Annotated in this window: 56 protein-coding genes and 2 other annotated features (1 of these 58 running past the window's edge); of the genes, 9 read left to right on the forward strand and 47 right to left on the reverse strand. The window is 42.3% G+C overall.

Annotated elements, in window-relative coordinates:
- The 8 genes from ACFWE9_RS07725 to zapA form a co-directional block, all read right to left on the reverse strand.
- Positions 1 to 165: helix-turn-helix domain-containing protein (locus ACFWE9_RS07725; protein ID WP_377356353.1), on the reverse strand; the 165-nt coding region annotated here is incomplete at its 3' end.
- A gap of 198 nt (positions 166 to 363) precedes the next feature.
- A complete protein-coding gene (locus tag ACFWE9_RS07730; RefSeq protein ID WP_377356314.1) occupies positions 364 to 2,061 on the reverse strand; it encodes an AMP-binding protein in 1,698 nt (565 codons plus the stop codon).
- 180 nt (positions 2,062 to 2,241) lie between these two features.
- Positions 2,242 to 3,000 carry a GNAT family N-acetyltransferase gene (locus ACFWE9_RS07735; RefSeq protein WP_377356316.1) on the reverse strand — a complete coding sequence of 253 codons (759 nt, stop codon included), beginning with the start codon at positions 2,998 to 3,000 and terminating at the stop codon, positions 2,242 to 2,244.
- A 209-nt stretch (positions 3,001 to 3,209) separates the two neighbouring features.
- Complete coding sequence (locus tag ACFWE9_RS07740; RefSeq protein WP_034309012.1) at positions 3,210 to 3,617, reverse strand: DUF350 domain-containing protein; 408 nt, start codon at positions 3,615 to 3,617, stop codon at positions 3,210 to 3,212.
- Between the two features lie 65 nt (positions 3,618 to 3,682).
- Positions 3,683 to 6,037: an endonuclease MutS2 gene (locus tag ACFWE9_RS07745; protein ID WP_377356318.1), complete on the reverse strand. Its 2,355-nt coding sequence runs from the start codon at positions 6,035 to 6,037 to the stop codon at positions 3,683 to 3,685.
- Between the two features lie 35 nt (positions 6,038 to 6,072).
- Positions 6,073 to 7,791, reverse strand: coding sequence for a DNA polymerase/3'-5' exonuclease PolX (gene polX, locus ACFWE9_RS07750; RefSeq protein WP_230154809.1), 1,719 nt, complete (start codon positions 7,789 to 7,791; stop codon positions 6,073 to 6,075).
- Between the two features lie 209 nt (positions 7,792 to 8,000).
- Complete coding sequence (locus ACFWE9_RS07755) at positions 8,001 to 8,546, reverse strand: CvpA family protein (RefSeq protein WP_230154807.1); 546 nt, start codon at positions 8,544 to 8,546, stop codon at positions 8,001 to 8,003.
- 4 nt (positions 8,547 to 8,550) lie between these two features.
- Positions 8,551 to 8,811 carry a cell division protein ZapA gene (gene zapA / locus ACFWE9_RS07760; protein WP_230154805.1) on the reverse strand — a complete coding sequence of 87 codons (261 nt, stop codon included), beginning with the start codon at positions 8,809 to 8,811 and terminating at the stop codon, positions 8,551 to 8,553.
- Positions 8,812 to 8,982: 171 nt separating this feature from the next.
- Between zapA and rnhC the strand changes: the two genes are divergently transcribed.
- Positions 8,983 to 9,942, forward strand: a complete 960-nt coding sequence (gene rnhC / locus ACFWE9_RS07765) for a ribonuclease HIII (RefSeq protein ID WP_230154804.1) — start codon at positions 8,983 to 8,985, stop codon at positions 9,940 to 9,942.
- A 113-nt stretch (positions 9,943 to 10,055) separates the two neighbouring features.
- Positions 10,056 to 10,277, forward strand: a complete 222-nt coding sequence (locus ACFWE9_RS07770; protein WP_377356321.1) for a hypothetical protein — start codon at positions 10,056 to 10,058, stop codon at positions 10,275 to 10,277.
- A gap of 42 nt (positions 10,278 to 10,319) precedes the next feature.
- Here ACFWE9_RS07770 and pheT read toward each other — a convergent pair whose 3' ends face one another.
- The 3 genes from pheT to ACFWE9_RS07785 all read right to left on the reverse strand — a co-directional run bounded on the left by pheT (position 10,320) and on the right by ACFWE9_RS07785 (position 14,903).
- Complete coding sequence (gene pheT / locus ACFWE9_RS07775) at positions 10,320 to 12,734, reverse strand: phenylalanine--tRNA ligase subunit beta (RefSeq protein WP_230154802.1); 2,415 nt, start codon at positions 12,732 to 12,734, stop codon at positions 10,320 to 10,322.
- Positions 12,735 to 12,762: 28 nt separating this feature from the next.
- Positions 12,763 to 13,803 (reverse strand): phenylalanine--tRNA ligase subunit alpha, encoded by a 1,041-nt coding sequence (gene pheS / locus ACFWE9_RS07780; RefSeq protein WP_230154801.1) that lies wholly within the window; start codon positions 13,801 to 13,803, stop codon positions 12,763 to 12,765.
- A 59-nt stretch (positions 13,804 to 13,862) separates the two neighbouring features.
- Positions 13,863 to 14,100: a binding site (T-box leader), on the reverse strand.
- A 44-nt stretch (positions 14,101 to 14,144) separates the two neighbouring features.
- The gene (locus ACFWE9_RS07785; protein ID WP_230154794.1) at positions 14,145 to 14,903 is read right to left on the reverse strand and encodes a TrmH family RNA methyltransferase; all 759 of its coding nucleotides are present in this window, start codon (positions 14,901 to 14,903) and stop codon (positions 14,145 to 14,147) included.
- Positions 14,904 to 15,025: 122 nt separating this feature from the next.
- Between ACFWE9_RS07785 and sspI the strand changes: the two genes are divergently transcribed.
- Positions 15,026 to 15,235 carry a small acid-soluble spore protein SspI gene (sspI, locus tag ACFWE9_RS07790; RefSeq protein ID WP_230154792.1) on the forward strand — a complete coding sequence of 70 codons (210 nt, stop codon included), beginning with the start codon at positions 15,026 to 15,028 and terminating at the stop codon, positions 15,233 to 15,235.
- Positions 15,236 to 15,269: 34 nt separating this feature from the next.
- Here the strand turns inward: sspI and ACFWE9_RS07795 are convergent, their stop codons facing one another.
- The 7 genes from ACFWE9_RS07795 to ACFWE9_RS07825 all read right to left on the reverse strand — a co-directional run bounded on the left by ACFWE9_RS07795 (position 15,270) and on the right by ACFWE9_RS07825 (position 23,754).
- A complete protein-coding gene (locus ACFWE9_RS07795; protein ID WP_230154790.1) occupies positions 15,270 to 15,662 on the reverse strand; it encodes a general stress protein in 393 nt (130 codons plus the stop codon).
- A 273-nt stretch (positions 15,663 to 15,935) separates the two neighbouring features.
- Positions 15,936 to 16,667, reverse strand: coding sequence for a general stress protein (locus ACFWE9_RS07800; protein WP_377356325.1), 732 nt, complete (start codon positions 16,665 to 16,667; stop codon positions 15,936 to 15,938).
- A 182-nt stretch (positions 16,668 to 16,849) separates the two neighbouring features.
- Positions 16,850 to 17,779 (reverse strand): YsnF/AvaK domain-containing protein, encoded by a 930-nt coding sequence (locus ACFWE9_RS07805; RefSeq protein WP_377356327.1) that lies wholly within the window; start codon positions 17,777 to 17,779, stop codon positions 16,850 to 16,852.
- A gap of 253 nt (positions 17,780 to 18,032) precedes the next feature.
- Positions 18,033 to 19,358, reverse strand: coding sequence for a (Fe-S)-binding protein (locus tag ACFWE9_RS07810; RefSeq protein WP_377356329.1), 1,326 nt, complete (start codon positions 19,356 to 19,358; stop codon positions 18,033 to 18,035).
- Positions 19,355 to 20,767 (reverse strand): glycolate oxidase subunit GlcD, encoded by a 1,413-nt coding sequence (gene glcD / locus ACFWE9_RS07815; RefSeq protein ID WP_377356331.1) that lies wholly within the window; start codon positions 20,765 to 20,767, stop codon positions 19,355 to 19,357. The genes ACFWE9_RS07810 and glcD overlap by 4 nt, the downstream gene beginning before the upstream one ends.
- A gap of 116 nt (positions 20,768 to 20,883) precedes the next feature.
- The gene (locus tag ACFWE9_RS07820) at positions 20,884 to 21,996 is read right to left on the reverse strand and encodes a CdaR family transcriptional regulator (RefSeq protein WP_377356332.1); all 1,113 of its coding nucleotides are present in this window, start codon (positions 21,994 to 21,996) and stop codon (positions 20,884 to 20,886) included.
- Positions 21,997 to 22,062: 66 nt separating this feature from the next.
- Complete coding sequence (locus tag ACFWE9_RS07825) at positions 22,063 to 23,754, reverse strand: L-lactate permease (RefSeq protein ID WP_230154779.1); 1,692 nt, start codon at positions 23,752 to 23,754, stop codon at positions 22,063 to 22,065.
- Positions 23,755 to 24,008: 254 nt separating this feature from the next.
- On the opposite strand from ACFWE9_RS07825, the gene ACFWE9_RS07830 reads away from it, so the two are divergent.
- The 4 genes from ACFWE9_RS07830 (at position 24,009) to ACFWE9_RS07845 (ending at position 27,783) form a co-directional block, all read left to right on the forward strand.
- Positions 24,009 to 24,731, forward strand: coding sequence for a FadR/GntR family transcriptional regulator (locus ACFWE9_RS07830; RefSeq protein ID WP_377356334.1), 723 nt, complete (start codon positions 24,009 to 24,011; stop codon positions 24,729 to 24,731).
- Positions 24,732 to 24,914: 183 nt separating this feature from the next.
- Entirely contained in the window at positions 24,915 to 25,631 is a 717-nt protein-coding gene (locus ACFWE9_RS07835) for a (Fe-S)-binding protein (RefSeq protein WP_230154777.1), read from the forward strand.
- 23 nt (positions 25,632 to 25,654) lie between these two features.
- Positions 25,655 to 27,085: a LutB/LldF family L-lactate oxidation iron-sulfur protein gene (locus tag ACFWE9_RS07840; protein ID WP_377356337.1), complete on the forward strand. Its 1,431-nt coding sequence runs from the start codon at positions 25,655 to 25,657 to the stop codon at positions 27,083 to 27,085.
- Entirely contained in the window at positions 27,079 to 27,783 is a 705-nt protein-coding gene (locus ACFWE9_RS07845; RefSeq protein ID WP_230155350.1) for a LutC/YkgG family protein, read from the forward strand. Before ACFWE9_RS07840 ends, ACFWE9_RS07845 begins: the two co-directional genes overlap by 7 nt.
- 62 nt (positions 27,784 to 27,845) lie before the next feature.
- On the opposite strand, the gene ACFWE9_RS07850 is transcribed toward ACFWE9_RS07845, so the two are convergent.
- On the reverse strand, positions 27,846 to 28,931 hold the full coding sequence (locus tag ACFWE9_RS07850) for a M42 family metallopeptidase (RefSeq protein ID WP_230154769.1): 1,086 nt from the start codon (positions 28,929 to 28,931) through the stop codon (positions 27,846 to 27,848).
- 64 nt (positions 28,932 to 28,995) lie between these two features.
- Positions 28,996 to 29,484 carry a dUTP diphosphatase gene (locus tag ACFWE9_RS07855; protein ID WP_230154767.1) on the reverse strand — a complete coding sequence of 163 codons (489 nt, stop codon included), beginning with the start codon at positions 29,482 to 29,484 and terminating at the stop codon, positions 28,996 to 28,998.
- 110 nt (positions 29,485 to 29,594) lie between these two features.
- Between ACFWE9_RS07855 and ACFWE9_RS07860 the strand changes: the two genes are divergently transcribed.
- Positions 29,595 to 29,975 carry a sigma-w pathway protein ysdB gene (locus ACFWE9_RS07860; protein WP_230154765.1) on the forward strand — a complete coding sequence of 127 codons (381 nt, stop codon included), beginning with the start codon at positions 29,595 to 29,597 and terminating at the stop codon, positions 29,973 to 29,975.
- A gap of 53 nt (positions 29,976 to 30,028) precedes the next feature.
- On the opposite strand, the gene ACFWE9_RS07865 is transcribed toward ACFWE9_RS07860, so the two are convergent.
- From ACFWE9_RS07865 to ACFWE9_RS07990, 26 genes are all read right to left on the reverse strand, one after another.
- On the reverse strand, positions 30,029 to 30,598 hold the full coding sequence (locus tag ACFWE9_RS07865; protein WP_230154764.1) for a TVP38/TMEM64 family protein: 570 nt from the start codon (positions 30,596 to 30,598) through the stop codon (positions 30,029 to 30,031).
- Positions 30,599 to 30,661: 63 nt separating this feature from the next.
- Positions 30,662 to 30,934 carry a DUF1294 domain-containing protein gene (locus ACFWE9_RS07870; RefSeq protein ID WP_230154763.1) on the reverse strand — a complete coding sequence of 91 codons (273 nt, stop codon included), beginning with the start codon at positions 30,932 to 30,934 and terminating at the stop codon, positions 30,662 to 30,664.
- A 69-nt stretch (positions 30,935 to 31,003) separates the two neighbouring features.
- Entirely contained in the window at positions 31,004 to 31,363 is a 360-nt protein-coding gene (gene rplT, locus ACFWE9_RS07875; protein WP_034309067.1) for a 50S ribosomal protein L20, read from the reverse strand.
- A 35-nt stretch (positions 31,364 to 31,398) separates the two neighbouring features.
- Positions 31,399 to 31,599: a 50S ribosomal protein L35 gene (rpmI, locus tag ACFWE9_RS07880; RefSeq protein WP_034309070.1), complete on the reverse strand. Its 201-nt coding sequence runs from the start codon at positions 31,597 to 31,599 to the stop codon at positions 31,399 to 31,401.
- A 34-nt stretch (positions 31,600 to 31,633) separates the two neighbouring features.
- The gene (gene infC, locus ACFWE9_RS07885; RefSeq protein ID WP_034309072.1) at positions 31,634 to 32,134 is read right to left on the reverse strand and encodes a translation initiation factor IF-3; all 501 of its coding nucleotides are present in this window, start codon (positions 32,132 to 32,134) and stop codon (positions 31,634 to 31,636) included.
- 98 nt (positions 32,135 to 32,232) lie between these two features.
- Positions 32,233 to 32,369 (reverse strand) — a sequence feature (ribosomal protein L20 leader region).
- 127 nt (positions 32,370 to 32,496) lie between these two features.
- Positions 32,497 to 32,991 (reverse strand): GNAT family N-acetyltransferase, encoded by a 495-nt coding sequence (locus ACFWE9_RS07890; protein WP_230154762.1) that lies wholly within the window; start codon positions 32,989 to 32,991, stop codon positions 32,497 to 32,499.
- Between the two features lie 51 nt (positions 32,992 to 33,042).
- The gene (locus tag ACFWE9_RS07895) at positions 33,043 to 33,213 is read right to left on the reverse strand and encodes a hypothetical protein (RefSeq protein ID WP_230154754.1); all 171 of its coding nucleotides are present in this window, start codon (positions 33,211 to 33,213) and stop codon (positions 33,043 to 33,045) included.
- Between the two features lie 104 nt (positions 33,214 to 33,317).
- A complete protein-coding gene (gene thrS, locus ACFWE9_RS07900; protein WP_230154752.1) occupies positions 33,318 to 35,249 on the reverse strand; it encodes a threonine--tRNA ligase in 1,932 nt (643 codons plus the stop codon).
- A gap of 418 nt (positions 35,250 to 35,667) precedes the next feature.
- Entirely contained in the window at positions 35,668 to 36,504 is an 837-nt protein-coding gene (gene ytxC, locus ACFWE9_RS07905) for a sporulation protein YtxC (RefSeq protein WP_230154751.1), read from the reverse strand.
- Positions 36,505 to 36,626: 122 nt separating this feature from the next.
- On the reverse strand, positions 36,627 to 37,565 hold the full coding sequence (gene dnaI, locus ACFWE9_RS07910; protein ID WP_230154750.1) for a primosomal protein DnaI: 939 nt from the start codon (positions 37,563 to 37,565) through the stop codon (positions 36,627 to 36,629).
- Positions 37,552 to 38,964 (reverse strand): replication initiation and membrane attachment family protein, encoded by a 1,413-nt coding sequence (locus ACFWE9_RS07915; RefSeq protein ID WP_230154749.1) that lies wholly within the window; start codon positions 38,962 to 38,964, stop codon positions 37,552 to 37,554. The genes dnaI and ACFWE9_RS07915 overlap by 14 nt, the downstream gene beginning before the upstream one ends.
- Positions 38,965 to 39,028: 64 nt before the next feature.
- On the reverse strand, positions 39,029 to 39,490 hold the full coding sequence (gene nrdR / locus ACFWE9_RS07920) for a transcriptional regulator NrdR (protein WP_053347258.1): 462 nt from the start codon (positions 39,488 to 39,490) through the stop codon (positions 39,029 to 39,031).
- Between the two features lie 266 nt (positions 39,491 to 39,756).
- Positions 39,757 to 40,137 (reverse strand): adenosylmethionine decarboxylase, encoded by a 381-nt coding sequence (gene speD / locus ACFWE9_RS07925; protein WP_230155349.1) that lies wholly within the window; start codon positions 40,135 to 40,137, stop codon positions 39,757 to 39,759.
- Positions 40,138 to 40,495: 358 nt separating this feature from the next.
- Complete coding sequence (locus ACFWE9_RS07930) at positions 40,496 to 41,533, reverse strand: glyceraldehyde-3-phosphate dehydrogenase (protein ID WP_230154748.1); 1,038 nt, start codon at positions 41,531 to 41,533, stop codon at positions 40,496 to 40,498.
- Between the two features lie 159 nt (positions 41,534 to 41,692).
- Positions 41,693 to 42,292 carry a dephospho-CoA kinase gene (gene coaE / locus ACFWE9_RS07935; RefSeq protein WP_377356341.1) on the reverse strand — a complete coding sequence of 200 codons (600 nt, stop codon included), beginning with the start codon at positions 42,290 to 42,292 and terminating at the stop codon, positions 41,693 to 41,695.
- A 21-nt stretch (positions 42,293 to 42,313) separates the two neighbouring features.
- Positions 42,314 to 42,949, reverse strand: coding sequence for a sporulation membrane protein YtaF (gene ytaF, locus ACFWE9_RS07940; RefSeq protein ID WP_377356343.1), 636 nt, complete (start codon positions 42,947 to 42,949; stop codon positions 42,314 to 42,316).
- A gap of 74 nt (positions 42,950 to 43,023) precedes the next feature.
- Positions 43,024 to 43,857, reverse strand: coding sequence for a DNA-formamidopyrimidine glycosylase (gene mutM, locus ACFWE9_RS07945; RefSeq protein ID WP_230154744.1), 834 nt, complete (start codon positions 43,855 to 43,857; stop codon positions 43,024 to 43,026).
- A 19-nt stretch (positions 43,858 to 43,876) separates the two neighbouring features.
- Entirely contained in the window at positions 43,877 to 46,501 is a 2,625-nt protein-coding gene (gene polA, locus ACFWE9_RS07950; RefSeq protein ID WP_377356345.1) for a DNA polymerase I, read from the reverse strand.
- 127 nt (positions 46,502 to 46,628) lie between these two features.
- Positions 46,629 to 47,561: a protease modulator HflC gene (hflC, locus tag ACFWE9_RS07955; RefSeq protein ID WP_230154740.1), complete on the reverse strand. Its 933-nt coding sequence runs from the start codon at positions 47,559 to 47,561 to the stop codon at positions 46,629 to 46,631.
- Positions 47,558 to 48,592 (reverse strand): FtsH protease activity modulator HflK, encoded by a 1,035-nt coding sequence (gene hflK, locus ACFWE9_RS07960; RefSeq protein WP_230155348.1) that lies wholly within the window; start codon positions 48,590 to 48,592, stop codon positions 47,558 to 47,560. The genes hflC and hflK overlap by 4 nt, the downstream gene beginning before the upstream one ends.
- Before the next feature lie 263 nt (positions 48,593 to 48,855).
- A complete protein-coding gene (gene pnpS / locus ACFWE9_RS07965) occupies positions 48,856 to 50,634 on the reverse strand; it encodes a two-component system histidine kinase PnpS (RefSeq protein WP_230154738.1) in 1,779 nt (592 codons plus the stop codon).
- Positions 50,631 to 51,350: a response regulator transcription factor gene (locus ACFWE9_RS07970; RefSeq protein WP_230154736.1), complete on the reverse strand. Its 720-nt coding sequence runs from the start codon at positions 51,348 to 51,350 to the stop codon at positions 50,631 to 50,633. Before ACFWE9_RS07970 ends, pnpS begins: the two co-directional genes overlap by 4 nt.
- 247 nt (positions 51,351 to 51,597) lie before the next feature.
- Positions 51,598 to 52,533 (reverse strand): malate dehydrogenase, encoded by a 936-nt coding sequence (mdh, locus tag ACFWE9_RS07975; RefSeq protein WP_377356348.1) that lies wholly within the window; start codon positions 52,531 to 52,533, stop codon positions 51,598 to 51,600.
- Positions 52,534 to 52,659: 126 nt separating this feature from the next.
- Positions 52,660 to 53,976 (reverse strand): NADP-dependent isocitrate dehydrogenase, encoded by a 1,317-nt coding sequence (gene icd / locus ACFWE9_RS07980; protein ID WP_290370500.1) that lies wholly within the window; start codon positions 53,974 to 53,976, stop codon positions 52,660 to 52,662.
- Between the two features lie 94 nt (positions 53,977 to 54,070).
- Positions 54,071 to 55,186, reverse strand: a complete 1,116-nt coding sequence (gene citZ, locus ACFWE9_RS07985; protein ID WP_144526561.1) for a citrate synthase — start codon at positions 55,184 to 55,186, stop codon at positions 54,071 to 54,073.
- Positions 55,187 to 55,723: 537 nt separating this feature from the next.
- Positions 55,724 to 56,185, reverse strand: a complete 462-nt coding sequence (locus ACFWE9_RS07990) for a DUF441 domain-containing protein (protein ID WP_101222907.1) — start codon at positions 56,183 to 56,185, stop codon at positions 55,724 to 55,726.
- Positions 56,186 to 56,379: 194 nt separating this feature from the next.
- Here ACFWE9_RS07990 and ytvI point away from each other — a divergent pair, with 194 nt between their 5' ends.
- Positions 56,380 to 57,507: a sporulation integral membrane protein YtvI gene (ytvI, locus tag ACFWE9_RS07995; RefSeq protein WP_230154730.1), complete on the forward strand. Its 1,128-nt coding sequence runs from the start codon at positions 56,380 to 56,382 to the stop codon at positions 57,505 to 57,507.
- A gap of 92 nt (positions 57,508 to 57,599) precedes the next feature.
- Here the strand turns inward: ytvI and aceA are convergent.
- The coding region annotated (aceA, locus tag ACFWE9_RS08000; RefSeq protein WP_377356351.1) for an isocitrate lyase crosses the window boundary (this coding region is incomplete at its 5' end): on the reverse strand, positions 57,600 to 57,671 show 72 of its 1,266 nt. The annotated region continues 1,194 nt past the right edge of the window.

Raw genomic sequence — 57,671 nt, forward strand, 5'->3', positions numbered from 1 at the left:
TATTAATATATCTTCTTTATTTTTAAAATAAAGATATATGGTGCCGTCCGCTACGCCTGCTTGCTTGGCGATTTTGGATACTTGGGCTTGATAGTAACCGTGTTGGGCAATGACGATAACGGCTGCATCAATAATTTGATTATACTTTGGTCTGTTGCGTTTCACTGGATGTCCCCTTTCAGAAAATGAATGAATCATCATTCATATTTCTATCATAAAATGACGAACCTTAACTGTCAAGCAAAAACTTCTAAGACCCGACATCCCACTATGTTCATTGTACAGCCCCAATCCATTGGTTGTCCAGTCGCTTTGCAAAACACGGAGCTATGTTCCGCTGCTCCGTATGAAGGGCATGTTTCGTTACGCTTCTTTTCTTTCCTCGGATATTTTTTTCTTTTCTTCCTCGATAAGGACTCTTCTCAAAACCTTACCTATCATCGTTTTAGGAAGTTCATCCCTAAACTCATAGCTGCGCGGTACCTTATAGGAAGCAAGGTTCTTTCTTGCAAAATCATCCAACTCTTCCTCGGTGGCCCTAGCATTTTTTTTCAGTACGACATAGGCTTTGACGGTCTCACCACGATATGGGTCAGGGATTCCTGCCACAACAACCTCTTGAATCGCCTCATGCTCGTATAGTACCTCTTCCACCTCACGAGGATAAATATTGAAACCGCCTGCAATGATGGTGTCCTTTTTCCTCTCGACTACATAAAAGAATCCTTGCTCATCCATGTAACCAAGATCGCCTGTCAGCAGCCAGCCATTTTTAAAAGTGCTTTCCGTTTCATCCGGACGATTCCAGTAACCTTTCATTACCTGTGGTCCTTTTATCGCTATCTCACCAATTTCATTCGGTGGCAGCTCATCAAAGGTTTCCAGGGAGAGAATCACTGAGTCGGTATCTGGCCATGGCAATCCAATGCTTCCTTTTACACGAGGCTGATCCCAAATGAAATTTGCATGGGTCACCGGAGACGTTTCCGACAGTCCATAGCCTTCAACCAGTTTCCCGCCCGTAATATTCTCGAACTGCTCTTGTACCTCTAACGGCAATGATGCAGATCCGCTTATACAGGCATTGATGGAAGAAAGGTCATATTTAGCGATATCCGGATGGTTCAATAGACCAATATACATCGTAGGCGCACCTGGAAACATCGTCGGTTTCTGTTTTTGGATGGTTTTCAGCGTCGCTTTAACATCAAACTTCGGCATGATGATCATGGTGTTCCCTTCCATGACGGAAAGCACCAAAACTGTCGTCATACCGTACACATGGAAAAATGGCAGAATTGCTAGGACCCTTTCCTCACCGCGCTTATTTTTATAAAGCCAAGCATTGCACATTTTCGTATTTGCCAGCAAGTTCTTATGGGTAAGCATGACCCCTTTCGGAAAGCCTGTTGTCCCCCCTGTATATTGCAAAAGGGCAAGGTCCTTATCCACATCAATCGGCTCAGCGACCTCTTCAGGAATCTTTCGTTTCATGATTTCAGTAAATAAATGATGATTGCCCGCGTGCTCCACATTGATGACGATGCCGTATTGCTTTTTTTGAATAAAAGGATAGATAAGATTTTTCGGAAAAGGCAAGTATTCCTTGATAGCGGTTACAATGATATGTTCTATACCCGTTCTGGAAGCGACTGCAGTGACACGGGGAAATAAAATATCCATCACTAAAATCATTTTCGCTCCGGAGTCTTTCATTTGATACTCGAGTTCACGTTCCGTATAGGTTGGATTCGTCTGAACCACGACTCCGCCGGCCATCAATATACCAAAAAAACTTATGACACCCTGAGGGCAGTTAGGAAGCATGACGGCAACGCGTTCACCTTTTTGAAGGCCGATGCCTTTTAAATAGGCTGCGAACTTTAAGGCTGATTCATAAACTTCTTGGTAAGTTAATTCTTTTCCCTGGAAATGAATCGATACTTTATCAGGGAATTCTTCGGCTGATTCCTTCAAAAATGAATACAGGGGTTTATCTTCGTACGACAAAGCAGCTGGTATTTGTTCCGGATACATAGCTTGCCATGGCTTATTGCTCATTTGCCCCCTCCTTCTGAATATTCTCACTACTCTTCTCATTATAATACAACCGGGATTTTCTTACAATTGATGAAATTTAGAAAAAATAAGCATAAGGGCTGATAATACGAATTGGAGCAGTCAAAATGGCCTGTACCAGCCATAAGGGATTATTGGAAGGGACACATAAAAAGGAGTGGTTTACTCCTTCCTTTTAGTTTTATACCAATATGTATATTTTTCTTCAAATCCCAATTTTCCGTACAAGCATAGAGCAGGTGCATTCGTTTCTATCACCTGGAGATAAGCATTTTTCGCCCCATTTTCTTTACCCCAATGCAAAAGGTTACGAATGAGTTTTGCACCATAGCCTCGGTTTCGAAAGTTTTCATGGGTGAAAATATTGTACAGACCTATGTATTCGTCTTCCAATACACCTAGTCCGCCTGCCGCCACGGTTCCACCATCATCCGTCAACAACATGAAGCATGTTTTTGGAATGATATTTTCGAACATTTTTTTCAAGTGGGTTTGATCATTATCATTAACATGACTTAGCAGGCAGAAATCATGAAACCAGTCATCATGTAAATGGTCATACTTCATGACATTGCTTTCATTCGGTGCCTCTGTTTCTACCAATTCCAATATCTGGACACTCGTTGTGCCTTCAAGGACATACCCCGACTCTTCCAGAACACTTTCCAAGTTGATAGGTTTAGCTTGATGAGTCATTTTGTATACTGCCCTATCATTTCTTTCAAAATAGACTTGCTCACAATTCATTATTTTCTTTTTCAAATCTTCATTCGATGAATAGATAGGGTTGATTGAATTCGCCCGTTTTGTATATCCATCCGCAAATCGTAAAACCCATCCATCATAGATTTGCGTTTGCAGGGCCGGTAAAGCATTCATCGATAATTTTTCAATCTTTTGTATCAGTTTGGACTTATCCATGTCACTCCTCCTCTTTCCGAACATCTTTTTGACACTATCATTTTATACGCCCGTATTTAATAGAGTTGAAATAAAAGAAGCGACACAAAGGCCGCTTCTTTCAGGTGAAGAATATCATATAAATAATTCCAAGCAGAAAAAAGATTCCGCAACAAACAATTAAGACTTTTGCAAGCTTCTCCACAGTTTTCTCCCTCTCATGAAGGGCATTAAGAAATTCCGGCACCGATGACAAAAGATAAAGCGATTGAAATGATCATCGATAGGAACCCAACTGCCCGATTATCTTTTTGTATCTCTTCATCTATTTTAAATCCAGGAGTCATAAATTCAAAAATGAAATAACCGATCAATAGAAGGACAAAACCGTAAACACCCCAGCCAATCATGGTAAGAAGTGAATTCTGATGGAGGATGGACTGTTGGAATACATAGGCAATCCCAAATATTTTACCACCTGTTGCCAACGCGACAGAAAGGTTTCCCTGTTTGATTTCCTCCCAGTTCTTGTACTTTGTAACAAGTTCAAAAATAGCTAAAAAAACAATCATGCACAAAATAACGACACTGTAACGAGCAGCTATATATACATATTCATTTTCCCACATATTCTCCATGGTCCAACTCCCGAATGGTAATCAGCCATCCGGCTTGGCAGAATAGCCGGAATGACCACTTTCCTTTATTTAAATTCCACCACCGTTACACCTGTACCGCCTTCTCCAGCTTCGCCGAACCGAATTCTTTTGACAGAGCGGTGATTTTTCAAGTATTCCTGGACGCCGGACCGAAGAGCACCCGTTCCTTTACCATGTATGATGGAGACACTCGAATATCCGGCCAATAAAGCATCATCAACATACTTTTCGACTCTTGAAATGGCATTTTCAAAGCGTTCCCCACGCAGGTCAAGTTCCACGCTAACATGATAATCCCGACCTTTTATCGTGGTAAGCGGCTTTATTTCCTTCACTTTCGTGGCCTTGATGAATTCTAGGTCAGACTCCTTCACCTTCATTTTCATGATGCCGATCTGAACCTGCCACTCATTACTTGAGACCTTCTCGATCAAGTGACCCTTTTGACCAAAGCTTACGACCTTTACTTCATCTCCAGGTTTCAGGCTTTTATCCAGTGGCCTAGCAACTTTAACTGATGTTTTTTTCACTTTAGGTGTCGCTTCTTCAAGCCGTTTTTTTGCATCGATCAGTTCATGCTCTTTAACATCGGCATGCTTTTCAAGTCGCAGTTTACGTAAGTCGGCAATGATCGATTCCGCTTCTTTTTGTGCATTTTCAACGATTGCTGCAGCCTCTTTTGCTGCCTTTTCGACCATCGCATCCCGTTCCTCATTGTATTCACCAATTTGCTTTTGAAGGTCTTTATGAAGGATTTCCGCCTGTTCAAGGTGATTCTTGGCCTCTTGCTCCTCCTCTTCGGCCTTCTTACGGCTATCTTCAAGGGATGCTATCATATTCTCAACTTTATTGGTATCCTCGCCAATATGGCTGCGGGCATTGCTTATCACGCTCTCTTCCAAGCCAAGGCGCTTGGATATTTCAAACGCATTACTACGTCCCGGTACACCGATCAAAAGCTTATAAGTAGGACTCAATGTTTCCACATTAAATTCAACGCTTGCATTAATGACGCCATCCCGATCATATCCATATGCTTTTAATTCCGGATAATGTGTCGTTGCAATCACACGTGCCCCGCGCTTATATACTTCATCCAAAATGGAAATGGCTAAAGCGGCACCTTCCTGTGGGTCAGTACCCGCTCCAAGCTCATCGAACAAAACGAGGCTATCATAATCGACATGCTTTAGGATATCGACAATATTGACCATATGAGAAGAGAATGTACTTAAGCTCTGCTCAATCGACTGTTCATCGCCAATGTCGGCAAAAACGGAGGAAAAAACGGCCGTTTCAGAACCATCCAGCGCAGGGATTTGCAGACCGGCCTGGGCCATTAACGTACAGAGGCCAAGCGTTTTCAAAGTAACCGTTTTCCCCCCGGTATTCGGACCCGTGATAACGATTATCGTAAAGTCATCACCTAGGAAAATATCATTGGCTACGACAACGTCACTCGGAATGAGCGGATGTTTCGCTTTGAATAATTTCACGCGTCCCTCATTATTCAAAATCGGTTTGGATCCTTTTATCGCTTTTGCATACTTTGCCTTCGCGACAAGGAAATCGATTTGTGCGAGCACTTTGACATTATGAAGCAATTCAGGGGTGTACGCTCCGACTTTTTCCGATAATTCGACCAATATCCGTTCTATTTCCTGCGTTTCCTTCGCTCTGGTTTCCTGAAGGACATTATTCAGTTGCACGATTGCTTGAGGCTCAATGAACAGCGTCTGTCCAGATGATGATTGATCATGAATGATCCCGCCATACACACTGCGGTATTCCTGTTTTACCGGGATGACAAATCGGTCATTCCTGATGGTGATGATGGAATCCGATAACATTTTTGATGCGTTGGAGGAACGAATCATGCTTTCTAGTTTTTCCCGGACACGGCTTTCATTCGTCCGAATCTGATTTCTTAGTGTACGGAGCTTATCGCTCGCAGAATCCATCACTTCGCCATGTTCACTTACTGCATACGTAATTTCCTGTTGCAATTCAATCAATGGATGCAGGGAATCGATATATTCGGCTAGAAGCGGAACTTCTATTTCCTGCTCGGCGATTTCTTCGAAGAAACGACTAAGGATCCTCCCTGCACGAATCGTACTCGCGAGTTCCATCAATTCCATCGGTGAAAGCATTCCGCCAATCTGGGCCCTTTTTGCATGTGGACGGATATCAAAAATCCCGCCCAATGGCAAGTTACCTTTCAAACGTACGATTTTGGCAGACTCATCCGTTTCTTCCTGCCATCTCGTCACCTCTTCAAAGTCCGTTGAAGGCATCAGTTGCTGTGCCTTCTCTTTTCCTATGGATGAGGATGCGTGAGAGATTAATTGTTCTTTAATTTTATGAAATTCCAATGTCTTTAAAGCTTTATTATGCATGGAGTTAAAGCTCCTCCTTATTTATGGGCAAATAGTTAGTCATTTCTCTTTAAAAACTTTAATAATCCATCCGTATCCTTTGCATTAAGGACCGTTGCTTCTTTAATCCAGCCCTTTTTGGCCGAAGACACACCGACAGGCATATGATCAAGCATATCAATGCTGTGGGCATCGGTATTGATTACAATCTGAACGCCTGCTTCCTGTGCCTTGCGCAGATGGGGAGGTGCCAAATCCAATCGGTTCGGATTAGCATTCAATTCCAAGGCAGTATTCGTGTCGCGTGCCAGTTCAATCAGCATTTCTATATCAACATCATATCCGGTACGTTTGCCGATAATCCTTCCCGTTGGATGGGCGATGATATCAACATGCGGATTATTCAGAGCTGTTTTTAAACGCTCCATGATCGTTTCACGCGGCTGTGAAAAACTTGAATGGATCGATGCGATTACCAAATCCATCTCAGCAAGCAGCTCATCGTCATAATCAAGTGTCCCATCAGGAAGTATATCCATTTCAATCCCTGAAAGAACGGTAAAATCATCGTATTTTTCATTCAGTTCATGGATGATGCGTTTTTGTTCACGTAAACGTTCCACAGTCAATCCGTTCGCCACTTTCAAATATTGCGAATGATCGGTGATGGCCATATATTGATAACCTTTGGCACGGCACGCTTCAATCATTTCTTCAATGGAATAAGCCCCATCACTCCATGTGGTATGCATATGCAAATCACCTTGAATGGCCTCTAACGATATGAGAGGTTCCTTAGCATCATATTGCTCCACTTCCGTTCCATCTTCTCGTAATTCTGGGGGAATGAATGGAAGACCGAAGTGGTTATAAAATTGTTCTTCCGTTTCGAACGTCAATATCTCACCTGTTTCAGCCACTTCCACCCCATATTCGCTGATTTTCTCTCCGCGTTCTTTAGCCAGCTGGCGCATACGAACATTGTGATCTTTCGAGCCGGTAAAATGATGGAGTGTCGTGATGAATTCCTTATCTTTCACGATTCGAAAATCGACGGAAATATCATATTCATAATCAAGCACAACCGATACTTTTGTATCACCGGCCGCAATCACTTGCTTTATGCCCGCTAATGCAAGAAGCTGATTCTTAACTTCTTCGGGATGATCTGTCGAGATGATGAAATCGAGGTCCTTGATCGTTTCCCTCATGCGACGGATGCTGCCCGCTCTGGAAGAACGGACGATATGTTCCATGTTGGCAAGGGCGGTTTCAATATCATCCGCTATCGGTCTCATGAAGGCAAGTGGAAGCCGATCAGGCCTTGAACCTGCCTCGGCAATTGCAGCCAGGATTTTCTCTTCCGTTTTTTTACCGAAACCGGCAAGCGCCGCAACCCTGCCTTCTTCACAGACGGTTTTAAGATCATTCACATCATTGACCTGCAACTCTTTATGAAGTTTGGCGATTTTCTTCCCGCCCAAACCTTGAAGTTGCAAGAGCGGAATCAATCCTTTTGGCACCTGCTCCTGCAGCTCTTCAAGTGCGGTCGATTTCCCCTCATTGATATACTCTTCGATGACGGACGACGTTCCTTTCCCGATTCCATTTAATGCGGTAAAGTCTTCGATGGCCGCCAGACTCCGATCATCCGTTTCCAAGGCTCCCGCTGCTTTGCGGAAAGCTGAAACCTTGAATGGGTTCTCTCCTTTTAATTCCATATATATTGCGATTTTTTCTAATAATCTAATGATATCTTTTTTATTTATTGTCATATATTTCACCGCCGAAAAAATTAGTTGGGTGTCCCTTGTATACTTTCTTAAAGATACCTTTCTTGGAGGTAAAGTACAAGCAGTCCGATTCTTACCTTTCGAATCAATTTGGTGGAAGTCACACGCTGCTACATAAAAAGGGGCCTCCCCCATTCAAAGTATAGGAATCTTGGACTTTGAGAAGGGAGGCAGGCCCTCGTATACTATCATTAAGATTGATTTACATTATCAAACCAAAGTTCTTTCACTTTCTCGGAAAGAAACGGCGTATGTTTCACGATGGATTCTGCCAGAAAAGAACCTGTTAATGGTTTCTGGATGGAATCCATTGGCAGCATGGCAGCTATGTATAATATAATAAACATGATAAGATAGATTTCGATAAAACCCAATATCCCGCCACCCCAGCGATTCAGCTGTTTTAAAATTGGAATATGTGTAATGAAATTGAGCATGGACCCTATCATTTGCCAAAGGATCTTGGCAGCAAAGAAAATGATTGCAAAGGCAATCGCGTTGTAATACGCCTTTTCAAGCCCGACTGTTTCGAAAAACATAGTAAGGGTCGAGGATTCACTCATCGTTGGAAACGGAATCCACAATTTCAAATTGGGAGCAAGGTCTCCATAAAACACATATGCGACGATGAAGGCTACTATGAACCCTGTCATATGAACCGTTTGTAAAATGAAGCCACGCTTTAAACCGACTAATAAACCGATTAATAGAATGGCCAGAATTGCTAAATCAAGCATGTACTCAGTCCTTCTCTCTCTTTAATTCCAGTTGAAGCTGGTCTAGTTGATCTTTTAATTTAATATATTCGTGGATGGTATTCACGGCGGTCAGTACCGCTAGCTTACTTGTATCCAAGTATGGATTTTTCATCCTGATCTCTCTCATTTTTTCGTCAACCATCGAAGCGACCAGGCGCATATGACTTGCGCTTTCTGTACCGACGATTGTATATGGTTGTCCGTATATATCAACTGTTGTTTTATTTCGTTTATCGTCTGACAAAATGATGCCCCCAATCTAAACAATCCTAATTCTATCATATCATGAACTTTTTCGTCATGAAAGAGAGTACAACGTCATTTCTTGTATAAAAAATGCAATAATTTGTCAAATGAAAACGACCTTAGGATGAAGATTATCTTAAAAATAGTATGAAGTTAGGAGTTATCCATTATGTCACATGTTGTTTTAGTTATCAGTCCTGCACAAATACAGGCAATGAAAGCTCATTATTCCTCTTCCTTAGCCGCCAAACTGCCGCCAGGGAGCATCTTTTCCGCCAAACCGCCGCTATGTACGGTAACCGCCTATAAATCAGGAAAAGTACTCTTTCAAGGTAAGAATGCTGAAATAGAAGCAGTAAAATGGCAACAAGGTGCGACTGCTGCCGCTCCAAAGAAAAAAACAGCATCATCCGCATCAGTCAACGTACATCGATATTCACCACCTGCAAATATCGGAACCATGTCAGTAATCGGTTCTGATGAAGTCGGAACAGGGGACTATTTCGGCCCAATCACCGTCGTCGCTGTCTATGCACAAAAGGAGCAACTCGCATTATTGAAAGAACTTGGTGTCCAGGATTCTAAAAATCTGAAAGATCCACAAATCATCGAAATTGCCAAACAGATTAAGGATGTGGTGCCTTTCAGCCTGCTCACGTGCGACAACCCGAAATATAATACGCTTCAGGCAAAGGGTATGTCACAAGGAAAAATGAAGGCACTCCTCCATAATCAAGCGATCAAACATCTTATGCAAAAAATCCAGCCAGAACAAGCGGAAGCCGTCCTTATTGATCAATTCGCTCAACCTGATGTATTTTTCAATTACTTGAAAGGCCAAGAACTATTTCAGTCACACGCCACCTATTTGTGTACAAAAGCGGAAGGGGTACACCTTGGCGTAGCAGCTGCTTCCATCCTTGCACGATATGCATTCGTCAAACGCTTTGATTTGCTGAGTGAAAAAGCCGGGTTCAAAATCCCTAAAGGAGCCGGCTCTGCAGTCGATGAAGCGGCAGCAAGATTGATTCATGAAAAAGGAATCGATTCATTGCACGAATTCACAAAAACCCACTTTGCCAATACAGAAAAATCGAAGCGATTATATCAAAAGAAATATCATAAATAAACGAAAATCGGCTGTTCTTCCGTGGACAGCCGTCTTTTCTGTAAGAACGATTAATTAGAGCATGCTTTACTCGTGAGTTGCATCATTTACTCATGAGTTTAGGCGCTTTTCTCGTGAGTTTACGCGCTTTTCTCGTGAATTCACGCGCTTTACTCGTGAAATTGCATCATTTACTCGTGAGTTTACGCACTTTACTCGTGAAATTGCATCATTTACTCGTGAGTTTACGCGCTTTACTCGTGAAATTGCATCATTTACTCGTGAGTTTGCATCATTTACTCGTGAGTTTAGGCGCTTTACTCGTGAGTTTACGCGCTTTTCTCGTGAGTTCATAAAAAGACAGCTTCCCTTGATTTCTGGGAGCTGTCTTTTAGTTTTTATCCTCTTAGTTCTGCGCCAGCTTTTTCTTTCACGGCTTCAAGAACTTTTTCATGTGCTTTTGTAATGTCCTCGTCCGTTAGCGTACGTGCAGGATCGAAGTATTTCAGTGAGTAGGCAATGGATTTCTTGCCTTCCTCCATTCTTTCACCTTCGTATAAATCGAAGATGCTTACTTCTTTGAGAAGCTTGCCTCCGGCTTCTTCAATAATATCTTGAATGTCACCAGCTTTTGTCGCTTGATCCACAACAAGCGCGATATCGCGTGTTGTCGATGGGTAGCGCGGAATGGTTTCATATGCAATCGGCGCCACTTCGGCTTCTGACAGCGCTTTTAAGGAAAGTTCGAAAATATATGTTTCTTTTATATCCAAGTCTTTTTGGACAGTTGGGTGCACTTGGCCGATAAAGCCGATCACATCACCATTCAACAGTACTTCGGCAGTACGTCCTGGATGCATGTCATTGATTTCCGCTTGGCGGTAACTGATTTGATCAGCTAATCCCAGTGTATCGAATAATGCTTCGATCACTCCTTTAGCAACAAAGAAATCCACTGGTTTCTTTTCCCCTTGCCATAGGTGCGCTTCCCAAAGCCCTGTGATAGCTCCTGCAATATGTTCTTTCTCGTCAGGAAGCTCTTGTCCGTCCTGCTTAAAGAATACTGAACCGATTTCATACAAAGCAAGTGAATCAAGTTGGCGAGCATTATTGTATTTCACGACTTCTAATAATTGTGGCACGATGCTCAAGCGCAGTTGGCTCCGTTCTTCACTCATTGGCATTGCCAAACGAATGGATTCGCGAGTTTCCAACGCAAATTGCGACGCTTTTTCCTCGCTCGTCAGTGAATAGGTCACTGCTTGATAAAGGCCTGCGCCTTCAAGTGTACGACGAGCTTTCCGGCGTTTGACTTGATAGTCTGTCAGTTGGCCTGGAGTAGCCGAACCAATCGGCAGTGTAGCGGGAATGTTATCATATCCATATAAACGTGCCGCTTCTTCAACTAAATCTGCTTCAATCGTGATATCACCACGGCGTGTAGGGACAGTGATCGTGAACGTTTCATTGTCAAGTTCCACTCCGAATTGCAGGCGTTTGAAAATGGACTCCACTTCAGCTACGGTCATGCTCGTTCCAAGAAGGGTGTTGATTTTTTCAAGTGTAATGCTAATGACCGCTGGTTCCATTATCAATTCGTCAACTTCTGCTGCTCCTTGTAAAACGGTTCCGCCAGCATATTGTGCAATCAATTGTGCCGCACGTTCGCCAGCTTCACGAACACGGGCCGGATCGACGCCTTTTTCAAATCGGGCACTTGCTTCACTGCGTAAGCCGTGGTCTTTTGATGCTTTACGAACTACTGTGCCTGCAAAATATGCACTTTCAATAATGATATTCGTTGTATCATTTTTCACTTCGGAATCGGCTCCGCCCATCACACCTGCTATCGCAACCGGCTCGGTGCCATTTGTGATCACTAAATGTTCTGGTGACAAAGTGCGTTCCGCTTCATCCAAAGTTACGATTTTTTCAGCATCCTTCGCTCTGCGGATGACGATTTCCTTTGAACCAAAGCGATCATAATCAAAGGCATGCAGCGGTTGACCGTATTCAAGCAGGATGTAGTTCGTGATATCGACCACATTATTATGAGGTCGGATACCTGCAGACATTAGCCGAGTCTGCATCCAAAGCGGCGATGGCCCGATTTTTACATCTTTAATGAATTTGGCGATGTATAGCGGGTTATCCTCTTTCGCTTCCACTTTGACACTGATGTAATCAGTTGCTTTTTCAGTTGCTTCTTCTTTCTCGATAACCGGCCATTTCACTTCCCGGCCAAGAATGGCTCCCACTTCGTAAGCAACACCTAGCATACTCAATGCATCAGAACGATTTGGAGTCAGCCCAAGTTCCAGTACTTCATCGCTTAAACCAAGCTCTTCCAATGCATCTTTACCTACCTCGACATCATTTGGGAAGACGAAGATACCTGTTGCATAATCCTTGGACACGAGTTTGGATTCGAAGCCCAATTCTTGAAGCGAGCAAATCATCCCGTGCGATTCTTCACCGCGAAGTTTCGCTTTCTTAATTTTGAAATTGCCTGGAAGGACTGCCCCGACAGTTGCGACTGCAACTTTTTGGCCTTTATCGACATTCGGTGCTCCACAGATGATCTGAACAGGATTTTCTGCCCCAATATCAACTTGGCATCTATTCAATTTATCCGCGTTAGGATGCTGTTCACGTTCAATGACATGCCCGATGACCACTCCTTTTAGCCCTTCGCTTTTCTTTTCCACCCCTTCAACCTCAATGCCGCTTTTTGTGATTTTGTCAGCAAGCTCCGTCGCATTGATGCCTGAAAGGTCAACATAATCTTGTAACCATTTATATGACACAAACATGGTAGGTCCTCCTTTATAAAATAAAAATTTATGCTTCGTGATGGTTGAATTGTTTTAAGAATCGAACATCATTCGTATAGAAGTGACGGATATCATCCACACCGTATTTCAACATGGCAATCCGTTCCACGCCAATTCCAAATGCGAATCCAGAGTATTTCTTGGAATCGAATCCAGCCATTTCAAGGACGTTCGGATGAACGATCCCGCCGCCAAGCACTTCGATCCAGCCTGTTTGTTTACAAACGCTGCAACCTTTGCCGCCGCAGATTTTGCAAGAAATATCCACTTCAACTGAAGGCTCTGTAAATGGGAAGAAACTTGGACGAAGACGGATTTCACGGTCTTGCCCGAATACTTTTTTCGCAAAAACGTCAAGTGTACCTTTCAGGTCGCTCATGCTGATGTTCTCATCGATGACCAAGCCCTCAATTTGCTGGAATTGATGGGAGTGTGTGGCATCATCATTATCACGGCGATATACTTTTCCTGGGCAGATGATTTTAACAGGGCCTTGACCTTTATGTTTTTCCATCGTTCTTGCTTGAACCGGTGAAGTGTGCGTACGCATCAAGATTTCATCCGTAATGTAGAAAGAGTCCTGCATATCACGCGCCGGATGGCTTTTTGGCAAGTTAAGTGCCTCAAAGTTATAGTAGTCGCTTTCGACTTCCGGACCTTCAGCAACGGTATAACCCATACCGATGAACAAGTCTTCGACTTCTTCCACGACACGTGTTAATGGATGAAGATTCCCCTTGTTAACTGGACGTCCTGGAAGTGTGACGTCAATCGTTTCTGTTGCAAGCTTTGCATTGACAGCCGCAGTTTCAAGAGCTTTTTGTTTCTCTTCAATCTTTGTTGCGATCGCTTCCCGGACATCATTGGCAAGTGCCCCGATTTTCGGACGCTCTTCAGCTGACAATTTACCCATGCCACGCAATACCTCAGTGATTGGTCCTTTTTTCCCTAAATAAGCAACTCGGACTTCATTCAGTTCCTTTAATTCGGAAGCGGCGGCCACTTTTTGCAACGCTTCTTCCTGCAGTTCTAATAAACGTTCCTGCATCATGTCTTCCTCCTTTATTTTCCTTTTAAAAAAATGAACACAAAAAAACCTCTATCCCAGAAAGGGACGAGGTTTATGTATCGCGGTACCACCCTTATTAGTGCACAACAAAAAAACTACGCACTCACTTCATAAAAATAACGGCTCTTCACCGGAACATTTTTCGGACATATGTCTTCCCAATGCCAACTCGAAAGGTGAATTCCCTTAAGCAGCGCCATAAAAATGCTTTCAGTCGAGGCATTTTATCCCTGAATATGGATAACTTAAGTTACTATTCTTTGTCATCGTTGTTTTCATTATAAAATTCTGTTTTATTATAATATAATTCGTCGGCCGTTTCAAATTGATTTTCGTAAATGGTACATTAATATCCCGGCGGCGATCCCCACATTCAATGACTCGCTTTTTCCGTAAATGGGAATATAAAGGTTTTTCGTCGTTTTCTCCAGTAATTCCTTCGATACGCCTTTGCCTTCATTACCGACCAGCAGGGCAAATCGGGAGGTCTTTTCCACTTCTTCAAATGGTGAAGCTCCTTCAAGAGCCGTGCCATAAACCGGTGTGCCGCGCTCTTTTAGCTCATCGATGATATCTGCAAGGTTCCCTTTGATGACAGGCATATGGAATAGGCTTCCTTGCGTCGAACGAACCACTTTAGGGTTATACAAGTCTGCACAGCCTTCGCCAAGAATGACCGCATCGATCCCTGCCGCATCCGCTGTCCTGATCATCGTTCCAATATTACCCGGATCCTGTACAGCATCAATCAACAATAGTTTATCCGGATTAATGGATGTCATGCTCATTGACTTCTGTTCACAGACCGCCGCAATTCCTTGTGGGGCCTCGGTATCGCAAATAGCTTTCATAATATCATTTTTGACATAAATGACTTCTGCGCCCTCCAGTTTAAACTGAGCAGGCATTTCTGTTTCTTCATTGATGATCACTTCCATGACGATATCTACTTTTAAAGCTTCTTCAACAAGGTGAAAACCCTCGACTAAATATTTCCCTGTTTTATCTCGCTCTTTTTTCGTCAATAGCTTTTTCCATTGCTTCACTTGCGGGTTTTTTACGGATTCTATATATTTCAAGGGTAAACGCTCCTTTAATTTCACACTGATTTTCCTATTATAACGCAATTCACATACATATTGCATGCCAGTTTGTGAAATGCTATTAATGTCAGTCATTATGTGTTAGAGGAGGAATAATTGTGAACTTAAACCTACGTAATGCGATCATCCAAAATGTAAGCGGAAATTCGCAAGATCAACTGGAAGACACGATTGTCGATGCCATACAGAATGGTGAGGAAAAAATGCTTCCTGGCTTGGGAGTATTATTCGAGATCATCTGGCAACATTCATCAGAGCAGGAAAAACAGGAAATGATCACTACTCTCGAATCAGGATTAAAAAAATAACAGCCCTCTCAGGCTGTTATTTTTTTTGATTCGCTTACTTCTTTATCGGTACTACTATATCATGGCCAGCCTTCAGTTCTTCAATGGACACTTCTTCATCGAGCAGCAAGATGAATTTTTTTGCGCTCACTTCTTTAAGCATCGCTTTTGTCTCAGCAAATGAGTAGCCGTATTTCGTGAAAAAGCTGCGTAAATCTCCAGATCCTTCATCTGTGAAGTAGTGGAAGATTCTTAAAAAAAGAGTGTCCTCCTTATCCTGATTGGCGATGATCAGGATATCCGTATGTTCATTTCCAAGCTGCACATCATTTTTTATATCAGCTGCTACTGTCATTTGGGTGCCAGTCACGCCTTTAGCTTGTAATTGTTGAATTGCAGCAAGTAATTCCGGATTAGAGTCAAAAACACCATATACGTTTTTTTCCATGTTTTCCCTCCTCCTTGTTACTCTTCTTAAAATAAAATTCCTTTGTAATTATACCTTGCGGCTTTAACAATAAACAAGCAAATAGTCTAATGGGGATTCCTCCTGCGGGAAAAGCGCGTCTAAGGGAGACCCCACAGGCGCCCGCGGAAAACGAGTGCCTGGGATGGAACAACGTCCAAATTTTACAAGCCATAAAGAAACTGTAGACAAACTCGATTTTCATCTAGTTTGTCTACAGTCTGAACAGCCTTGTGCAGGCTGTTCTTTTGCGTATTACAGATTGTCGGTGTTAATTCGATTTTTGATGTATTCATCCCTTAAGTCTTCCTCTTGCTGCCCGCTAGCATTCGCTAGTGTCCCTTCATAATTCCCTGGCTTTTGCTCCTTATATTTTTCGGTGGAGTTCCCCCTGATTTCCCTTTCTTGGGCTCGCTTCGTATCCAGCTCTTCGTTTTCAAAGATGTTGGCAGAATTTCCGTGAAGTTCTTCGCTTCTTCCGGGCTGCGCTTCCACTTCCCTTGTTTGAAAGGCATTCGTTGTTGTCTCCGAAAAAAGGTTTGGATCCGGATTGTTCACCACACCTGTTTTCAGCGGATTATCTGTAAATACTTCGTCCGTTTCCTGCAAGCCGTTGGAAGTCACGCCTTCTCGTGTTGATGCGGTATCAGTTTCATCTAAAAGAATCAGGAATTTCCCTGCCTCCACTTCGTTTATATAAGCGGTCGCTTCACTATCGGCAAGCCCTAAATCACCTAGTCGGTTCCTTATATCACCAGAACCTTCATTCAGGAAGAAGTGTTTCATCTTATCTATGAAGGAATCTTCATTTGAGGTCGTAACGACATCTACATCCGGATCCCGCTTTTCATTCACAAAATCCAAATCTCCTTTTTTATCAGCTATTACGGTTATTTCCCCTTCATGAACTCCCTTTTCCTTGAGGGATTGTATGGCCTGAGTAACTTCCGTATTCGTACGAAAAACTCCATATAATGTTTTTCCCATGCATCTTCCTCCTCGTATTATTCCGATATTTCTTCTTATGTGTATTTATACCCTGATGGGTGCTAATTAAACAAAAATGGCCCTTTCAAAGGTTTGCCTTCCCTAGATTCGAACCTTTAATCAGTCTTTAAAATCAAAAAGAAACCTGCAGTTTTTAAAACTGTAGGCCATTTCCTTCACTCTTAGAAGCGGTCGCTTCTACTTCCAGTTGCCTTTTTCTCATTCACGATCGATTCATCTGTACTATCAAGCAGGATATCTTCCGTTTTAAGCGTATCCTGACCTTGTTCCGTTTCTTGTACAGCATGTTTCTTGATGACTATTCCATCTGTGACAACCGGTTTTTTTGAAACTTCCAACTGTTCTTCCACAACGGGAATACGGAAGGTTTCCCCATCTTTCATGCTTCCGGTTTCCAGTTTCGATTCACGACCTGAAACTGATCGATGCTCAATTGTCACTTCTTCGTGTTCAACAGGGACATTAAGCGTTTTATGTTGTTCATTGACTTCTTTATTAATGAGGACTTTACCTGTCTGAACTCTTTCTTTGTCAATGTTCATCTGTTCTTCCCGCAGTTGAAGTGTTCTTTCATCCTCTGGCAATTTACGGCCTTGTCCGTTCACTCCATATATATCTTCTTTATTTAATGCATCGTTTTTTTCAGTACCGTTATAAAGTGGGGTGATGGAGTTTATATCGAGCCTTGTACCGGCCTTGTCCGTTGTTCCAGTCATGAATTTATCCTTTGCCATTCCAAGGTGGCCTTCACTTTCATCGACAAGAACCAGGACTTTTCCGTTTTCTACATCAAAGACATGTTCCGCCGCATCACTATTCGAAAGACCTGCATTTGCTAATCTTGTGGAAAGGTCTGCCGTATCATCCGGCATGAAGAAGCGTGCCACCTTGTCCATAAATGATTCGTCGTTAGGGACATTCGTCATTGTATGAACATCAGTTTCGCGTTGATGGTTCGCAAAATCCAATGTTTCTTCCTTGTCTGCGACCACCGTAATATCGTCCCCTTCAAAACCCTTGGCCTTTAGTGCGTCGATTGCTTGGATCACTTCTGCATTTGATTCATATACTCCATATATTGTTTTATTCATTGTACATTCCTCCTTAGGTTTTGTGATTCGTTTAGTGGGGGTTATATATAAACTCTACCCGCCATGTACCTAAGTAAACGAGGAATCATTATTTCATTTTTGTTATATCATTTACAATTCTTTCTCAGCACAGGACGTGCTTTCAAATAAATTCTAGGCTCTACAAGGGTTTCCCCATTTTTAAAAATGTAATGTTTAATCAAATACTGCTATTCATTATTTTCATATACTGCTTGAAATCTTTTTTCTTCTATTATAAAGCCACGGCCTCCATTAGCAGGTCCACAATATGCACCGCTTTCGTACACTCCCCCAAGTTTTCCCTCTCGATTCCCAATTGCATTTGCAGCAAACAACCAGGGTTTGCCGTGACAACTATATCCGCCTGAATCGATTTAGTGTGCTCCATTTTCGAGTCGAGAATATTCATGGACATCTCTGATTCAACGATATTGTAAATACCTGCCGAGCCGCAGCACCGATCCGCATCCTTCATTTCTCTGAAATCGATTCCTTCTATCGATTGAAGGAGAACTCGCGGAGCCAAGGAGGTATTCATTACATTCCGTAAGTGACAGGAATCTTGAAAGGTTATGGATTGAGCTGGCAGCTTCAGGCGAACTTTTTCATGAAAACGTAAATCAACAAGAATTTCACTGATATCTTTCATCTTATTCTTAAATGCGATTGCACGATCGTGCCATACCGGTTCATCCTGAAGCAAATGGTCATAATCAGTGAGAAAAGCCCCACAACCGCCGGCATTCGTAATAATATAATCAACTTCGTCCGCTTCAAAAGCTTCAATATTACGCTTGGCCAGTTGCTTTGCACCTTCTTTTTCACCACTGTGCCCATGCAATGCTCCGCAACAAGCCTGGGATTTTGGAATCACGATTTCACATCCAGCTAGCTGAAGAAGCTTTAGTGTGGCCTTGTTCGTTTCCAAAAACATCGTATCCATTAAGCAGCCTGAAAAGAATGCCACCCTTTTGAGTAGCGTGCCAATTGCAGGCAGCTCGGTTGGTCTATTTTTCATTTCTGATTTTTTCGGGACTTTCGGCAGCACTTTTTCCATGGTTGCCAAATTATCCGGAAGCATGTTTAAGACTCCCGTTTTTCGGGCCATGTATTGCAGGCCTGATCTTTGATAAAAGCCAAGCAAACTAGTCATCGTCTGCATTCGCTCCTGATGCGGGAATAATCCACTAAAAACGGCCTTTCGGATCGTTTTTACAGGGAAACTGTGCCTTTTATTCTGATGGATGATATCCCTTGCTTCTTCGAGAAGATGTCCATATTTCACACCAGAAGGGCAAACAGGCTCGCAAGCCCTGCAGCCCAGGCATAGACTTAATGAACGTTCTACATCTTCGTCTGGCTCGATCACACCATCCGTCACCGCTTTCATAAGTGCAATCCGGCCCCTTGGTGAATGGGATTCCTTTAATCCCGATTCAATATATGTCGGGCAATGGGGTAAGCAAAAGCCACAGCGCATGCAATTCAATAATTCATCTTCATTCATTTTCTCCGCGAATTGAGTGGCAATGGTTTCCCTTTCCTGAACGGTCGTCATGAAGAAACCACCACCCTTTTCCTGCTCTCCTTGGCAAATACTTTGCCGGGATTCATGATGTTATTAGGATCGAATGCTTGTTTTATCGCTCTCATGGCGGCAATTCCTTCTTTCTTCAACTTCCATTCAAGATATGGGGCCTTCATCTCTCCCACACCATGTTCTCCGGTAATCGTCCCGCCAAGGTCGATCGCCACGGCAAAAATGTCGGCAAAAGCGAGCTCCACTCTCTCCATTTCATCATGATCACGAGCGTCAGTAATGCAAGTTGGGTGGAGGTTCCCATCCCCCACATGACCGAATGTACATATGTTCACGTTATGCTTACTGGCGATTTCATTAATCGCTCTGACCATTTTGGCTATTTCCGAACGGGGAACGGTCGCATCTTCCAAAATGGTCGTAGGCTTCAGGCGTGCTAGTGCGGAAAGGGCTGTACGTCTAGCCGTTTTCAAGGCAGCTGCGTCAGATTCCGTTTCGGCAATTTCCACGGAAACAGCCTTCTCCTCTATACAGATATCAGCCATTCTTTTCATATCACGGTCAACCACTTCAGGGGGACCATCCTGTTCAATAAGCAGCACCGCTTCCACATTGGTAGGTAAACCGATCTTCGCGAAGTCCTCAACCACGATCAACGTCGGCCGGTCCAGAAATTCAAGAGTGACCGGAATGATTTTGTTTGAAATGATCTTGGCCACTGATTGAGCTGCAGCATCCAGATCTTGATATAGGGCAAGCATCGTCTTTGTCGTTTCCGGAATGGGAATCAGTTTTAAGGTCGCTTCCGTAACGATACCAAGTGTTCCCTCGGAGCCGACGAAAAGCCTCGTTAAATCATACCCGGCTACATCTTTGGCAAGCTTGCCTCCTGTACGAATGATGTCCCCATTTGGAAGTACCACTTCAAGCCCGATGACATAATCACGGGTGACTCCGTACTTTAACCCTCGCAGACCACCAGAGTTTTCATTAATGTTGCCGCCAATTGTGGAGATTTTCATCGAACTTGGATCGGGCGGATAAAACAATCCCTTCTCTTCTACTGCTGATATCAAGTCCAATGTGATGAGCCCAGGTTGTACCGTCGCCGTTAAGTTTTCCTCATCTATTTCAAGCAATGAATTCATTCTGTTGAATAAAAGGACAAGCCCACCCTTTGTCGGGCATGTGCCTCCGCTCAAATTCGTCCCCGACCCGCGTGGAACGATTGGAACCTTGTATTCGTTGCAAACCTTGACAATGGCTGCCACCTCGGTTGCGGAGCCCGGTTTAATGACCGCATCCGGCATCGCTTGATACCCTGGTGTAGCATCATAAGAATAGACAAGACATTCCACTTTCGACTCATCGTAATTTTCCTGACCAACGATGTTAATAAGTAGTTGCTTAACCTGCTTTGTTAACATATACATCCCCCTCATATAAAAACTGCATTCGATATTTTTCATATGATTCAAGTATAAGGAATAAACCATTCAGCCTTCTATGTATGAACATATAGATTTTACTGCTTTCCATAGAATTAATTTGTAGGTTTATCCAATACTCTTAGTGCTAGATACATAGTAACTAAATCAGCTAGCTTTTTAGGGTTCAGTCGTGTCATCTCTTCAATGCGCTTGAGCCTGTAATGGAGAGTATTGATGTGTATATGGAGGGCGGCAGCGGTTTCCTTCAAAGATAGATCACATGCAAAATACATGGAAAGGGTTTTAAGCAAATCCTCATTAGGAAGCAAATCCGAAATCGTCCGTGATAAATATTCATGTCTTGTTTCAGGAGTGACTTCATCTAGCAGGACTTCAAGCTTCAAGTCCTCATCAAAGATGATTCCCGATGAGGGGAACGCAATTTTCAAGGAACGTTCTGCTTTAAAAAACGCTTGCCGGAATGAGGATCCTGGTGTACGAGAGCTAACCCCTATACTCACTTTATAACCGGAACTTTCTTCTAGCTTTCTTTGAAGTAGGCTCATCTTCGATAATTGTTGGGTTTTTGAACCGATAAAATCGGCTATTGAAAGAATGACGAACTGGTTCCTCCCCCATCGGACTGCGATATCCAATGGATGCTGCTGCTTTATGTAGATTTGAAGCGTTCTCCACACATGGGGTTCAATGATTTTTTCAGTATTAAATTCACCAAGAATGATGATCCGGTCTACATGAACATCGATCCCAAGCAGCTTCGCCTTCTGAAGGAATGGCTCATTGAAACTTTGCAGCTGATGCCATTCAAATACAAAGAATTCCATCAGACGTGATTGAGACTCCGCTTGTTCAAAGTGATAGCTTTCTTGAATGAACATCTCCGTCATCTTTTTCAATAGTTCTGCATAGGGGGAAACATATTTAGGGTCTCCGGTGATTCCAATTACACAGACAGCCTCCTGATTGAAGAAAATAGGTAGGTTTATTCCCGCCTTCACCCCTATCCAACTTCGTTCATCCTGTTTATTGATGATCAATTTCTCACGATTTTTGAAAGCGTGTATGGCACCTTCATGATAGGACCCAATACGGCTGTTATCGGTGCTTGCGATAATCGTGCCAGCATGATCAATAATAATGATTTCTTCGTCAATCAGCTTTCGAACCTCTTGAACTAGCTTTTCTGCCACAGCTGCCAATTGCATAAGATGTCCTCCTTTTCGAATGTCCTTGGAAAATATGGAGGCTTTCAAAAGGGAGCCCCATTCTACTTATGGTATCATCCAGGAAAGGACGCCATTTTGCAAGAAAGTAATCACACAAACTAGCAGCAATAAGAATAAACTATGTTTGATCGTGAACCTCAATAATTCTGATTCCCTGCCAGCCAATCCAACGGCAGCACAAGCAATCGCTATCGATTGAGGTGAAATCATCTTCCCAGTGACCCCTCCAGATGAGTTCGCCGCAAGCGCCAGGACCGGTTCCATCCCCACTTTAAGAGCCGTTACTTTTTGAAGACTGCCGAATAGGAGATTAGCTGATGTATCCGACCCGGTTATAAACACACCCAGCCAGCCGAGAACTGGTGCGAAGAACGGAAACAAATCCCCAGATTTTGCAAGAGTCATCCCGAGTGTAGTCGACATGCCGGAAGCATTCGTCACGTAGGCAAAAGCCACCACGGAAGAAATCATCAGGATCGGTTTTGCCAACTCTTTCATCGCTTCGGCAAATGTGTTAAAAAAGGCTTTTGCAGACATATGTGCAATGAACTTTGTGACGATTGCAGCCAATAAAATGGCCGTTCCCGCTGCTCCAAGCAGTTCTATTTTATAGAAAGCGGCAATCGGCAATCCATTGCTTCCTATTATCTCGTTATGCAGACCTGGCACTTCGATTTGGAAGGTTAATAGTTTCCCGATTTCATTGATTCCGCCAAGCAGCACATTGCTGCCTTCATAATGACCGGAGAGCGCCGGCTTTATTGGGTTCATCCCCCATATTGTTATGAAAAGCGTTAACAAAAGGAAGGGGGACCAAGCATGAAATATCTGCATTTTCGTGTACGTAGTTTCGGCTTCGGCCCTATCATCCAATGGTTCGACTGCTGCTGCTGTTTCCTCGGAAGCAAAACGAAAGATCGTTTTAGGTTTCCAAAATTTAAGAAAAATCGCTAATGCAAATAGTGACACTAACGCAGAGAGGATATCCGGTAACTCTGGCCCAAGGAAATTTGAACTTAAGTACTGGGTAATGGCAAAGGAAAATCCGGAAACCAAAATGGCTGGCAGAACTTCGAGTGACCTTTTCCACCCTGTCATTATCAAAATGAGATAAAGAGGAATGAAGGCCGAAAGGAATGGCAATTGACGGCCAACCATTTTTGATATCTCCATCGCGGCGATGCCAGTAGGGCCTTCCATGGCGATGATCGGTATGCCAACCGCCCCGAATGCTACCGGCGCGGTGTTCGCGATCAAACAAATCCCGGCTGCATAAAGCGGGTTAAAACCTAGACCAACCAAAAGCGCGGCTGAAATGGCAACCGGTGCACCAAATCCCGCGGCACCCTCCAAAAAGGCCCCGAAAGAAAAGGCGACCAATAATGCCTGAAGGCGGCGGTCTTCGGTAAGTGAAAGCACCGAAGAACGAATAATATTGAATTGTCCGCTTTTGACAGTCATTTTGTACAAAAAAACCGAAGTGATGATTATCCAGCCGATTGGGAGCAGCCCGTAAATTGCTCCTTGTGAAGCAGACATCACTGCCGTCCCTGCAGGCATTCCATATAGTAATATAGCCACTGCAAGAGCTACAAGCAAAGTCGTTAGACCTGCAATATAGCCTTTCATCCGTTTGATGGTAAGGGCCCAGAAAAAGTAAAGAATTGGGATGAGTGCGACAAGAGAAGATAAAACTAAATTATCGGTGATCGGCGTAAAGTTTTGTGTCCATGTCATTCATTTTCGACTCCATTTTCTATAAATTTTTTAAAATTTCAGAAATCTGACTCGGGGTGAAAACCCTTACATATCCAAATATTCTAAGACATCAGATGACTTGATGAGTATTCATTAAAATTAAATGATTAAAAATATAAAATCAAGATTTTTTTTTTATTTTTTGTGATTTTTCCCCTTCAAGAAGTGTGAATGATCATTTGTGTTATATAATATTAACCAGAGAAACTCAAAGAAAATAGAGGTGCTAGTACTTGGTATATAAAAAAATAAAACCGAAAAAAATTTATGAAGAAGTCAGCGATGAACTTTATGAAATGATTCGGTCCGGTAGCCTGAAACCAGGTGAACAATTGGATTCCATTCAACAGCTTGCGGAAAATTTCCAAGTCGGGCGTCCGGCCATCCGTGAAGCATTAAGTGCGTTAAGTTCAATGGGCCTCATTGAAATCAAACAAGGGGAAGGAACATTCGTTAAAACATTCGACCCGACTATCATGAACCATCCCTTGTCTGCTGCCCTTTTGATGGATCAAGACAATATCAAGCATTTGCTGGAAGTTCGGAAGATTCTTGAGTCCGGTACGGCAGAAGTGGCTGCAAAGAAAAGGACGGAAGAAAACCTTAGCGAACTCAAGGAAAAGCTTTCTGATATGGAAAAGGTATCGGACGATGAAGAACTGAGTGACAAAGCGGACATAGCCTTCCATGTTGCAGTGGCAAACGCTTCCCAAAATGAGCTGCTGATTACATTGATGAACCACCTCTCTGAATTAATGACGGAAAAAATGGGTGATATCAGGCGGATTGCGCTATATTCTGAAGAAATGACACTTAAACAGCTTTACCAGCAGCATGCCCTGATATATGATGCGATAGTGGAACAAGATGAAGCTAGAGCCCGCAATGCCATGCTGTTTCACCTTCAAAGTGTAGAGGAATCACTGGATAGGGTCATCCAAAAAAATCAGCAATAGAATAATTGATCTTTCTTTAATTTTCAAAAAACTCTATACAAACAAAGATAAAATTGATATATTATTTTGAAAATGATTTCTTCATTTAAAATTCTTGGAAATTGGTATATTAGCCATTTCCTTTTTCCATTTTTTAGTCATCAGATGACCTGTTAACTTAAATAAAAAAAGGAGGAGTTCAGATTGAAAGTGACTCTCTTTGCAACATGTTTAGTTGATTTATTTCAATCCAATGTCGGGAAGGCAACAGTGGAGCTACTTGAAAGATTAGGCTGCGAGATTGATTTCCCGGAATCCCAGATATGCTGTGGACAGCCGGCATATAATAGCGGGTATACGAAAGATTCGAAGGAAGCTATGAAAAAGATGATTAATACGTTTGCGCATGCTGAATATATCGTAACTCCTTCCGGTTCCTGTGCAGCGATGTTCAAAGAATACCCGGTTCTATTCAAAGGCGATGCCGAATGGGAAAAGAAGGCAGCCTCATTGGCGGAAAAAACCTATGAATTGACCCAATTCATCGTAGATGTCTTAAAAGTAACCGACGTTGGAGCAACCCTTAAGGGGAAGGCAACTTATCATACTTCGTGCCATATGACACGGCTGCTTAAAGTGAAAGAAGCCCCTGCCATCTTGTTAAGTCATGTTAAAGGCCTGGAAATGACACCTCTTCCAGATGCTCAAAACTGCTGTGGGTTCGGTGGAACGTTTTCAGTTAAGATGGGTGATATATCCGGACAAATGGTGGAGGAGAAAGTTTGCAATATTGAAGATACCGGAGCCGATTTTTTAATTGGCGGGGATGCGGGGTGCTTGATGAATATCGGCGGACGTATCCAAAGGAAGGGGCAGCCGGTTAAAGTGCTTCATATTGCGGAAGTCCTGAATAGTATTTAAGAAAGGCGAGGAGGGAAAAAATTATGGCTATGAAAACAAGCTCTGCCAAGTTTAAAGACCGGGTGGATGAAGGAATACAAAATGATTTTATGCGCTTGGCCGTATCGAGTGCCCAAGAACGATTACACGGACGGCGTCTGACCGCCGTTGATGAATTGGGAAGCTGGGAAGATTGGCGTTCCCTTGGGCAGGAAATCCGCCAGCATGTCCTTAGCAACCTTGATTTTTATTTGCACCAGCTTGCAGAAAACGTTTCGAAAAGGGGCGGTCATGTCTTTTTCGCTGAAACGGCTGAAGAAGCAAGCGGATACATCAAGGATGTCATTATCAAAAAGAAGGCTAAAAAGGTCGTGAAATCCAAATCGATGGTCACGGAAGAAATCAATTTGAATGCAACCCTAGAGGCTGTTGGCCTTGATGTTGTTGAAACCGACCTTGGTGAATACATATTACAAGTGGATGATCATGATCCCCCTTCCCATATCGTCGCACCTGCTCTCCATAAAAATAAAGAACAAATACGGGATGTCTTTAAAGAGAAGCTTGCATATACGCAAACGGAAAAGCCGGAAGAGCTTACCGCCCATGTCCGGGGCGTTCTCCGTAAAGATTTCTTAAGCGCCGATGTAGGCATTACCGGCTGTAATTTTGCGATTGCGGACACGGGCTCGATCGGGTTGGTTACGAACGAAGGAAACGCCGATTTGGTCACAGCCCTTCCAAAAACACAAATTACCGTGATGGGAATGGAACGGCTTGTCCCTACTTTCGATGAATTCGAGGTCCTAGTCAGTTTATTGACCAGAAGCGCTGTCGGTCAAAGATTAACCAGCTACATCACTACACTTACCGGTCCACGTGATGAAGGTGATGTCGACGGACCTGAGGAATTCCACCTTGTGATCGTAGATAATGGACGTTCCTCCATTTTAGGAACCGAGTTTCAATCCGTCCTTCAATGCATTCGCTGTGCTGCCTGTATTAATGTATGCCCGGTCTATCGCCAGGTTGGCGGCCATTCATACGGTTCTATTTATCCGGGTCCCATCGGTGCCGTGCTTTCTCCCTTGCTCGGAGGATATGATGATTTTAAGGAGCTTCCATATGCCTCGACTCTTTGTGCAGCCTGTACAGATGCCTGTCCGGTAAAAATCCCTCTGCACGATTTATTAAGAAAGCATCGTGAGGTAATCGTCGAAAAGGAAAAAATGGCTCCATTATCAGAAAAGATCGCCATGAAAGCCTTCGGAATCGGTGCAGCCTCTCCCATGCTTTATAAGTTCGGTTCCAAAATAGCCCCATCAGCGATGTCTCCTTTTAAAACGGGGGATATCATCTCAAAAGGACCGGGACCACTCAAAACGTGGACGGAAAGCCGCGAGTTCCCTGCTCCAGGCAAAGAAAGCTTTCGGGACTGGTTCAAAAATCGTGAAAAAGGAGGGAAACCATCATGAATGGAACCATCCATAATGAAGGGACGTTTTTAAATAAGATTGCCCAAAACCTGGGAAGAGCTCCGATAACGGAAGGAATCTCCGTTCCCGTATGGAAGCACGCCCCCCAAAAAGAGGTTTTGAAACATGCGACACAAAATGATCTTGTCGAGGAATTGCAGGAGCAAAGCAAACGGGTACATACACAGTTTCACCTCACCGACTCCAAGCAAGTGGTGCAGTGTTTAAAACAGGTGATTGAGGAGCTTGGAAATGGACCCTTGATCATCCCGAAGGACGATCGATTTTCTGACTATGGCTTGGCGGATACCTTAAAGGAAAAAGGTGTCCATATATGGGATCATCAGGCAGGGCAAAAAAATATCGAGAAAGCTGAAAGTGCTAACATCGGAATCACATTCAGTGAAATGACACTGGCAGAATCAGCGACGGTCGTCTTGTTCAGCAGCAAGGATCATGGCCGTTCCATCAGCTTCCTTCCCTCCTGCCATGTTTCCATCATCCCCAAAAGCACCATCGTTCCGCGAATGACCCAGGCTGCAGCGGCCATTCGTTCAAAAGTCACTCGAGGTGAATTGGTTCCTTCCTGCATTAATTTCATAACAGGACCAAGCAATTCTGCCGATATCGAAATGGATCTTGTCGTTGGCGTCCACGGCCCTATACAAGCGGTTTATATAGTCGTCGAAGATAAGTAAATAGGTGAAAAAGAAAATGGAGAGGTCCCTTTGGGGCCTCTCCATTTATATCTTTCACGGCATTACTCGTAAATGATACGATCAACGGCTTCACGGTCTAGACGTTTGATCACTTCGACAATGAGCTTTACAGCATTCTCATAATCATCCCGGTGAAGCATTGCGGCATGTGAATGAATGTAACGGGTAGCAATTGTGATTGCGAGTGCAGGTACTCCATTTGCCGTTAAATGGATGGAGCCGGCATCCGTCCCACCACCTGGAATCGATTCATATTGATAAGGAATGTTCATTTCATCAGCCGTGTCGGTAACGAAATCCCGTAAGCCCTTATGCGCTACCATCGATGCATCGTATATTACGATTTGCGGACCCTCACCCATTTTACTCATCGCTTCTTTATCGGTTACCCCTGGTGTATCACCAGCTATGCCGACATCGACGGCGAAACCGATATCCGGCTGAATTTTGAATGTCGATGTTTTAGACCCTCGCAGCCCCACCTCTTCTTGCACCGCGCCGATTCCATAAACGACATTAGGATGGTCGCAATCTTTCAACTGTTTAAGGACATCAATGGCGATTGCACAGCCAATTCGATTATCCCAGGCTTTGGCAAGCAGCATCTTTTCATTATTCATGACCGTAAATTCGAAATATGGCACAACCATATCTCCTGGCTTGACGCCCCATTCTTTCACTTCTTCTTTGCTTGTCGCACCAATATCAATAAACATATCCTTAATATCAATCGGCTTTTTCCTGGCATCGGCTGACAGGATATGTGGCGGCTTGGAACCGATAATGCCTGTTACATCCCCTTTACTCGTAACGATCGTCACGCGTTGGGCAAGCATTACCTGTGACCACCAGCCTCCTACAGGCTGAAAACGCAGAAATCCTTTATCATCAATTTGCGTGATCATGAAACCGACTTCGTCCATATGCCCAGTAACGACGATTTTCGGACCATTCACATCACCCGTTTTCATGGCAATCAAACTACCCAAGCCATCTGTCGATATTTCATCCGCAAAAGGTGTTATGTATTCAGTCATCACTTTTCTTACTTCACTTTCATTTCCTGCAATGCCTTTAGCATCCGTTAAGTCACGAAGCATTCTTAACGTTTCATCTAATTGAGCCATGCGATTACCTCCCTTTTAATTACATCACAAGAATAATTATACAAAATAAAGGTTATATAAACAATCAGTAGCCTTGCTTTTGCCGTTCGTAGTTCACTTCATTTTTACTTACGTATGCTTTTTCCACATCCTCTGCAGAAAATCCGAGCAATTCACCTAAATGTAAATACTCAGTAAAAACCTTTTGAAATGATGACTCTGTCAATTGTGTGCGAAACTCACTGATGTACCCGTAAATCGCAGTAAATTGAGCCGTCAAATCCACCTGATCAATTTTGAGGGCAGAAGGTACCTCTGGAACAAATCCCTGTTCAATCCCTAGTGACAAAATGAAATGTATCCCATCCACGTATTCAGCCAAAATCGTTTCTTTCTCCGAAGGGCCTTTAAGGCTCCAGAATTTAAAACATCTCGTTTCATTAGCAAGCTCCCCAAGCTCCACTAAAAGAGCAAGTATCTTCCTTTCGATCAAGTTTTCAGCAGCCAAATCATGCTTAGTTTGTATATGCTCATCTAAAGCCGCCTGCATGTCCATCAATTTAACTATGTTCATTTTTCATCACTACTTTCTATCGTCTTCCTTAAATTATATCAAATAAATGAAACTTATTAAAAACCCATACGTAAATGAAGGGAATCACTCTGTTTAAGGGAGGTAGCTCCATGGTATTGATCATCCGGTTCATTATTTTGGCTCTCATCATCTTCTTAATATATACGGTCATCAAATACCTATTAAATCCGAAAAGAAAATTAGAGCTGGCACATGAACAGAAAAAGTTCTTTCTGCTGGACGATACAGCGAACATACGCAAGAATTTTTTATTGACGTACAATGGGGTGATGTTTGAAGGGGAAAAGTATTTAGGGACGACGGAACGCTCCTTCGAGGTCATCTCCATCTTCATGTGGCCTAAAAAAGTGGCCGGCTTGAAAGGCTTGAAGCGAAATGACTTTTTAAAAATCGAGGCAGCCATCAAAAAACAATATCCGGATGCCGTTATTGATTGGAAAAGCCCGATTAAGGAATTTTTGGAAGAATGATAAACATTGGACATTATGAAGGGCCTTGAGAGAAATGAACTCAAGGCCCTAATTTAATCATGTGATCGGAAAAATTCCTTCCACGGAACGACCGTCTGCTTCTCTCTCAATAAATATAGCAATACGGTTAATGATAATAAAATAATGACAATCAGAGTTGGACTGAAATCTGCAATATAGTGGCCAAAAACCGTGTATACGAATGCTACAGGGATATTAGTCATGAAGGATAAATAAAAATAATTTTTCAATCCCTTATTGGATTCCAATAAGCAAAGCGATAACAGGTAAAAGTGGATGAACGGTATTAGCCTCAGGACTGCAATTTGCCGGCTGTTTAATTTTCGGTTTCCAAACAGCTTATTCTTAAGCCGCAGTAACTTATCCTTTGTTTTTGGAAATTTGCCTATTACGAAATAAAAGACCATACTGGACAAGGTCAAACCGATTATCGAATAGATGGTTCCAAAAGCTGCCCCGAATAAAACGCCGCCAGACATGCAAACCACAATGACAGGAATGAATAAAAATTGCCGTAATAAATGAAACGTGATAAAAATCAAAGGTGCAAACACGCTGCCGGATTGAACGTAGCTCATCACAAGTGTCAGTTTATCATTCATGCTCTCCCTCCAGCTACTCTTTGCTGCTTTTACAAGCATATACATTATACCGGCTTCATATGACTATTGAATGAATATCTTGATGAATAAGCCTAATTGAATCACCATCAATATAGGCAGCCCCCACTTAAAAGCGGCATGCTTCGTCTTATGGCGGAAATGCCTCATCCCGAAAAAGGACCCTGTCCCTCCGCCTATGACTGCCCAAAACCAAAGTGTCTTTTCACTGATCCGGTACTCCCGATTTCGCGCTTTCCTTTTGTCGACCCCCATTATGGCAAACCCGATGATGTTTGTGAAGATCATATAAGCAACAACGATCCATACACCTTGCATCCTCATTCCCTCCTTTAAATATGTAAAAAGCCACCCTCTTGAAAAGAGAGTGGCTGATATCAGTCAGACTTATTTGTCTAATTGTTGTTTAGCAGCAGTTGCTAATTGAGCAAAAGCTTGTTCGTCAGCAACAGCAAGATCTGCAAGCATTTTGCGGTTCACTTCGATACCAGCAAGCTTTAGACCATGCATTAAACGGCTATAAGAAAGACCGTTGATGCGTGCTGCAGCGTTGATACGAGTGATCCAAAGTTTGCGGAAATCACGTTTTTTCTGACGACGGTCACGGAAAGCATAGTTTCCTGACTTCATTACTTGTTGGTTAGCTACTTTGAAAAGAATATGTTTCGCGCCATAGTAACCTTTAGCTAATTTTATTACCTTTTTACGACGTTTGCGAGTAACAGTACCGCCTTTTACACGTGGCATGTTATTTCCCTCCTATTTAACTCGATAAATCGAACTTATTTAATGTTGTCTAACATATGACGAATACGTTTGAAGTCACCTTTGCTTACAAGGCTAGCTTTGCGAAGCTTACGCTTTTGCTTAGTAGATTTGTTAGCAAATAAATGGCTTGTGTAAGCGTTCGAACGCTTAAGTTTGCCGGATCCAGTCTTTTTGAAACGTTTAGCAGATCCGCGGTGAGTTTTCATTTTAGGCATAAGGTATTCCTCCTCATTACAAATTACTTTACAATTACTTTTCGTTTTTCGGTGCTAAGATAATGAACATGCTGCGCCCGTCCATTTTTGGGTGTTGCTCGATTGTAGCCACTTCTTTACATGCTTCAGAAAAACGAACGAGTACACGTTGACCAATTTCCTTATGTGTAATGGCACGTCCTTTGAATCGGATAGAAGCTTTTACTTTATCGCCTTTTTCAAGGAATTTAATACCGTTGCGAAGCTTCGTATTGAAATCATGTTCTTCAATCGTCGGGCTCAAACGAACCTCTTTCAGACTGATGACTTTTTGATTTTTACGTGCTTCCTTGTCTTTCTTTTGCTGCTCGAAGCGGTGTTTTCCGTAGTCCATGATCCGGGCTACCGGAGGCTTTGCATTTGCAGCAACTAAAACTAGATCAAGATTTACACGAGCGGCAATTTCCAATGCTTCGAATTTCGTTTTAATTCCAAGTTGTTCTCCGTTTTGGTCAATAAGACGAACTTCACGGGCTCGGATGCCCTCGTTTACCATCGCGTCTTTACTAATAGTTAGCCACCTCCAAAGATATTGGCGAATACGAATATTTGAATCAATTCGGTCACGCTCACAACTCGCTTACAGGATATAATCATAATAAAAAAGTGTGGATGCATGCTGCACCCACACTGATAGACTCATTCAGAAAGATCCAAATAATCAAATCATGACCTGTTAACTGCATTGCTTGCGTCAACCAGGTGAGAAGCGGGTGCTTCTTCTTTTCCTCAAACACGTATTCAATTCACTTTAGAAATATATCATAAACACTGATGACTTGTCAAATGCTAAATTTATTCGTTTTTCACAACAAAATTAATATTATCAGACATTCTGTATTTTGACAATACGTTTTTTTAAAGTAATTTGGACAATAAATATTCATCATGATACTTCCCATCAAAAAACAGAGATTCGCGCTTTATTCCTTCTTGTTCAAAGCCCATCTTTCGATATAAGGATAGCGCAGGGGCGTTGTTTGCAATCACGGACAATGCCAAGCGCCGTATTTCGTTTGTCCGTGCATGCTCCTCCATTTTCTGAAATAACTTCGTACCGATGCCTTTTCCTCTGTCCTGCTCATTGATGCCGATGACGATTTTGGCTGAATGCCTCGTTCGGCTCATTTGATTGCCCAATAAGATTAGGTAACCATTCAACTCATGGCCGCTAGCAGCAACGAGGAAAACAGAAAGGGGATTTTTTTCGATTTGCTCCATTTGCTTCTCCATTTGTTTCCCCGTCGCTTTTCTTTCTCCAGGGTTGAACAGCATATACCCGGAATCTTCAACATGATTGAATAGAGCTGCCAATTTACTTGCATCTTGCTTTGAAGCCTTACGAATTTCCACTTCTCCCCATTCCCCCTTTGGCCCACGCCATATTGAACCGATTCTCCATTGTTAAGAATTGTCTTTGGCCTTTTTCTTTTTCTCAATGGTATCCCAAGAAAAAAGGACTATCCAAAAAAACAGGACCGGGACAATCGCATATTGTCGATACTCATCCATTAGCAATAAGATGAGGATGGCAAGGAATGTTGGCCCGAATAGATAAGAAAACTTCTTCTTCATGCTGACCCTCCTTTTCATTGTTGTACATTCATTCACATGTTGATTTCATTTTATCATGACTTAATTAAAAGAGGGACACAACGACTTGTGCCCCTCTTTTGCTATTAGCGGCTTACTTCCGCTTTAATCGCTGAAACAAAATCTTCAAAAGCGATCGTTTCCGATTTTTGTTCACCGTATTTACGTACGTTCACACTGCCTTCGTTAACTTCATTGTCACCAACAACCAGCATGTATGGAATTTTTTGCATTTGCGCTTCACGGATTTTATAACCAATTTTCTCGTCACGTGTATCCAAATCGACGCGAATGCCTTGCGCTTTAAGCTTTTCTTGCACTTCTTTCGCATAATCCAAGTGTACTCCCGGTGAGACAGGAATCACTTGTGCTTGGATAGGTGCAAGCCACGTCGGGAATGCCCCCTTGTATTCTTCGATCAAGTATGCAACGAAACGTTCCATTGTGGAAACGACTCCGCGGTGGATGACAACCGGACGGTGTTGCTTGCCGTCTTCACCAACATAATTAAGATCAAAGCGTTCAGGAAGCAAGAAATCAAGCTGAACAGTGGAAAGCGTTTCGTCTTTGCCTAAAGCCGTACGCACTTGAACGTCAAGCTTAGGACCGTAGAATGCGGCTTCACCTTCTGCTTCAAAGTAATCCAGACCAAGTTCATCCATTGCTTCTTTTAACATGCTTTGTGCTTTTTCCCACATGGCATCATCATCGAAATATTTTTCAGTATCTTGCGGATCACGATAAGACAGACGGAATGAATAATCATTAATATCGAAATCTTTATATACTTCCAGAACCAAGTTCACAACACGCTTAAACTCTTCTTTGATTTGATCTGGACGAACGAATATGTGAGCATCATTCAATGTCATCCCACGTACACGCTGAAGGCCGGAAAGGGCACCTGACATTTCATAGCGGTGCATCAAGCCAAGTTCGGCAATCCGGATCGGCAGTTCACGGTAGCTGTGGATACTGTTTTTATATACCATCATGTGATGCGGACAGTTCATCGGACGCAATACAAGCTGTTCGTTTTCCATCTCCATGACTGGGAACATGTCGTCCTGGTAGTGATCCCAGTGTCCGGATGTTTTATAAAGGTCCACGCTTCCCATTACAGGTGTGTAGACATGGTCATAGCCCAGACGTTCTTCCTTATCAACGATATACCGTTCGATAGTCCGGCGAATGGTCGCGCCTTTTGGTAGCCACATCGGCAACCCTTGACCCACTTTTTGTGCGCTCATGAACAAGTTCAATTCTTTACCGATTTTACGGTGGTCACGTTCCTTGGCTTCTTCTAGGAAACGCAGGTGTTCGGCTAAATCTTCTTTTTTATAGAAAGCCGTTCCGTAGATACGCTGAAGCATTTTGTTTTTGCTATCGCCTCTCCAGTATGCACCGGCGATGCTCAATAGCTTGAATTCTTTGATTTTCCCAGTTGATGGAACGTGAATGCCACGACAAAGGTCAAAGAATTCCCCTTGCTCATAAAGCGTTACTTGCTGATCGGCAGGAATCGCATCGATCAACTCGAGTTTATACTCGTCGCCTATTTCTTTAAAACGGGATATGGCTTCATCACGACTGACTTCAATGCGGGAAATTTCCAAGTTTTCGTTGACGATTTTCTTCATTTCCTTTTCAATCAATGGAAGGTCTTCGGGAGTCAATGATTCCTCTAGATCTATATCGTAGTAAAAACCGCCTTCGATGACTGGACCAACACCGAATTTTGCGTTTTTGTACAAGCGTTTGATGGCTTGTGCCATTAAGTGGGCAGTACTGTGACGTAACACTTCAAGCGCATCCGCAGTATCCTGTGTAACGATTTCTATAGTACCGTTTTCTTCAATCGGGCGTTTCAAATCATATAGTTCACCATTGAATTTTCCAGCAATGGATTTTTTTCTTAAACCAGGACTGATGGATGCAGCGATGTCTTCAGTTGTTGTGCCTTTAGCAAACTCCTTAACCGCTCCGTCAGGAAAAGATATTTTCAGTAATTCAGACATTCAATTCCACTCCCTCTTATTGATAAAAAAATATTCTTGCAGGTATCCGATTCCATTACAACACAAAAAGCCCGCCCCTGTATAAAAACAGGGACGAGCTTAGTCATAAATGTCATTTACCCGCGGTTCCACCCTCGTTCCATCTTGCTTTTCAAGGCAAAATGGCACTTGTAACTTGGTAACGGCAGCTTCCCGTCAGCTCATATTCGCAAATTGATTGCTTTCCGAGCCGAAGTTTAAAGGTGGTAAGTGCTCCATGCGAATAGGAAGCTTTCAGCCTGATGGCTCCCCTCTCTGATAAACGGCAACTAGAATACCCTTGTCCTCATCATAACTTTTTGTTTTTTAATAGTATGTAGGAAATTATAATTTGTTATACGGTGAAAATCAAGGTTAATTTTCTCTTTTCCAAAAAAGTTCATTCGAATGACTTCGAGAATGACGAAAGCGGCAGGACGGTCGCCCGCTCTTCGAAAATTCTTGCGATGGTTTGAATTAGTCCCTCGTCCCTGTCGTCTGTATAGATACACAAGTTTTCAGGAGCAATCGATAGCAGTGGGGCAAGTATCACTGTATCGAGAAAAAGTGAACTTTTGGCAAGAAGACTCCTGTCGATCAAACTATTAATTTTTGGTCGGTCAAGCTTGCTGTATTCCTGATCATAGAAATGAAAACCGTCGTTGTTGACAAGGTGAAGCTTCCTTAATTTCGACTCCTGCCCATGAAGGCAATCGCGGAGAGTAGCTATGAAATTTTGATAGTCCTGCTCCAACTTATATTCATCGATGGCCTTAATAACATACTTTTCCAAGGAATGCTGGAATGACTTTAAACGGAAGGTCGTAAAAGAATCGAATGAAAAAGATACCTGTCCCTCCAAAATGCTTTGAAGGCCGACCTCAATTGATCGTTTCTCCGTACTGAATGCCTTCTCCTCATTCTTGGCCCTTTCCCCTTCAATGATTGATGAAGCAATCTCAAGGATGGCTTCAATTTCTTCCCGTTCTCTATAGAAAAATTTACCAACTATTATTTGTTCAAGAATCGGAAGCGTCTTTTCTTCCAATAAAAATGAATGAAAGGCATCACGTAGCAGGATTAGCCATTTATCACCTGAAGACTTCGTCATATCCACATGCATACCTTGTTGCGGAAGAAATTGAATGTATGGTCGAAATTCTGCCCCTAGTGGATGGACAGAAACGAAATTCAGTAATTTCAAAGCCTCAGAATCATTATGAAACAAAATTTGCACTACGACATCCCCCCTTCCCCCTTGCTTCTTTTTTCATGTATATGGGGATGCGGACGTGTTTAGAAGTAGGATGGGCCTTGTATTAAGAAAAAAGTGATCTCTATTTAGAGACCACTTTTCTTTTACCTTCTCCGGTTTACTCCATCCAGCTTGACCGGCTCCGCTAAATATTGAATTCTTTCCAATACCCTGGCAGCCTTCACTTCTTCCTTCTCACCACGCTGTGAAAAAGTTAAGTGATTCTCCAGGCCATTCAAGTCAAAGTTCGAAGTGAAAAACGTCGGCAGGTTTTCCAGCATCCTAAATTGTAAAATCGGACCAAAAACCTCATCGCGCCCCCAGCTCGTCATCGACTCTGCCCCAATATCATCCAACATGAGGACAGGTGCCGTCTTCACCATCTCAATTTTTTCATTGACCGTATTATCACCTATCGATCCCTTAAGTTCCCTTAGGTAGTCAGGTACATAGACAATAAGAGAGGAAATTTGCCTTTCAGCAAGTTCATTGGCAATAGCACCTAATAAATACGTTTTTCCAACTCCGAACTTCCCATATATATATAAGCCTTTTTGCCTTTCGCCTGGCTCATACTCCATAATGAACGACATCGCCTTACTTAATACACCCAAGCGTTTGTTTTCATCATCCGTTTGTGTAAAATCTTCGATCGTCGCCTTTAAAATATCCTTCGGCACATAAAGGCTGCGGATCAATTTTTCCCGTTTCCGCTTTTCATCCTCTGCCAATTTCCGCGGACAGATTTCATAATGCAGATTCAGGGCTTTCCCCTGAACGACCAATTTGGGATAATAACCATGCATCATATTGATGCAGCCATCCAAGCTGGGACATTTATCACACTTATTGCTTTGTGAAGTGAATTCATAAAGTTTTCCTAAGTTTTTATCAATCATTTCATTCGTGACAGTCGAACTGTTGGCATTTAAAAACAACCGCACCTGTTCGTCTTCAAAAATCTCCTGTTTTAGCTTTTCATAACGCTCTTGAAATTGGTTTGTATTGGCCAATTTATTAAGGGAACTATTAATCTTTTCCATCGTTCATTTCACCTCCTGCTTTCCACTGCTTCCATTTTTCCTGGAGATCACGTTTCTGGGCATTCAATTCAGGCTGATCCGTATTCTGCTCCTGTTGTACTTCTTCCTTTTTCTCAAGCCACTCCGGAACCACTTCTTCCCGAATCGCCTTTTTTCGGCCGCCCTTAGCAACATTCCTGCTCCCTTGAGCCCAGTCTTGATATTTCCTGTGTTCATTTTTAGCTAATTCCATCGCTTCGATGACGGTGGAAACCTTCAGCCGTGCCCAATGACCTGCCAGCTTTTCCACATAGCCCTTCGTGAATTTCATATCCGTTTTGAGCATGACATATTCAATTAAGACATTGACGACACCTGGATTCAGCTTTTGATTGATCATTACGCCTTCCACCACTTTCAAATCACCGCTTGATGGTTCTGCACCGCCTGACAATTGCATCAACCGCTCCCGTGGAGAAATCGTCTCCAAATGACGGATCAGCTCTTGTTCCTGCGTTTTCGGTTCTTCTTTTTGTGTCCGTTCACGAATCGGCTGCACACGATTGACAAGGGAGGGCATATCTGCCTGCCGTTCGATTTGATACCAATCCCTTGCTGCCTTTCTGAGGTTCTCCTCATCGATCTCATCATCCAATGAAACGGCATCCATTACTAGTTTTTGCATTTCAAGCGGATCAATGCCATATAAAAAGGCAAGTTTGGCGATCGTACTTTTTATTTTCGGTGTAAAGGCCTTTTTCGGTACGATCGAGGATTTCATCCCGGCAAATAAAAGGTCAAAATCAAATAAGCTGTCAAATCCCGATGGCTCGACTCCATCCGTCCGCTCGATGTATTGCTGTTTTGGCATCGGTTTCCATTCATTTTTCGCTTCATCCGTTACATATAATGAGTCCAAATGATCGGAGGAGAATACCTCCGCAAAAGATTTAGTCACACTCTCATATTGATCCGGTTCAATATGATCATCACAAAAGAATCTCTTTAACCGGTTGAAATGTGCTTTACCAATCTTTTTATATAAGTAGACATTCAGCATTCCATCCGTGAAAAACTGCTGGGGGGACAACGGCGGGTTCAACTCATAGATAAATTCCTTCGTATCATTTTTCGATTTCTTGTATACATTCAACAAACCGATTCCCTCAAGTAAAAGGCGTGCTTCGTAAATATCACCTAGCTTAAGGCCGATGGTATTCATTAATTGATAATGCGAGGAGGTTTCCGACCATAGCCTGTTTTCCTCCAACTCACTCCATAACGTCATGTATAGGCTCATACAGATAGGTCCAATAAGAGGTTGATATAGTCGGGTCAGTATTTTCCGATCATAATCATGAAGCAGCCCCGCAGATGAGACCATGTATGAATCCGCTGGGAGCAATTCTTGCCAATGCATTGACATCTCCATTCAAACCTTTCAAAAGATGTAGTGAAAAAAGAGCCAAAGTAAATCTTCAGCTCTACTTTCTTTCTTTATTTATTAAATCTTTCAATTCATCGATAAAGACATTAATATCTTTGAATTGACGATAGACGGATGCGAATCTAACATAGGCAACCTCATCGACTTCTGCCAGCTTGTCCATCACCATTTCGCCGACATTGTCGCTTTTCACTTCCGCTATGCCCTGGTTGCGCAGTTCTTTTTCTACATAACTGGTAATTTGTTCTAGTTCTTTCAAGGGAACCGGACGTTTTTCACAAGCCCTGATTAAGCCACGCAGGATTTTATCACGACTGAACTCTTCCCGTGTCCCGCCTTTTTTCACTACAATGAGTGGTGTTTCCTCCACCTTTTCGAATGTCGTGAATCGAAAACCACATGCCTCACATTCACGGCGTCGTCGAATCGATTTACTTTCATCGACTGGCCTGGAATCGAGCACTCTTGTTCCATTATATTGACATGATGGGCATTTCATCATTATCAGCTCCGTATTTTATGTAGGACTCCCCTATCTAAATGTTCCCCAAGGAATTACTTTTCTATCTTAATCTTATATTAAAAGGAACGGCCAGTACAAGTAAAAAGTGTAACTTCCAGCAGCAGGCACTTTTGATCAAGCAGCTGAAGTCCGTCATCAAAGTCTTGTGCTCTTTTGGCACGTACCATTAATATTAAGAAGGTTGCCGATTCATGGCATTAAAAAAGAGATGCACCCATGGCATCTCTGTGTATACGTGTTTTTTATAGGGCACTTATATTGGCTTTTTTCATTTGTACAGGACCTAATCCACGTGGCAACTCCATGTTTTCACGCGTTTGCGCATTCAAAGCATCTGCAATATAATTTGCCGCAATATTCGGATCCAAGTTACCGCATGTATAGACATCAATGCTGGCATAGCCGTGTTCTGGAAAACTGTGAATCGTTAAATGTGATTCAGAAATGATGACAACCCCACTAACTCCTTGTGGAGCAAACTTGTGAAAGGCAACTTCGCGTACCTCTGCACCTGATTTCAAAGCAGCATCAACAAAAATCTTTTCAATCAAATCGATATTGTTCAGTTTTTCAAAGTCACAACCCCAAAGTTCAGAAATGACATGTCTACCCATTGTTTCCATAGTGTAAGCTGTTTCCATATTAAGCTTCCCCCTTACCATGATTTAAAAATAAGTTCTGATAACTACCACGGGGGAAAGTTAGTCCAAAGAGGTCCTAACCCTTTAAGTAGCCATCATGCAAACCGCTTTTGAAGAAGTTCACGATTCATAGTATATATGGTTTGAATTTTTTTTGCAACTCCAAATTGAATTTTTAGAAAGATAAACTTTATATGTAATAGGGATATAGCAAAGGTTCCCATGTAGAGCAAATTCTGTTTTCGTGTTTATTCAGTACCATAGAGTGGCCAGAAATTGATTAATCACTGAATTAAAAATAGCCCGCTAAAAAAACTTAGCAGGCTCGTTTTTTTTTTTATTATTTTACTGATAACTCGACTTCGGAAGTTCTTTTCAACTCGGACGCAACTAATTTCACAAGGTCCACTACCCGGTTGGAGTAACCCCACTCATTATCATACCAAGCCAGGACTTTCACTTTCCTGTCACCAATCATCATCGTCGTTAAACCATCAATGATGGCAGAGTGAGGATTCGTTTTGAAATCACTGGAAACTAAAGGTTCCATCGTGAATTCCATGATTCCTTTTAGTTCATTTTCTGAAGCGTCGATGAACGCTTGGTTCACTTCTTCAATCGTGACATCCTGGTTTAAATCCACAACAAGATCGACTAGAGATACGTTAGGTGTCGGTACGCGTAACGCCATTCCGTGAAGCTTGCCTTTTAATTGAGGCAACACCAAGGAGATGGCTTTTGCAGCTCCTGTAGTCGTAGGAATGATGCTTTCCGCAGCGGCACGGGCACGTCTTAAGTCTTTGTGCGGGTTATCGATATTATTTTGATCATTTGTATAAGAATGGATCGTTGTCATTAAACCGTTGTTTATGCCGAATTTTTCATCAAGGACTTTTGCAACAGGTCCAAGACAGTTAGTTGTACAAGATGCATTGGATATGACAAAATGCTTGTCAATTTCCAGCACTTCCTGATTGACGCCCATTACAATGGTAACGTCTTCATTTTTACCCGGTGCCGATAAAATCACCCTTTTTGCCCCTGCTTCTAAATGAAGAGCCGCTTTAGAACGATCATTGAATTTTCCAGTAGCTTCAATTACAATATCTATGTTCATCTCTTTCCAAGGCAATTGCTTTGGATCGCGGTTATTTATTAGTTGTACTCGGCGGCCATTCACTACTAGTGAATCATCTTCCGCTATAATGATACCGTCGAATTTACCATGTATCGTATCATACTTTAGTAAGTGGGCTAAAGTTTCAGCAGGATAGCTTGCATTAATGGCAACAATGTCCAAACTCTCATCTAATATGGCCTTTCGGAAAACCATTCTTCCAATTCTCCCAAATCCGTTAATCGCTATTCTTGAATTCATTGTTCGGACCCTCCTGAAAATATTAATGTTATACTTATTACCTCTCATATGTAATTAGTATAACATAATTAAGTTGAATTGTGCTAATAAAAATGCGGATTACACTTATTTTTTCAACATAAAAGGAAGAAACCTGGAGGTTTCTTCCTTTTATGACACCTATATGACATGCCATTCGCTAAGTATGGCCTTCACTTGCTTCTTCGTTTCGGTAAGGTCCCCGTTATTATCGATGACGGCATCCGCCAAAGCCTTTTTATCAGCTAAGGGCATTTGCGAATGAATTCTGGCGAGAGCATCCGTCTCCGATAGGCCATTCCTGTTCATCAAGCGTTCCAATTGAACTCGCTCATCTACATATATCAGAAGTGTTTTTTCCACCATGTATGTTAGCTTACTTTCGAATAGGAGCGGAATATCCATGAATACCGTTTCTTCACCAGCTGCAAGCGCCGCTTCCGTTTTGAGGCGCATCCACTTTCTGACGGCTGGATGCACGATGCCATTCAAAAGCAATCTTTTTTCCTGATCATGAAAGATTATCGACCCTAACTTTACGCGATCGATAGTCCCATCCGTCAATAAAATATCTTCTCCAAACGTTTTCACCACTTGATGATACGCTTCTTCATCTGGCTCAACGACAGCACGGGAAGCCAGATCTGCATCTACGATTGTGAATCCGAGTTCTTGTAAATAGAGGCTGACACTGCTTTTCCCGCTAGCGATGCCCCCAGTGATTCCGATGATTTGTCCCATAAGCTCCCCCTTTTAAATCAATTAACATAACTTGAATAAGCCGATAAAAATTAAAAGTACACCTGGAAGAAAGGTCAACTGCTGGACAATTTTATTATTTGAAAGCAATTTCCCGCTTTGGAGTCCGCTCCATATGAAGATTGAACTCATAACAGCGATGCATCCAGCGAGGATGATTGGCGATATTCCGATCATGGCCGCTCCAACCCCGGCCCCGAACGCATCCAGCGATAGCGCAAACCCAAGCACAAGCGCTTCAACACCTGTGATCGTACCTGATTTATCAAAATCGGCATTCAATGGTTTTTGCAAAATATTGATGACTACCCCAAGTGATTTTATTTCAAAATTAAAGATGATTTTTTCATGATATCTATCTTCATTCAGTTCTTTGTCAGGCTTAAAATACTGGTATACCATCCAGGCACCAAGAATAATGAGAATGATGCCCCCCGTTTTTTCAGCCGCCCCGATAGATATGAGCTGACTGATGAATTGTCCGATGACCATCGCTATGCCCAAACTCAATGCAGAACAAAAAGAGATGACTGCTATTGACTTTAAGGGGATTTTCATCTTCCGCATACCGAATGTCAAACCTACGCCAAATCCGTCAATACTAACTGCAAAAGCAAGAAAAATAATTTGTAGCCACATCGGAATATTACTCCTTCCATCTCGTTGCTACCCTAGTATATGGAAGGAGCCCATCCGATGTGTTTGAAAAAACATTAGCTCATGTACGGCTGGCATAATGGGCAAATATGTGTACCGCGTCCTGCAACAACTAGCTTTTCCAGTGGCGTTCCGCATGTTTTACAGTTCTCGCCTTTTCGTCCATAAACATTCAGTTCTAACTGAAACATGCCGATTTGTCCTTGAGAGTTGACGTATGAACGAATCGTACTTCCTCCTTTTTCCACCGCTTCACCTAATGTTGTAATGATTTCTGCATGCAACTTTTTGATTTCTTCCATTGAGAGTGAAGAAGCTATCCTTTCCGGATGGATACCAGCACGGAATAACGACTCGTCCACATATATATTTCCAATTCCAACGACAACCGTTTGATCCAGGAGAACTGGCTTGATTTTTCTGTTGGTTCTTGCCAACTTCGCACTGAGCCCCTCGACTGTAAAATCTTCAGATAGCGGTTCAGGCCCTAAATGAAGCAGCGGCAACCTCTCAAATTCTTCCCCTTTAGCAAATAGGTGCATCGTACCGAATTTCCGAACATCGCGGTATCGAAGTTCACTGCCGTCCGTGAAAGTGAAAATCACATGGGTATGCTTATCAAACGGCTCTTCTTTTGGATGCACCCCGTATTTTCCCTCCATCCTTAAATGAGAAACCATCGAATAATCATCCAAGGTGAAAATGAGGAACTTGCCCCGACGCCCTATACTCTGAATCGTCTGCCCTCTTAGAGCATCCTGGAACTGTTCGACAGGCTCAGGGGCTTTAATGATTTTTGGCCAGAAGACGGACACTTCCTTGATCTCTTTTCCGATTACTAGCTGCTCTAATGTTCTTCTGACTGTTTCCACTTCTGGAAGTTCTGGCATTACAATCACCTATCTTTTATTATTTGGCATCAAACCATGTTGGCCCGAAGGCATAATCCACTTTAAGGGGCACATTCAATCCAATGGCATTTTCCATTTCCTCAGGCACGATCACTTTAAGTATTTCAAGTTCCTCGGGAGGAGTTTCAAAAATCAATTCATCATGCACCTGAAGAAGCATCCTCGTTTTCAGCCCTTCTTTTTTCAGGCGCTTATTCATATTTATCATGGCAAGCTTGATGATATCCGCGGCACTCCCTTGAATTGGCGTGTTCATCGCTGTCCGTTCGGCAAAGCTCCTGATGTTAAAATTCCGGCTTGTAATCTCAGGTATATAGCGACGTCTTTGCATTAATGTCGTGCTGTATCCTTTTTGACGGGCTTCATGTATGCTGTCTTCCATATATTCCTGGACACCAGGAAAACTCCTTAAATACTTCTCGATGAACTCTCCAGCTTCTTTCCTCGTGATGCCAAGACTTTGCGATAGCCCATAGTCACTTATACCATAAACGATTCCAAAGTTGACCGCCTTAGCTTGGCGCCTCATGTTCGAAGTGACTTCTTCTGCGGATACATGGAATACATCCATCGCTGTTCTTGTATGAATGTCCATACCAGCCTGGAACGCTTCAACCAATCCGTCGTCATTGGCGATATGCGCCAGCACCCGCAACTCGATTTGCGAATAGTCAGCAGCAAAAATGATCCAATCCTTTTCGGAAGGAATGAAGGCCTGCCTGATTTTCCTGCCCTCTTCAAGTCTGATCGGGATATTTTGCAGATTCGGATCTGTTGAACTTAACCGACCGGTCTGGGTCAATGCTTGATTGAAACGGGTGTGCACCTTCTCCGTTTTGCCATTGACCACTTTGAGCAAGCCTTCAATATAGGTGGATTGCAACTTACCAAGCTGGCGGTACAGTAATATTTCCTTAACGATATCATGCTGGCTCTCCAGTTTTTCCAGTACATCAGCTGATGTGGAATATCCCGTTTTAGTTTTCTTCATGACCGGGAGCTCCAATTTTTCAAATAGGATGGCCCCAAGTTGTTTAGGTGAATTGATATTGAAAGCCTCTCCGGCCAAATCAAAAATTCTTCCTTCAATGGTTCTTAAACGGATGGCTAATTCCTGCCCCATGTTTTTCAGCCGGCCACTATCCACCTTTATGCCCTGCCATTCCATATTTGCAAGGATGATCGACAAAGGCAGCTCCAGATCCGTTAATAAATCATATTGCTCAAACTCATGAAGCTTATCAACCATCGGCTCTTTCAGAGAAAGAATCGCCTTCGCTTTTCTGGCGATATGATCCCTTAATTCTGCCTCCTCAGGTAACTTGCGTTTTGCTCCTTTCCCATAAAAAGCATCATCGGCTTCAAGTCGAATAGCACCTTGGGTTTTCGTGATTTCTGCCACTTCGTCCACTGATTCTGCCGGATCCAGGATATAGGATGCTAAAAACACATCAAAATCGATGCCTTTTATTTCTACTCCTCGGTGGCGGAGTGCCACAACCGTACGCTTCGCATCGAAAACCGTTTTCTTTTTTGTTTCATCTTCTGCCCAGGATTTAAATGCCTCGGAACTCAAAGCATTTTCTCCATGAAAGTAAAAATGACCATGTTCATTACTTATGGCAATTCCAATAATGTCTGCACGATGATAATTATCTTCTAAGATTTCAACGTATAGAGCACTTTCATCCGCAAACATTTCTGCTGTCATTTCAGCCGTGTGGACCTCTATCTCTTCCTGTTCAAGCGGTACACTTTCCGTAACATCCAATTTATCGAGCAAAGTAGAAAAGCCAAGCTCTTTATAGAATGAAATGACTCGATCCTGATCCATTCCACTGTACTCGGTCTCGCTTACAGAAACTTCAAGCGGGACTTCCCTCGTAATCGTAGCAAGCTCCTTGCTCAGCAGCGCCAGGTCTTTATGTTCTTCTATTTTCTCTTTCAATTTTTGTCCGCTTACTTCATCAATCGATTGCAGAAGATTTTCAACGGTTTCAAATTGATGCAATAATTTAAGAGCGGTCTTTTCACCAACACCCGGTATACCTGGTATATTGTCGGAGGCATCTCCCATCAGTCCTTTTAAATCGATGATCTGCAAAGGGGATAGCCCGTATTTTTCATGGATATGCTTTGGCGTATACTCCTCAATTTCAGTAATCCCCTTTTTCGTAATGGAAACCGTCGTATTGGGGGAGGATAATTGTGTTAAATCCTTATCACCGGATATGACTTTCACTTCAAAACCATCTTTTTCAGCTTGTAAAGACAGTGTACCGATAATATCATCGGCCTCGTAATTCTCCAGTTCATACCTTTTTATTTGAAAACAATCGAGCAGCTCCCGAATGAAAGGAAATTGCTCGGATAATTCAGGCGGCGTTTTTTGACGTCCTCCCTTGTATTCTTTAAATGACGCATGTCTGAATGTCGTTTTTCCAGCATCGAACGCAACCAGGATGTGCGAGGGTTTTTCTTCTTCAAGAATGCGGTTGAGCATCATGGTGAATCCGTATACGGAATTCGTATGTACCCCTTTATCATTATTCAAGAGCGGGAGTGCAAAAAACGCACGGTAAGCAATGCTATTTCCATCTATGAGTACTAACTTTTTATCCAAATCCGTCTTCCTCCAGTCATACAGGTTCAAGTATTTTAGCTTCTATTTATAAACGCAAAAAGCCGTTCATTTTCTTCCTCTATTCTACCATGAGTAGAAGCGGAAAGAAAAATGAACGGCAACGCGGTTATTTAGTGTTTCCCATTAACAAGCTCGCATAAGGGGAATCCGATGGCAGAACGATGACCGTTTGATCTCCAATCGTTTTTTTGTAGGATTCAAGAGTCCGGTATAGTTTATAGAATTCGGGATCTTTGGAAAAAGATCTATTATAGATTTTCGCTGCTTCCCCTTCCCCTTCGGCCCTGATCACTTCTGCATCTGCCTCTGCTGTCGAGAGCAATTCTTTCACTTTCCGATCAGTATCCGCAATGATCCGGTTTTTTTTCGCATCACCTTTTGATAGGTATTCTTGGGCTTTTGATTCACGCTCGGAAATCATCCTCTTGAAGACCGATGCTTCGTTTTCGGCTGGCAGGTCCGTACGTTTTATCCGGACATCCGTCAAGCTGATGCCATAACTGTCCTTTTGCAGCAGTTCGTTGACTTTTTCCGTTATGCGGTCGTTCAAACTTCCTCTTGATGACTTCTCATCATTGATGATTTCATCATAATTCAATTGGCCCAACTCTGAACGGACTGCTGAATAAATGAACTCTTCCATTTTCGTTTCCGCATTACCGAGCGTCCTTGCATTTGTAATCAACTTCTTCGGATCTTCTATTCTCCATACTGCATAATTATCTATCAGCATCCGCTTTTTATCTTTCGTATTGATTTCCGCCTCAGATACATCAGAACTCATTTGATACTTCGGCAGGGTCATGACGGTTTGAATGAAAGGCACCTTCGCCTTTAATCCAGGGGTCTTATCGATTCTTACAACCTCACCGAATTGACGGACGACTTTATATTCTCCCTCTTTGACGATATAGACATTGGTGAAAATGATTAGCAGCAGCACAATCAAAATAATGATGAAAATGCCACTTTTAACATAGCCTCTCCAGTGAAAGTCGCCTTTCTTCAACTCATTGAAATCTATTATTTTTCCGTTCATTGTTTAACGCCCCCTTCCCCTGTCGCTTTTTCTTCGGATGCATTCTCCTTTTTCGTTTCTGCTTTTTCGGCATTATCTTCATCAGGGACAGGCGCTTTTTTCGTTTCCTCTTTTTCTAGTGAACGAAGCGGCAAGTACTTCATTGTATTTCCATCATCATTCATGATATAAATCTCGGCATTGGGCAATACTCCTTCAAGGGTCTCGATAACAAGACGGTCCTTCGTAATCCCTTTATTGCCTTTATACTCACTGAATATTTTTTCAAAGACCGCTACATCCCCACGGGCTGCTTCCGTACGGGCAGCTTTATCCCCGTTGGCCTGAGAAATGATGGCGTCTTTTTCCCCTTCCGCTTCATTCATCCGTTTATTTTCATATTTATCCGCTTCGTTGATTTTCGTATTGGCCGTTTCACGGGCATCCGTTACATTCGTGAATGCTTTCCGCACTTCTTCATTCGGTAATTCCACGTCCTGGAGTTTAACCGCAGATATGGAAATACCGACATCATATTTCTCCATTAGCTGCGACAATAATTCCCGTACATCCGCTTCTATTTGTGCTTTACCGGAAGTAAGTGCATCATCGATTTTGGTGCTGCCGATAATACTCCGTAAAGCGGCTGAAGTCGTATCATATAATATCTTCTCTGGATCATCTGCATTGTATAGATATTTTGGAGGATCCGTGATTTTCCACTGAACCACTAGGTCGGCTAGCACAATATTTTCATCACCCGTAATCATTTTGGTCTCACTCGGGTAATCCTTCACCTCTCCATCCTCTTCCTTATAGCCAAATTTCAGACTGAATGTTTCTTTCGATAGCTTCTCAACAGATTGAATCGGCCAAGGCAGTTTAAAGTGAAGTCCTGGTTCTGTAATCGTCTGCTCCACCTTACCAAATGTCATTATGACAGCTTGGTCGGATTCATCAACCGTATACCAGGTCGATATCGCAACCACACCCAAAATTAAAATAAGAAAGACTAGTCCTGTGATCGTATATATTCTTTTTAAGCTAACGATATGTATCACCCCTTCTTTGCTTGTTATATCTTATTTACGCAAGGAAGGGCCTAAAGTTTCATGGAAATCAAATATTTTCCTAAAAAAATAGGAAAGAGGAATGATTCCCAGAGGTATAGATAAAATTCCAAAATTAAAAGACAGAGACTTAGTGTCTCTGTCATTGTTTAACTCCTTGGATGAGGGGTTGTACAATCATTGTACCCCTGCATTATGAAGACTGTTTTAAGAAATTGTAAAGGAAATGTAAATTCACGGTCATGCTACATTTTTCCCTTTAAACTTTTATTTAGCGTGACTGTAAAAGTCGTCCCGGTGCCTGGTGTGCTTTCCACTTTGATTTTACCTTTATGGACTTCTATTATATGCTTGACGATCGCCAGACCAATGCCAGTTCCACCCGAATCACGGCTCCTTGCCTTATCGATCCTGTAAAACCGTTCAAAGATCCTCGGCAGTTCTTTTTCTTCGATGCCGATCCCGCTATCTTGGACGGCAATATCCACGGTCTGTTCATTTTCCATGACATTCACGGTGACCCTTCCGCCATTTGGTGTATAGGTCATTGCGTTCGTTATCAAATTAATGAAAACTTGTTTGATCCTGTCCGAATCCCCTTCAATAAATACCGGATTTTTTGTTGCTTTAATTTCAAGGGAGACTTCTTTATTCTTCATCTTCCCTATAAGCATCTCTTGTATTTCTCCAAGGACTCTCGAAATATCCACGACGCCTGCTTTCAAAACGAACTCCTGCTGCTCCATTTTTGATAAATTCAGAAGCTCCTGAATGAGTTCTTGCAGCCGATCACTTTCTTTCAAGATGATCGATAAAAAGTGCTTCAAGGTCTCTTCGTCTTTTAAAGCCCCATCTAACAATGTTTCTGAAAAGCCTTTGATAGACGTAATCGGGGTTCTCAACTCATGGGAAACATTGGCAACGAAATCCTTACGCATTTGCTCGAGCTTTTTCAATTCGGTGATATCATGGAATATGAGCAGGATCCCCTTCCATTCATCATGATTTCCGATAATCGGTGCCCCGTAAATCTCAAAATGCTTCCGTTCTATAGCAAGTGATATCTTCACTTGACGTTTTATCGTTTTTTCCGTTCGAAAAATCTCTTCGATGATGGAAATCACTTCCTGATCTTTAATGACCGAGTAATATTCTTGAAACAAAAACGTACTGGCGTTTACATGGAATATTTTTTTGAATTCCCGGTTGATCAAGGTTGTATACCCTTTACTGTCTATTAACAAGACACCACTTCCGATATTTTCAACAAGTGCTTCCAGACGATCCTGATTCATTTCTCTCGCCATCTCTGTTTCTTGTAAATTCCTCGCCAAAATGTTCAAAGAAGTTGTCAGCATTCCCGTTTCATCGGAATTCCGCTCATATGTCCGCGTTCCATAATTCCCTTTTGCCAGTTCAATGGCTGCCATCGTCGCTTCCTCGATAGGCCGGGTATAATATGAAGTGATTTTACTCGCAAGCATGAGAATGATGATCAAGGCAACCCCTAAACAAATGATCAATATTTGCCACATTTGCTTATTCACTTGATTGAGGGCCTCAATTTCGTTGCTATGAACGACAAATCCTTCTATCTCTCCGTCCTTTTCAACCGTCTTCCAATAATAATGGTGGTCCGATTCCCCTTCAACCACTTCATACCCTTCTCCACGCTTAAGCCCTTTTTCCAAAGTTATTTTACGAAGGACCTTTGCATGGTTTTTAAGTATTTCATTAGATGATGTAGAATCATATAATATCTCCCCACTCGTGGAAAGAATGGTTAAGTTTGAATCTAAAAGGGGTGTCAGTTTTGCCGTTTTCCCTTCCTCCAAAAAGGATACGATTCCACCATGTTCTTGTATATATGTAGAAATGAAAAATGTTTCGTTCTGTATACGTTCATTGAATGTTTTTATATAATAGCTTTTGAACAAATGTCCTAATAAAAAGCCCACGGCCATCAGGACGACCATCACCAGCATGATGAGGGTGTATAAGAGCTTTTTACGATAGGTCGTCATTCTTTTTTAGGCTCCTCAAGCTTATAACCCAATCCCCTGATCGTTTTGATGTAAAGAGGTTTTTTTGTATCCTTCTCTATTTTTTCACGAAGATGGCTAATATGCACATCGACAATTCGCGAATCTCCCGCGAAATCATAATTCCATACTGAACTTAGCAGTTGGTCCCTAGTTAATACTCTTCCTTTATTCTTAGCCAAATGTAAAAGTAATTCAAATTCCTTTGGAGTCAATTCTAATTGCTGTTCCTCAAAGAATGCTTCGTATCGATCCGGGAATACTTTCAAGTCCCCTAATTTCAAGAGACCATCTTCCTGATCATGACTCGTCTCACTGCCATTGGATTGTAACTGAGATCTTCTTAATATGGCCTTGATCCGGGCTGTTACCTCCCGCGGACTAAATGGTTTGGTTAAATAATCATCCGCCCCCAGTTCTAGCCCCAGCACTTTGTCAAATTCATCATCCTTAGCTGTCAGCATCAAGATCGGTATATTGATCTTTTGCTGGCGAAGTTGTTTACATACTTCAAGACCATCCATTTTAGGCAACATCAAATCCAATACGACTAAATCCGGGCGTATATCCACAGCAGCCTGCAGCCCTTGTTCTCCATCCAAGGCCGTGATTACCGAATAGCCTGCTTGTTCTAAATTGTACTGAAGTAAGGTAACTATTGATTGTTCATCATCCACTACGAGAATTTTCTTTGACATTAGATCCTCCTGAATTGCGTATTACCCCATAGACTATTTTTTTAGTCTACTCATCCAATTCCATTATAAAGAATATTATAGGAAAATTACACATAAAAAAAACACATTGAATGTATTCCTATAGTCAGCAGGTGCTTATAAGTACGAATTGTCCCAGCCGCCTTTAAAATCGGATAAAAAAAACTGCCCGAAGATGGTAGAAGGCCTTAGCCTCCCTTCCATTATTCCGGGCAGTTTTCAAGAGCACTTATTGAAGAACTTGCATTACTGCTTTAACTGATTCAACTGATTTAGAAAGTGCTTCTTCTTCAGCTTCAGTCAATTCTAGTTCGATGATTTGTTCAATACCGTTTGCTCCTAGTACAGTTGGCACTCCAAGGTAGATTCCTTCGAATCCGTATTCGCCTTCAAGATAAGCGATGGATGGAAGAACCCGACGTTGGTCTTTAAGGATCGCTTCTGCCATTTCCACTAGAGCTGCAGCAGGTGCATAATATGCGCTTCCGTTTCCAAGAAGATTTACGATTTCTCCGCCGCCAGTACGAGTACGGGCCACGATTGCTTCTAAACGATCTTTTGGGATCAATGTTTCCAAAGGAATCCCGCCTGCATATGAGTAACGTACTAGAGGAACCATATCGTCGCCGTGTCCGCCAAGTACGAAACCTGTTACATCTTTAACTGACAAGTTTAATTCTTGAGCTACGAATGTACGGAAACGAGCTGTATCTAGAACACCTGATTGTCCAATTACGCGTTCCTTTGGGAAACCTGATTCTTTATAAACAGTATAAGTCATTGCATCAACTGGGTTAGTCAATACGATGATTGTTGTATTTGGAGAAAATTTAACCACTTCTTTAGTTACGGATTTCATAACTTTTTGGTTGGTTTGAACTAAGTCGTCACGGCTCATACCAGGTTTACGAGCAATACCAGCAGTGATGATTACCACGTCAGAATCAGCTGTATCGGCATAGTCGGATGTACCGATGATGTTAGCGTCAAAACCTTGAACCGGACCCGCTTCCGCCATATCAAGCGCTTTACCTTTAGTAGGGTTTTCAGCTTGTGGAATATCTACTAAAACGATATCACCAAGTTCTTTTTGAGCTGCTAGAAATGCTGCTGTAGCACCAGTGAACCCGGCACCAACTACTGTTATTTTTTTACGATTAGACATGTTATTTCCTCCTCAAATTAAGTAAATGATTTTGGAATTATTTTAACGTCTTCATTCATAAATAGATAAGAAGCCCCCTGGAAAAGAAGCCCGATCAGGCACTTTTCCAGAAAGCAACATAAGCAATTATTTAAGGTTTTTGATCAGCTCGTCAGCGAACTCAGAACATTTAACTTCTGTTGCGCCATCCATCAGGCGGGCAAAGTCGTATGTAACAACTTTAGAAGCGATTGTTTGTTCAACTGATTTTGTGATGCTGTCTGCAGCTTCGTTCCAGCCAAGGTGTTCAAGTAAAAGCACACCTGAAAGAAGGACTGAAGATGGATTAACTTTATCAAGACCAGCGTATTTAGGAGCCGTTCCGTGTGTAGCTTCGAAGATAGCATGTCCAGTTTCGTAGTTGATGTTTGCTCCTGGAGCGATACCAATTCCGCCAACTTGTGCAGCTAATGCATCAGAAATGTAATCTCCGTTCAAGTTCATTGTTGCAACAACATCAAACTCTTTAGGACGAGTCAGGATTTGTTGTAAGAAGATATCAGCAATGGAATCTTTAACGATGATTTTGCCTTCAGCTTCAGCAGCTGATTGTGCTTTGTTAGCAGCTTCAGTGCCTTCAGCATCTTTAATTTTGTCATATTGGTTCCAAGTGAACACTTTATCGGCAAATTCTTGTTCTGCAACTTCATAACCCCAAGTTTTGAACGCGCCTTCCGTGAATTTCATGATGTTACCTTTATGAACAAGCGTTAATGATTTACGGCCTTCTTTGATCGCATAGTTAAGTGCAGAGCGAACAAGACGTTTCGTTCCCTCTTCAGAGATCGGTTTGATCCCGATACCAGAAGTTTCTGGGAAACGGATGTTTGTAACACCGAATTCATTTTGTAGGAAGTCGATTAATTTCTTCGCTTGGTCAGAACCTTTTGCATATTCGATACCAGCATAGATATCTTCAGTGTTTTCACGGAAGATGACCATGTCAGTGTCTTCAGGACGTTTAACCGGTGAAGGTACACCTTCAAAGTAACGTACTGGACGAAGACATACGAATAAGTCCAATACTTGACGCAATGCAACGTTCAATGAACGGATACCGCCGCCGATTGGAGTTGTAAGAGGTCCTTTAATAGCGATTAGATATTCGTTAATGACATCAAGAGTTTCTTGTGGAAGCCATTCGCCCGTTTGGTCAAATGCTTTTTGTCCAGCTAAAACTTCTTTCCATTCGATTTTCTTTTCGCCATTGTAAGCTTTTTCAACTGCTGCGTCTAAAACGCGAGAAGCTGCAACCCAGATATCAGGACCGATTCCGTCTCCCTCAATATAAGGAACGATTGGGTTGTTTGGTACGTTAAGAGCACCGTTAGTAACTGTGATTTTTTGGCTTTGTGTCATGTCTCTTACCTCCGATTCAAATTCAAAGGTTAGCTGGTCTGCCATTAGGTGAGGCAGAACCACTAACCCTTTTTACTCACATCTATTAATTTACTACAAATTCGATGAAATATAAAAATAAATTTTGAAAAACTTTTAATTAACGTTTTTCGATTGGTACGTATTTCTGCATACCTGGTCCAACATACTCAGCACGCGGACGGATCAGACGGTTGTTTGAATATTGCTCAAGGATATGAGCGATCCAGCCTGAAGCACGGCTTACAGCAAAGATTGGTGTAAACAGGTCATGCTCGATACCTAAACTGTGGTATACGGAAGCAGAATAGAAATCAACGTTTGGCGGAAGATTTTTTTGACCAGTTACGATTTCATGGATTTTAATGGACATATCATAATATTGAGGCTGTCCAGTAAGCTCAGTCAATTTTTGAGACATTTCTTTAAGGTGTTTAGCACGCGGATCACCTTTACGGTATACACGGTGGCCAAAGCCCATGATTTTTTCTTTATTGGCTAATTTTTCGTTGATATAAGGCTCAACATTTTCCACTGAACCAATATCTGTAAGCATTTTCATGACTTGTTCGTTAGCTCCGCCGTGAAGTGGACCTTTTAAAGCGCCGATGGCAGAAGTCACGCCAGAATAGATATCAGATAATGTAGCCACACAAACGCGTGCAGTGAATGTAGAAGCGTTCAATTCATGGTCAGCATGTAGAACTAATGCTTTGTTGAATGCTTCCTCTTCGATTGCAGTTGGTTCATTACCGCTTAACATATATAAGAAGTTAGCAGCAAAGCTTAAATCTGTACGTGGTGCAATCGCTTCTTTACCTTGACGGGTACGAGCGAAAGTTGTTACCAATGTAGGAATTTTTGCTTGGATGCGGATTGCTTTACGATAGTTAGCATCTTCACTCATTACATCTGCTTCTTCATCATATAGACCAAGAAGAGAAACTGCTGTACGAAGAGCTCCCATTGGATGTACTTTGTCGATCGGGTATGTTTTGAAATGATTAACTACTTCAGCTGGAATTTCAGCATTTTCAGCAAGTTGTTTAGTTAATTCTGCTAATTGGCTTTTGTTTGGAAGTGCTCCATGCCATAAAAGATAGATTACTTCCTCGAATGTTGCGTTTACAGCCAAATCATCGATGTCATAACCCACATATGTTAATGTGTCATCGATAATGGAGCTAACTGATGAAGTTGTTGCTACCACACCTTCAAGACCTTTTGTTGCTGTCATACTAAATCTCTCCTTTTCCTAAGTATTCCCCTATGCCCTTGCTCATTGCGTATAAATATAGCGCTTCCAAGAAATTAGCTATTGTAAACAACCATCTATTTTTTAGCCGAAGACATACATCTTGTATTGGAAGCGTTCACAGAATAGGACCCCACCAATAGTAAAATGTACGATAATCTTTAATACGAATTCTAAAAATTAATGCTTGTAGCCATTCCTAGTGAGCGCTTGCTCAATAACTACATCTTCTTTAAGATTCCTCAAAAATATCGATGATATTCAGGAATCCATTTTTAATAAGTCAGAGCAGTTACATGATTATTATAAACAATAAACACTTTTTTGGGAATGAAAAGCACTTAAAATGTGAAAAAATTATTATTTTATTAGAAAAACTAGCCACATATTCTCTTGCTTTTTTTTGGGGGTTTCAAAACGTTTTTTTGAAAATTTGTCACAAAGCAGAATAAACGAAACATTAAATAGAAAATTTACATTTTCAATACTGACGAACGCTTCTATCCTTTGCGACTTCCTTCATTTAAAAAAATTGAAGATCTGCATGCATAAATAAGCAATTCCTGCCCCAATTAATGGACCAACTGCCACACCCTTGAATAAGGCAACCGCAAGAATCGTCCCAAATACAAGAGCCGTAGTGATGTGCGGATCATGTGATAGGAGCGTAATGCCATTTTTTGCTATGAGTGCAACCGCTATTCCGGATGCAAGAGCAATCCAGGCATAAGGAGATTTAATGGCATCTCCGAGTTCCTTGAAACCAATCGCCCCATTTGCTATCGGTATGAGTACGGAAATCGTAATGATCGTCACGCCCAGGTTGATTCCTTTCGCTTCAAGATAAGGAAAAACCTTAGCGTCAAGACCAATTAGTTTCATGATTAAAAGAAAACCTGCAGCCATGATCAGCGACGTATTTTTCCCAAACCAACCGATTGCTGCAAGTAAAATTAAAAATACGACAGGACCGTTTATCATTTTCTCCCTTCGCCTTCTTTCCTCTTTTTTGTTATTTTAGCATAATAAATCCCCCTCTATCCTGAGAGAAAATCTATTTATTCCCCAATTCATTTACGGAAAAAAGTCAAGCCGTATGACGAAAGATTCTTTCCTTTCTTTTCCATCATCGTTACAATTATAATACAATCTTTATGATAGAAGGAGGATTTGTCTTGAATCCAGTTTATATGTATCGTTTCATTCGTTCTTTACTGGTAATCGGAGGGATCATTTTAGGGGCAATTGCCTTGTTTTATCTATCAAAATATACATATCCATTCATCATTGCGATGATAATCGCTTTCTTGATGAACCCTCTTGTCACTTTTTTTGAAAAGAAAGGAAGGTTACCGAGGGGGTTGGCTGTATTCGTTTCCCTTTTACTCATTTTCCTTTTATTTGCGGGGCTTATCACCTTACTGGTTACGGAGATCATTTCAGGTACCAATTACCTCGCCGGAGTCATACCCGAACATATCGAAACGATCGTGGATTATATAGAATCATATATCGCGACAACCATCATCCCTTTATATAATCAAATCGCTGCCATGTTCAATAATCTGGATACCGGACAGCAGGACACCGTTCTCAAGAATATCCAAAATATCGGTGAATCCATCACTACCGGAGTAAGCGGCTTCATACAAGCGTTCTTGAAGAATATTCCCACAATCATTGGATGGTTTCCAACTACAGCAACGGCGCTTCTTTTTACCCTGCTGGGCACTTTCTTCATAAGCAAAGATTGGGATACCTTTGGCCGAATGACCGGAAAGGTGTTGCCTGATAAGATTTTTTCGGGGGCCAAGCGTTTATTCAGGGATTTAAAACGGGCTTTATTCGGATTTATCCGGGCACAATTCACCCTTGTTTCATTGACGACTGTTACGATATTGATCGGCTTTCTCATTTTAGGTGTGAACTATTCAATTACCATTGCACTGATATGCGGCCTGGTCGATATCATTCCCTATTTAGGGACGGGCACGATTTTCATTCCATGGATCATATTTGAATTCATCGCTGGAAATACAAGTCTCGCAATCGGTTTGTCCGTGCTTTACATAATCGTTGTTGTCCAGCGTCAGTTAATAGAGCCAAAAGTTCTTTCCTCCAGTATCGGTTTGGATCCGCTTGCCACTCTCATCGCCTTGTTCATCGGCTTCAAATTGATTGGTTTCCTAGGGCTGATTGCAGGACCTGTCGTACTTGTCATATTCAATACACTTCAGCGAGCACATGTCTTCAAGGCCATTTGGTCCTTCATCATCGGTCAGGATACAAAGAAAACCACATAAAAGAATCCAGCTGCCTTTCTACACTAAATAGCATTCCCCCGATCACATGAAAATCCGCCTCAGTTTCGAGGCGGATTTTCATGGTTTCATGCTTATTTTGAAGTCTGGAATTGTTCTGTTTCAGTAGAACCTGCAAGTGCTGTTGTGGACGATGTCCCACCAGC

Origin of the sequence: Peribacillus sp. NPDC060253 (assembly GCF_042727425.1) — a bacterium.
Lineage (GTDB): Bacteria > Bacillota > Bacilli > Bacillales > DSM-1321 > Peribacillus.

Bases quoted from the DNA above. Each gene is read 5' to 3' on its own strand.
- ACFWE9_RS07820 (WP_377356332.1), bottom strand. From the start codon at position 21,996: ATGCAATTGGCAGCTGTGGCAGAAAAGCTAGTTCAAGAGGTTCGAAAG.
- ACFWE9_RS07795 (WP_230154790.1), bottom strand. From the start codon at position 15,662: ATGGAAAAAAACGTATATGGTGTTTTTGACTCTAATCCGGAATTACTT.
- ACFWE9_RS07860 (WP_230154765.1), top strand. From the start codon at position 29,595: ATGGTATTGATCATCCGGTTCATTATTTTGGCTCTCATCATCTTCTTA.
- dnaI (WP_230154750.1), bottom strand. From the start codon at position 37,565: ATGGAAAAGATTAATAGTTCCCTTAATAAATTGGCCAATACAAACCAA.
- ytaF (WP_377356343.1), bottom strand. From the start codon at position 42,949: ATGTGGCTACAAATTATTTTTCTTGCTTTTGCAGTTAGTATTGACGGA.
- ACFWE9_RS07915 (WP_230154749.1), bottom strand. From the start codon at position 38,964: ATGCATTGGCAAGAATTGCTCCCAGCGGATTCATACATGGTCTCATCT.
- ACFWE9_RS07745 (WP_377356318.1), bottom strand. From the start codon at position 6,037: ATGCATAATAAAGCTTTAAAGACATTGGAATTTCATAAAATTAAAGAA.
- icd (WP_290370500.1), bottom strand. From the start codon at position 53,976: ATGGCAGACCAGCTAACCTTTGAATTTGAATCGGAGGTAAGAGACATG.
- ACFWE9_RS07855 (WP_230154767.1), bottom strand. From the start codon at position 29,484: ATGAACATAGTTAAATTGATGGACATGCAGGCGGCTTTAGATGAGCAT.
- ACFWE9_RS07895 (WP_230154754.1), bottom strand. From the start codon at position 33,213: ATGAAGAAGAAGTTTTCTTATCTATTCGGGCCAACATTCCTTGCCATC.
- infC (WP_034309072.1), bottom strand. From the start codon at position 32,134: ATGGTAAACGAGGGCATCCGAGCCCGTGAAGTTCGTCTTATTGACCAA.
- glcD (WP_377356331.1), bottom strand. From the start codon at position 20,767: ATGTTAACAAAGCAGGTTAAGCAACTACTTATTAACATCGTTGGTCAG.
- pheT (WP_230154802.1), bottom strand. From the start codon at position 12,734: ATGTTTGTGTCATATAAATGGTTACAAGATTATGTTGACCTTTCAGGC.
- speD (WP_230155349.1), bottom strand. From the start codon at position 40,137: ATGGAAACAATGGGTAGACATGTCATTTCTGAACTTTGGGGTTGTGAC.
- ACFWE9_RS07735 (WP_377356316.1), bottom strand. From the start codon at position 3,000: ATGGATAAGTCCAAACTGATACAAAAGATTGAAAAATTATCGATGAAT.
- pheS (WP_230154801.1), bottom strand. From the start codon at position 13,803: ATGCAGGAACGTTTATTAGAACTGCAGGAAGAAGCGTTGCAAAAAGTG.
- ACFWE9_RS07990 (WP_101222907.1), bottom strand. From the start codon at position 56,185: ATGATAAACGGTCCTGTCGTATTTTTAATTTTACTTGCAGCAATCGGT.
- pnpS (WP_230154738.1), bottom strand. From the start codon at position 50,634: ATGACGACCTATCGTAAAAAGCTCTTATACACCCTCATCATGCTGGTG.
- ACFWE9_RS07740 (WP_034309012.1), bottom strand. From the start codon at position 3,617: ATGGAGAATATGTGGGAAAATGAATATGTATATATAGCTGCTCGTTAC.
- hflC (WP_230154740.1), bottom strand. From the start codon at position 47,561: ATGAACGGAAAAATAATAGATTTCAATGAGTTGAAGAAAGGCGACTTT.
- rplT (WP_034309067.1), bottom strand. From the start codon at position 31,363: ATGCCACGTGTAAAAGGCGGTACTGTTACTCGCAAACGTCGTAAAAAG.
- rpmI (WP_034309070.1), bottom strand. From the start codon at position 31,599: ATGCCTAAAATGAAAACTCACCGCGGATCTGCTAAACGTTTCAAAAAG.
- ACFWE9_RS07850 (WP_230154769.1), bottom strand. From the start codon at position 28,931: ATGGCTCAATTAGATGAAACGTTAAGAATGCTTCGTGACTTAACGGAT.
- rnhC (WP_230154804.1), top strand. From the start codon at position 8,983: ATGTCACATGTTGTTTTAGTTATCAGTCCTGCACAAATACAGGCAATG.
- ACFWE9_RS07825 (WP_230154779.1), bottom strand. From the start codon at position 23,754: ATGACATGGACACAAAACTTTACGCCGATCACCGATAATTTAGTTTTA.
- polX (WP_230154809.1), bottom strand. From the start codon at position 7,791: ATGACAATAAATAAAAAAGATATCATTAGATTATTAGAAAAAATCGCA.
- ACFWE9_RS07730 (WP_377356314.1), bottom strand. From the start codon at position 2,061: ATGAGCAATAAGCCATGGCAAGCTATGTATCCGGAACAAATACCAGCT.
- ACFWE9_RS07865 (WP_230154764.1), bottom strand. From the start codon at position 30,598: ATGAATGATAAACTGACACTTGTGATGAGCTACGTTCAATCCGGCAGC.
- ACFWE9_RS07930 (WP_230154748.1), bottom strand. From the start codon at position 41,533: ATGAATTCAAGAATAGCGATTAACGGATTTGGGAGAATTGGAAGAATG.
- nrdR (WP_053347258.1), bottom strand. From the start codon at position 39,490: ATGAAATGCCCATCATGTCAATATAATGGAACAAGAGTGCTCGATTCC.
- citZ (WP_144526561.1), bottom strand. From the start codon at position 55,186: ATGACAGCAACAAAAGGTCTTGAAGGTGTGGTAGCAACAACTTCATCA.
- ACFWE9_RS07840 (WP_377356337.1), top strand. From the start codon at position 25,655: ATGGCTATGAAAACAAGCTCTGCCAAGTTTAAAGACCGGGTGGATGAA.
- ACFWE9_RS07870 (WP_230154763.1), bottom strand. From the start codon at position 30,934: ATGCAAGGTGTATGGATCGTTGTTGCTTATATGATCTTCACAAACATC.
- ACFWE9_RS07805 (WP_377356327.1), bottom strand. From the start codon at position 17,779: ATGAATAAAACAATATATGGAGTATATGAATCAAATGCAGAAGTGATC.
- thrS (WP_230154752.1), bottom strand. From the start codon at position 35,249: ATGTCTGAATTACTGAAAATATCTTTTCCTGACGGAGCGGTTAAGGAG.
- ACFWE9_RS07755 (WP_230154807.1), bottom strand. From the start codon at position 8,546: ATGCTTGATTTAGCAATTCTGGCCATTCTATTAATCGGTTTATTAGTC.
- coaE (WP_377356341.1), bottom strand. From the start codon at position 42,292: ATGGGACAAATCATCGGAATCACTGGGGGCATCGCTAGCGGGAAAAGC.
- ACFWE9_RS07800 (WP_377356325.1), bottom strand. From the start codon at position 16,667: ATGGGAAAAACATTATATGGAGTTTTTCGTACGAATACGGAAGTTACT.
- mdh (WP_377356348.1), bottom strand. From the start codon at position 52,533: ATGTCTAATCGTAAAAAAATAACAGTAGTTGGTGCCGGGTTCACTGGT.
- ACFWE9_RS07810 (WP_377356329.1), bottom strand. From the start codon at position 19,358: ATGACGACCGTTCAGGAAAGGGAAACCATTGCCACTCAATTCGCGGAG.
- mutM (WP_230154744.1), bottom strand. From the start codon at position 43,857: ATGCCAGAACTTCCAGAAGTGGAAACAGTCAGAAGAACATTAGAGCAG.
- ACFWE9_RS07970 (WP_230154736.1), bottom strand. From the start codon at position 51,350: ATGTCAAAGAAAATTCTCGTAGTGGATGATGAACAATCAATAGTTACC.